Below are 56803 nucleotides of genomic sequence, written 5' to 3'. Positions count from 1 at the left end.
GCATGGTGCAGATCGGGACGGGCCCGAGCATCGAGATGTTCCAGGTCGAGGGGGCCCAGCAGCAGGCCCCCGCGAAGCTCAGCGACCTGGGGCTGAACCACCTCTCGGTGTTCGTGGACGACGTCGACGACGCCCTGCGCCGGGCTGTCGCGGCGGGCGGCGAAGCCCTCTCGGAGCCCCACCCGAACTCCCCGCACGAGGACACGGAGGGCAACGCGAGCGTCTACGTGCGCGCGCCGTGGGGAACGCTCTTCGAGCTGCAGGCCATCCCGGGCGGGCACTGGTACGACGACACCGCTGAGATCCAGGTCTGGACGCCGCCGGCCCGCTGAGGGCCCCGTGCGTCGCACTCCGGGGCCGGGTCAGCCGCAGTCGATCCCCAGAAGCGGCGCAGCGCCTCTGCGCCCTCGCAGGCCACGGGCATTTCGGGAAGGTGCCCACCGCTTGTGGGCGGGCGTCGTCAGTCTGTGTAGAACTCGAAGTCGTTGTCGGCATCCAGCTCCCGCAGCTTCTGGAAGGCCGTGCGCCGCTGTGCTTCGCGCTCCTCGCGCAAGCGGAGCACGTCAGTGCGGCGGAACCGGGCATGGGATCCGACCGTGAAGGAGTCGATCATGCCCTCGCGAGCCCACCGCAGGAGGGTGGGGCGCGAGAGGCCCAGGAGATCGGCGGCCACGGTGCTCGTCAGCTCCTCGGGCGTCTGGGCGATGTTCGCCGAGCCGTGTTCCGCGATGGCGGACAGCGCGCGGAGAAGTGTTCTCTGAACCTCCGCCGGGAGGGCTACATCGTGGCCTGCGGCATCGCGAAGAACCAGGCTCGTGCCGTGCTGTGCCGGGGGTTGCGCCTCCCGCACGGTCTGTGCCGAGATGTTGATCCGTTCGACGGTGGTCGTCATGGCGTGCTCCTGGAGCGCAGTGGTCACTGTTCGTGCAGTTAGACCTAACGCATTTCCACTTATAAACGAACGACTGGTGCTCTCACCGCTCCAGGTCCAGGAGCTTCAGCGCTTCCTCGCGCATCTCCACCTTGCGGACCTTGCCGGTCACGGTCATGGGGAACTCGTCCGCCACGTGCACGTAGCGGGGGATCTTGTGGCGGGAGATCTTCCCGTCCGCGAACTCCAGGATGGCTTCGGCGGTGAGGGCGGGAGCGCCGTCGCGCAGCCGCAGCCAGGCCATGAGCTCCTCGCCGTACTTCTCGCTGGGCACGCCGATCACCTGGGCGTCCACGATGTCCGGGTGGGTGCCGAGGAACTCCTCCACCTCGCGCGGGTAGATGTTCTCGCCGCCGCGGATCACCATGTCCTTGATGCGCCCGGTGATCTGCGCGTAGCCGTCCTGGTCCATCACGGCGATGTCCCTGGTGTGCAACCAGCCGTCGGAATCGATGGTCTCGCGGGTCTTCTCCTTCTGACCTCGGCAGCCCTCCTGACCGAGTAGCCGCGGGTGTGGAACTCCCCGGCCGTGCCGCGCGGCACGGTCTCACCCATGGAGGGATCCACGATCCTGACCTCCACGGGCGGGCGCACCCGGCCCACGGTCTCCACGCAGCGGTCCAACGAGTCGTCCGCGCGCGTCTGGAAGCTCACCGGCGAGGTCTCCGTCATGCCGCAGCAGATCGCGACCTCGCTCATGTGCATCTTGTCGATCACCTTGCGCATGACCTCCATGGGGCACGGGGAACCAGCCATCACGCCGCTGCGCAGCGAGGACAGGTCGTAGTCCCCGAAGTCTGGCAGCTCGAGCTCGGCGATGAACATGGTGGGCAGCCCGTACACACTTGTGGCCTTCTCCTGGGAGACGGCGCGCAGCGCGGCCCGCGGGTCGAACCCCGGCCCCGACAGGATGATCGCGCTGCCGTGGGACGTGGCCGCGAGGTTTCCCATCACCATCCCGAAGCAGTGGTACAGCGGCGGCGCCGGAGAACCATGTGGCACGCGGCGCCACGGTGCTCGTCAGAATCCCTGCGAGTACCAGGGACCCGGCGGTCAGTCGGACCTGGCGTTCCAGATCCCAGCGTTCGTGACCGGTGCGCACCGCGCGTCCGGCGTCGCGCCATGCGTCGATCCCGCCGGTCAGGACGGTTGCGCTCGTCATACCCGCCGAGGTCAACAGCTCCGCGGCGCGCGTTGAGCGGGCTCCGGAGCGGCAGATCACCACGGTGACGCGGGGTAGTAGCTGCCCGATCTGCCGGGTGTGCTTCTCGATGAGAGCCAGGGGGCGTTGACGGAGCCCGGAATGTGACTGATGCCGAACTCCGCGGGGGTCCTGACGCCCAGGAACAGCGGTGCACCCTCATGGGGGTCCTGGAGTTCGGAGGCGGAAACGGTGGCGGGTGAGGACATGGTGTTCTCCTTCTCGAGTGGCTGTCGGACGGGACGGTGCCCGGCTCGGGTGCGGGGTGTCACAGGGTCAGCCCAGGAGCCGGGGCACGCTTTGCAGGGCGGTGTAACACCCCGTGAGCACCAGCAGACCGGCGAAGCCCAACGACAGCAGGCGCGTGTTGATCCGGTGGCCCACGCGGGACGGTTCTCGGGGTCGTCGTGGTTCGAGGACGGGCGGGACCAGGCCCGAAATCGCACCCGAGATCACGACCACCAGGGAACCCACCGTTGCGTGGGTCGGGGGAGTCCCGGGGCGAAGGTGCGCATCGGCACGGTCATGATGGCCCCGCCGCCGCCCAGCGCGCCCATGACGAGCCCCACCAGCAGCCCTGCGATGACGACGATGAGCGCGATCACCCCTGCGGGATGATGACGGTCCTGGGGTGCGTGCCGAAGCGAGCCGTGCTCGCTGCAGCACATGCCCCCGGGGGGGGCAATTTTGGAGCGAGGGAGAACGGCGTGCGGATCACGCGGTGGGGTGCAGGGGAGGGGGATTCCGGGTGGCCCTCACCGGCCCGTCCCGCATGAAAAGTGCACGTCTAGATTGTGGACAATCCAAATACCGCGACCTACCATCGATTGCGGTCGCACCACCCGGCGTTCAGTGCCGGGGCTCACCGGCCACGGAAAGGACGAGGAATCATCATGAACGCTATGTACACCGCGGAAGCGCTTGCCCAGGGCGCGGGCCGCAACGGCAGCGTCGCCACCAAGGACGGGTCGCTGCAGTTCGACCTGGCCGTGCCGAAGGAGATGGGGGGATCCGGGGACGGTGCCAATCCCGAGCAGCTTTTCGCCGCCGGGTACGCGGCCTGCTTCCACTCCGCCCTGCAGATGGTCGCCCGCCAGCAGAAGGTCTCGCTCGGTGATTCCGCCGTGGGTGCCCGCGTGCAGATCGGCGACAACGGCGCAGGCGGGTTCACCCTGGCCGTGCAGTTGGAAGTGATCATCCCCGAACTCGAGCACGACGCGGCCCAGGAGCTCGCGGACGCCGCGCACCAGGTCTGCCCCTATTCCAACGCCACGCGCGGCAACATCGAGGTCACCGTGACCGTGGTGGAGGACTGACGAGCGCGTCGCACCGCGCCCGACGAGAGCGCACGGCACGTCCCCGGCGTCCTGGGGCCCACTGAGGCCCTGACGGGGCCGTGCCGTGACGCACGGGCGGGGGCCACGAGCCCCACGGCGCCGAGGGGGATGTCACGTCCCCTCGGCGCGACGTCGCCCTCAGACGCTCTCGGGGACGCGCACCTCGGTGCGCAGGGTCGCGGAGCGGCGGTCGGCGAGTTCGCGGCGCACGACCCAGACGACCGCGACGATCCACAGCAGGGCGAGCGCGCCGAGGATCGCGTAGTACGCGGCGTCGCCGGGGAGGCGCGCCTGCACGGCGTCCAGGCGCAACAGGGTACGCGTGTTCGTGAAGATGATGAGTCCGCCGGCGCCGACGGCGAGGATGCGCGGGGCGAGCCAACGCACGAGCCACGCGGCGATCGGCGCGGCCACCACACCGCCGATCAGCAGAGCCAGGACCATGCCGAAGTCGACGCCCTGGCTGCCGAGTGCCATCAGGAACCCGATGGAGGCACCCAGACTGACCACGAACTCGGACGTGTCGATGGATCCGATGACCTTGCGCGGGGCGATCTTGCCGGAGGCCAGCAGGGTGGGGGTGCCCACGGGGCCCCACCCACCGCCGCCGATCGCGTCCATGAAGCCCGCGACCGTGGCCAGGGGGATCAGGAAGAATCCGCGCACCTTGCCCGTGAAGTTGGGGCGCCGCCCGCCGAGCCGCAAGAACCTCCACACCACGTAGCAGCCCAGCAGCAGCAGGATCACGGACATCACCGGTGCGGCGGCCTTCCCGGAGACGGTCAGCAGGTGGGCACCCGCGAACGCGGCGATCCCGCCGGGGACCGCCATGAACCCCACGACGCGCCAGTCGATGTTGCCGAAGCGCCAGTGCGAGAGCCCGGAGGCCAGGGTGGTGCCCACCTCCGCGAGGTGCACGGTCGCGGAGACCGAGGCGGGGGTCAGGCCCACGGCCAACAGCAGGGTGGAGGAGGTCACGCCGTAGGCCATACCGAGCGAACCGTCCACGAGTTGCGCCCCGAAACCCACCAGGGCCAGCAAGATCAATGTGCGCACGGTGCGACTCCTGTGCAGTCGAAGGGGTGAGATGGCTCAGCCTAGGAACCGGGCGGGCGCTCACCTAAGGAATGTTGCGCCGTGCGTCACAACGTGTAGTGCGATGACATCCGCTTGACATCGGCCGGGGGACGTCTCCCCTTGTCAGCCGTCAGTACGCTGACGAGGATGGGAGGGTCAGCGATTCCGCCGACCGAGACGTCCGAGGAAAGGACAGCACGTGGCAGAGAAGAATCCCGCCAACGCGGGCGAGGAATCCATCAAGATGAGCCCCCAGGAAGAGAGTGCGGCCCTGGGCCGGGAGACCCAGGAGGACGCCGAACCCGCCGACGAGGGCGTGGGCGCCATGACGGACAACAAGGGCGACGAGCCCGCCACCGAGAACTGACCTGAACCACTACGCGATCGGCCCGTGGCATGTGCCACGGGCCGATCGCGTATTCAGGTCTCTGGTGTCCGGCTCAGTCCTCCTCGCCGGGATCCTCGCGGGGGTTGCCGATGTTGTACCGCGGCGGGCGGGTGCGGAAGTTCGCGAGCTTGTGCGAACCGTCGCAGAACGGCGCGATCGACGACATGTTGCACCGGCACAGGGCGACGACGCGCCGCGGCGGCTTCTGCGGCTCGGCCCCCGGTTCCGGGGCGATCAGCACGTCACCGCGCACCAAGAGCGGTCCGTCCGGGCACGGGGTGATCACCACGGGATCCTCGGCGTCGTACGCCACCGAGAGGACGGGGCTCCCGTCGTACGTGGTGCGGGGATCCTGCTCGCTCACAGGGCCACCCGCTCTTCGGCCGGGGCCTCGGAACCCACGGTCTGCAGTCCCGGCATGCTCCCGCGCAGGGAGGTCCTCCCGTCAGACCAGCACTCGAGCATGTGATCACCCATGAGCCCGTCCACGTACAGGCACGCGGCCGCGCCGAACAGGACGTCCTCGAGCAGCTCGGGCTCGTCCTGGGCGAGCGCCCCGGCGAGGTCACGCGCGGCGATCTGTTCGTGAACGGCGTCGGCCTCCACGTGCTCGTCGTAGTACCAGGTGACGTCCGCGTCGTAGCCGAGCTTGCGGAACGCCCGACCGTAGTACTTGTTGGGGATCGAGGACGTCATCTCGAACGCCGCGAGGTGACCCGCGATGGCCCCGCGCAACCGGCGGTGCAGTCCGAACAGGCTCATGAGGTTCATGGACGCGAGCGTGGGGGCGGGCACGAGGTCCAGGTAGTGGTCCGGGGCGTCGTCCAGGCCGAAACCTCGCATGGTCTGCGCGAAGATCGTGGCGTGCACGCGCTCGGGACGGCCCCCGCCGTACTCGTCCGACTGGATCTCCACGAGCGCTGCCTTCGCGCGGCCCCGCAACCGGGCGATGCCCCACGAGTGGGGGTCCGCCTCGCGCAGCGTGTAGATGGAGCGGTGGACCAGGAACTCGCTCAGGATCTCCTCGCTCGGGTGCCGGGCGAGCCACGTGGCCAGGGTGGGCTTGGCGTCCCCGCCGGTCATCGCGAACATCGTGTCCACGAGCTGCGCGGAGTCACCGGGCAGGGGATCGGGCAGGGGCACGCGACGGCGCAGCTCGGCCTCGAAACCGGCCTCGAGCACTGTGCGCACGCGCAGCAGCTCGGGATCCCACTCGCGGTCCGCGGTCACGAATTCCGCGGGCCCGTAGTGCAACAGGTAGAGCAGGAACAGGGTCAGCTGCAGGTCCTCGTCCGCGAGGACGTCCTGCGACGCGTCAACCGCGGTGGCCGCAGCCTCGGACATTGCCGCGTACCCGCTCGCCGGGGTCTCCTCCGGGCCGGTCAGGATCTCCAGGAGGGCCGTGCTCACGGGTCCGCGAGCGGTCGGGGCCACGGTTCGGGTGGGGGCGGTCGTCATGATGGTGTTCTCCGCTCGGGAAAATGGGTGCTCGGCGCGGGTGGGGTGCCTCTGAAGACGGGGATTGCCCGCGGACCGCGGTGGAGCGGTCCGCGGGCAATCGGCGGAAATAGTACGACTACTTCCTATTCATGAGGCCAACATACCCGTGGTCGGGAAACGTTCCCAGACCCGGTGGCTGCCGAGCAGTTCCAACACGGTGCTCAGTACGTCCTTGGCGGAGTCCGCGCTCACGACGCCGGGCGTCTGGGCGATCTGCAGGGCGTCCAGCACGTCTGTGCCGGGGCCGAACGCGGCGATCGCCTTGGCGTGGCGCCACATCTCGTTGAGCAGCAGGCTCACGCGGGGGTCGATGTCACCCGGGCTGGGGGCACCGGCCTTCGCGTCCAGGCCACCGGCCACGGGGTTCACAGGAGCGCCGGCGGTGGCGACCACCACGGCGTCGAACTCGATGGACCGTGCCGTGAGCAGGGTGCGGTGCGCCACGATGCCCGGGGCCACCTCACCGCCCTGGGGTGCGATGACGAGCGGGACCATGTCCGCGCCGTCGATCTCGGAGACGAGCGTGGCGAGCTGGTCGGCGTCCGTGTCCGGGCCCACGAGGATACCCACCTGGCGCCCGGCCACGGGCCACGTGCCACCCACCTGGGACAGCGCCGGTGAGGGGTCCACGTCCTGGGCGGGAGCCACGGTGGGCTCCTGGTCCGGCAGACCCAGCGCCTGCGCCACCGCATGGCCGAGCGCGGGATCGATCGCGAAGAGGTGCCGCAGCTGACGCACCCGGATGGTCTCGTCCCAGCACTTGCCGAGCTCGAACGCGTACGCCTGCGCGGTGTGCTCACGCTCCACCTCGCTCAGGGAGAGCCAGAACATGCGCGCCTGGGAGAAGTGGTCGTCGAAGGACTGCGGCCGGGCGCGTTCCTTCACGGACTCCGCCACGGGGGCCGGGTAGTCGATGAAGGCGTGCTCGCCCTCGGGCGTCTCGAACGGATTGCCGCCGTCCAGCGAGTTGGGGCGGTAGGGGGCCACACCGGAGTGCACGGCGCTCTGGTGATAGCCGTCCCGCAGCATGTCGTTGACCGGGGCGTGCGGACGGTTGATGGGCAGCTGGTTCCAGTTGGGACCGCCCAGGCGGGTGATCTGGGTGTCCAAGTAGGAGAAGAGCCGGCCCTGCAGCAGAGGATCGTTGGTCACGTCGATGCCCGGGACCAGGTTGTTCGGGTTGAACGCCACCTGCTCCGTCTCCGCGAAGTAGTTGGAGGGGTTCCTGTCCAGGGTCATGAGACCCACGGGTTGCACGGGAACCAGCTCTTCCGGCACGAGCTTGGTGGGATCGAGCAGGTCGATGCCCTGGAAGCTCTGCTCCTCGTTGTCCTCGAAGACCTGCACGCCCAGCTCCCACTGCGGGAACGCCCCGGCCTCGATGGCGTCCGCCAGGTCACGGCGGTGGAAGTCCGGATCTGCGCCGTTGATCAGCTGGGCCTCTTCCCACGCCACCGAGTGCACACCCAGGTGCGGCTTCCAGTGGAACTTCACCAGCACGGTGCTCCCGTCCGCTGCCACCAGGCGGAAGGTGTGGACGCCGAAGCCCTCCATGGTGCGGAAGGAGCGCGGGATGCCGCGGTCAGACATGTTCCAGATGGCGTGGTGCTGTGCTTCGGTGTGCAGGGACACGAAGTCCCAGAAGGTGTCGTGCGCGGATTGCGCCTGGGGGATCTCGCGGTCCGGGTGGGGTTTCCCGGCGTGGATGACGTCCGGGAACTTGATGGCGTCCTGGATGAAGAACACCGGCATGTTGTTGCCCACCAGGTCCCAGGTGCCCTCGTCCGTGTAGAACTTGGTGGCGAAGCCGCGGGTGTCACGGGCCAGATCGCCCGAGCCGCGGGAGCCCAGCACGGTGGAGAAGCGCACGAACACGGAGGTTTCCTTGTCCTTGGCGAACAGGCCCGCGCGGCTGAGCTTGGTGGCCGAGCCGTAGCCGCGGAACGTGCCGTGGGCACCCGCGCCGCGGGCGTGCACCACGCGCTCCGGGATGCGCTCGTGGTCGAAGTGGGAGATCTTCTCGCGGAAGTGGTGGTCCTGCAGCAGGACGGGCCCGCGGGCACCGGCCTTCAGTGTCAGGTCCGAGGTGGTCAGCCGCGTGCCGTGGGCGGTGGTCAGGTAGTCACCCTGCTGGGCCATGCTCGTGGCCGGGACGTCCGTGGTGGCACCCGTGGGGGTGACACGCTCGGGCGAGCCCTGATCCGGCTTGGGTGGCAGCGGCGGGTGTGCTGCGGTGGGCTCTTCGATGGTCGGCTCGCTGGTGCCGGGAACTCCCGGCACCTGGGGTGACTGGTTCTCGTGTGCGGACATGACGATCCTCCTACGAAGCTGACGCACGCCGCGGTCATGGAGTGCGACGTGGTGCTCCCATACTGTCAGCACCCTTGGGGGTGGGCATACACCTGTAGGGAGGCAGTCGCCGTCATGCCCGGTTGTGAACCTGTCACGGGCTGCGCGCGCGGACCGCGCGGCGTCGTCGTGAGACAGTGATCCCATGACGTGGACACCGGTGACACTGCGCGGGCGGCTGGTCCGCCTGGAACCCCTCAGCCGCGAGCACCTGGACGGGCTGATCGGGGCCACCGAGGACGGGCGCATGTGGGAGCGCTGGTACACGAGCGTCGCGGACCCGGACGGGATGGCGGCGACCGTGGAGCAGCGGCTCACGTGGCAGGACGAGGGATCCATGCTGCCCTTCGTGACCGTGCGGCAGGCGGACGGCGCCGTGCTGGGGATGACCACGTTCTACGACCCCCAGTGGGCAGTGCCGCGCGTGAGCGTGGGCCACACGTGGAACCGGGCCTCCACCCACGGAACGGGCACCAACGCGGAGTCCAAGCTGCTGCTGATGACCCACGCGTTCGAGGAGCTCGGCTGCCAGTGCGTGCGCTACGAGACCAGCTGGGCCAACCAGCAGTCGCGCACCGCCATCGAACGCCTTGGCGCGCGCCTGGACGGTGTGCTGCGCGCGGACCGGTTGGAGCGCAACGGGGTGCTGCGGGACACCGTGGTGTACTCGGTCCTCGCCCACGAGTGGCCCTCGGTGAAGACCGGGTTGGAGGCGCGGGTGGCCCGGCGCTGAGCCCGCCACCCCAGGAGAAACGATGGCTCAGTCCGTTCAGTGGCTCGCGCTGGCGATTGCCGGGCTGGTGGTCCACAGCCGGATCGTCACGTGGGTGCGCCCGAGGTGAGCTGCTGTGCGGAGGGCGCGTGAGCGGCGTCGTCGTCCGGCAGGCGGACGGAACTTGTCAGGGCGGTGAGGCTCGGGCGGCGCGGGGTGGAGCTGAAGCCGAAGTCCGGGGCGGGGGTCATGTCCGTGAGGGGGCCCAGATCATGGCCGCCCCACGTGGCATGCGAGAACGTGATGGTGTGGAGGTCGTGCGCGGAGTACCACTCGGTGCGGCCGCCGCCCGCGGTGCCCAGCGTGCGCACGCCGGGCATGACGCGGCGCGCCACCGGATCCGTGAGGCGGGCGAAACCGAGCGACGCGCCGAGCGGGCGCGGCACCACCTGCAGGAGGTACCCCAGCGGTGCTCGCGGGCCCACGCTGAACTGCCAGGCGAGGGGCCCGGCGGTGACCGTCCAGCGCGAGCCACGGGAGAACCCGGTGCGGGTCACGCTCACGGGCACGCGGGCGACGGCGTCGAACGTGTAGGTGGCGGAGACGAACTCGGCGACCCACGGGTCCGGGGCGAGCAGCTCACGGCGGCCGTCCGGGTGCGCGACCATCACGTCAGCGAACGGCCCGTGCGGGGTGCTCGACCAGCAGCCCAGGACAAGGCGCGTGCCGCCTTCGGTTCCGACGCCGGCGATGTGGCCGGTGAAGCGGTGGGTGGGGGAGGAGGTCATGGGGCCAAGGGTAGTGAGTGCGGCGGTGAAACCCCTGGTCAGGCTGTCGTACTGTGGTGGGCAGTTCCCCGCGGTGCGGGGGTGAGCCCCTTGTGGTTTTGACGTGCCCATGATCCCCGCGCTGGCGGGGTTAGCAGGGCGCCTCTCGGTCTCGAAGAAGAAATACAAATCTTGTAGTTTTAAGGATCCCCGTGTGGCAATATGAATCTACATGGAGCGAGTGTGCTCCACCTCACCGACACGCATAGGAGACCCCGTGAAGCTCTCGTCAGACGCGTGGCAGCTGTGGGCCAAGACTCCGTCGAAGCACGCACGGGAAGCGGAGGAGTTGGGGATTCGGGCGTGGTTGGCACTTCCGCAGCATCTTCGTGATGCGGCGGATGTTGGGGAACGGCTCGTCACAGAGTGGCTCCCCCGGCAGCTGCAAGAGCGCCTCGCGGGGATCTACGGCGGTGACCTCGAACAGGCCTCACAGCTGGTGGGTCTCCTGTGCGGGGTTCATGACGTAGGGAAGGCGGATCTTGTCTTTCAGGGCCAGCTCGACGGTTCTTCGGAGCACGGCTGGCTGTGGGACCAGGTGCGGGCCCTTCCCAGCTGTCCGAGGCTCAAAGGAGGCGCGCCCGAGCCAAAGCCCCAGCACGCTGAGGTCTCGGATCTGATCCTGCGACGGTGCTTCGCCCGGTTCTTCCCGGAGGCGAACCCGGCCGCCACCAGATCCGTCGCGGTCACAGCTGGGTGCCACCACGGACGCCTGGGTGAACTGGGGCCTCACACGGGGCCGGGCGGTGGGCGCGCACACCAACTGTCCCTGTGGCTGGACAGCCACGGAGCGGCATGGGCTCAGCTGTGGGACGAGATGGTCGAGGACATCATGGAGCGCACCGGGGCCCGGAATGCGCTCGACCACGTGCTCCTCGAGGGTGGCCTGGGCATCGCAGACCAGGTGATGCTGTGCGGCCTGGTGACCATGGCGGACTGGATCGCCTCCAACCAGGAGCTTTTCCCGCTCAGCGAGAGCGGCCGGCACGACATCGAGGCATCGCGTGCGAACAGGGCCCTGGAGCAGTTGAACCTGACCCGCGCGTGGGAGCCCGTCGGCGCTGCTGCGCCCCCTTTCAAGCGACGCTTCGGGTGGCCGGAGGGCGCGTCTTTGCGCCCCTGCCAGAGCGCTGCTGTCGAAGCGGCGGCGGACTCGAAGGGCCCGCGTCTGGTCGTCATCGAGGAGGAGATGGGGCAGGGGAAGACGGAAGCGGCACTCCTGGTGGCCGAGGTCATTGCCGGCCAATGCGGAGGCGGGGGAGTGGCGTTCGCCCTGCCCACCATGGCCACGGCGGACTCCATGTTCTCCAGAGTGAAGTCCTGGGTGGAAACTCTCGAAACGGATTCGAGTGTCCCGCACTCCCTGTTCCTGGGTCATTCCCGGTCCTGGCTGGAGCCGCGGAACGAGAAGCTCATCCGACAGACACGGGCGGTGGGCGCCAGAGGTGGCCAGAGCGTCGTCGCTCACGAATGGTTCACGGGCAAGAAGGGAATGCTCGCGGAGTTCACAGTCAGCACCGTCGACCAGGTGCTGATGGCGGCACTGAGCACCCGGTACGTGACCATGCGGCACCTGGGTCTGGCGGGCAAGGTGGTGATTCTGGACGAGGTCCACTCCTACGACGTGTTCACGTCCAGCTACATGGAACGGACGCTGACGTGGCTCGCCGCACACGGAGTGTCCGTCGTCCTGCTCTCCGCGACACTGGCTTCCGGATTGCGGTGCCAGCTGGAGAACGCCTATCGCACCGGACTCGGGGCCAATCCGCGACCCCATCCCGACGCCATTGCAGGGCCCGTGGAACCACAGGCCCGGGGCAAACTGGCGGCCCGGGCGGGGACCGGCGGATCCCGGGGTACGCGGGATACAGGGGCGACGACGTCGGTCCCCGCCTATCCGAGGATCTCCGTCACCGGGGCGACTGGCACGCACTTCACCCCCATCAGCGCGCGGTCGACGCACCGTCGCGTGCAGATGAACCTGGTGCGGGACGATCTCGAGAGTCTCGTCCACCTCGTGGCATCCCACGCCGAGGACGGCGGGGTGGTCGGGCTGGTGTGCAATACCGTCTCACGTGCCCAAGAGGCCTACGAGCACTTTGTGGAGCACTTCGGCGAGGACGTGGTGGAACTACATCACTCCCAGTTCACGGCGGGGGACAGGTCCGAGCGGGAGCAGCGGCTGGTCACCGAACTGGGCCCTGCGGTGCACCGTGGCGCTGGCAGGCCCGCCCGGCGGGTTCTGGTGGGAACGCAGGTGCTCGAACAGTCCCTGGACATCGACCTCGACCTCCTCGTCACAGACCTGGCCCCGGCGGACAGCTTGGCGCAGCGGGCCGGGCGGTTGCACCGTCATGAGCGGCCGGAGACTGACAGGCCGTCCTCGATGCGGGAGGCGATGGTGTACGTCCGGGGTGTGGATGCATCCGGGGGACTTCCGGAGTTCGAGGCGGGAGCGAGGGCCATCTACGGGGATCGAGTGCTGCTGTCCACCTTTGCCGTCATGCAGCCGTACTTCTCCGGCGAGCCCTGGTGTCTGACCCATGAGCTGGAGACCGTGGTCGAGGAGATCTACCGGGGAGACCTTTGTGTACTCGATTCCTGGCAGGAAGCGTATGAGGTGGCACGAGCTGAGGAAGCCCAGAGGGTGGCTGCAGCTCGGGACAAAGCCGGGAAGTTCCAGCTTGTGGCACCCGCCGAGAGTCACGGTGACATGCGACGCACCCTCGAACGGATGATCGTCTCGGATGCGGACAGGAGCGATTCGCTGGCCGCTGCCCATGTGCGTGACATTGAGCCCTCTCTCGAGGTCCTCGTGGTTCAGGAGCAGGACGGCCTGCTGAGCCCGCTCCCATGGATGTTGCCGACCGGGGCGGGAAAAGAAGAGTGGTTCCTCTCCGAGACGGCGGTGCCGCCACCGCGTTTCTCCCGGGCAGTGGCCATGAGCACGGTGCGGTTGCCGCAGTGGTTGGTGGCGCCGTGGGAACTCGATCGGGCTATCGGCGAGCTGGAGGCGCTGGGGATGCGGGCGTGGCAGGAGGACTTCCGCCTGCGGGGACAACTGGTGATCCGGTTGGACGAAAAGCTGCACGGACGCATCCTGGGCAGGGCATTTGGATATGACCCTGGCGTGGGGATACACCGCCTGGACGAGGTTGATCCGGATGATGGCCTTCTCGACGATGACGAAGATTTCGACGTGTGGGACACAGAGGAAGAAGAGGGGTTTCAATGAGCGGTCAGACGTTCAATCTGTTGCGTGAGCCATGGATAAAAGTGCGGCGCCGGGACGGGGTGGTGACCGAGGCCGGACTCCTGGAGTTGTATGAGCGAGCTACGGAGTTCACGGACCTCGCGGGTGAATCACCCACTCAGGATCAGGCGGTGTTCCGGATTCTGGAAGCGGTGCTGATCCGTGCGATGCGCCGACACAACTTCTTCGCGCCGGACAGCGACCCGGTGGATGCCTGGGAAACCATTCAGGGCGCACAGGAACTCGGCGAGCTGGTGAACAAGTATCTCGTGGAGCACGAGGCGCGGTTCGACCTCTTCGATCCTGTGGCACCGTTCTTCCAGGTCGCGGATCTTCGGACAGGCAAGGGCGAGCATCCGGATGCCTCCGTGCTGATCCCCGACGTGGGACCGGGACTCTTCTCCACCTCGACAGCCGCGGCGCGGAGCCGACTCCCCACTGCCGTGGCTGCGCGGTGGCTCATCGCAACCCACGCGTACGACATTTCCGGCATCAAATCCGGTGCCGTGGGTGATCCGCGAGTTAAGGGTGGGAAGGGATATCCCATTGGCACGGGCTGGGCTGGAGCGATCGGTTCGGTTGAGATCCTGGGACCGACACTGCGGGACACACTGGTCCTGAATCTTCCGATCGAGGAACTGCTCAAGGATTCCCGGCACATCAATGCTGACCTACCACCGTGGGAACGCACGCCGGACAGCGCCGCTCCTCGCGCCGTGGAAGAAGTGCATCCCGAAGGTGTGGTCGATGTCCTGACGTGGCAGCAGCGGAGAATCCGTTTGTTTCCCAGCACTGACGGAAAATACGTCGAGGGCGTGCTGATCTGCAACGGGGACAAGATTCAGCGGGCCAACAACTTCGCGGATCCCACCACGGCCTACAGGTATTCCAGTGTCCAGTCGAAGAAGGCCGGTGTGGACGTCTTCTTCCCCAAGACCCACGACCCTGAACTGACGGTCTGGCGCGGAATCCAGAGCATCTTCTCGGAGGACGCCACGGAGCCGGGGCAGGACAAGAATCCTGCCCTGGTGAGCCAGCTCCGGACGGACCTCGCGTTGCCCATCGCCCAGAGGTATGGGAAGGAGCGCACGATGCTACGCCTCACCGGCGTCAGCTACGGAACCCAGGACGCCGTCGTCAGCAGCGAGATCTCCGAGACCTACCCCGTCAACGTGCGGCTGCTCGGCGACGACGCGGGACAGCTGCGGGACACCGCGGTGCGGGTGATTCAGCGGGTCATGTCCTTCCGCGGCAGCATGTCGTGGTTCCACAAGCAGCTGCTGGTCTGTGCCGGGGCCTCGCCCGAGGAAGCCCCGACAGCCCCGGTCCAGGCGTGGCTCTCCGCACTCGAGACGGAATTCGTGGCGTGGCTGAGCTATCTGGGAGACCTGCCCGACCCACAGGACGCCGAAGAGGAGTGGGCTCGCCGCATGATCGCGGTGACTCGACGGTTCGTGGAGCAGGCCGTGGACGCGGCGGGGCCCCGCGCGGCTATCGGTCGCAGCGAGCAGAGCGAGGCGGGGAAGATGATTCTCCACTCGTCCGCGCGCTATGAAACGTGGATCATGTCGAAGCTTCGCGAGAATCTGAAAATCTTGAAAGGAGAGGTGAGCGCATCATGACCGAGACATCAGTGTCGGTGCACGAAGAAGAAAGCACCCCAGAATCAGCGCCGAAGAAGAGAACTCTGGATGCCGCCGTCGGGACCTACATCGCGGGGCTGCAACGGGACTTTCTGGGCGGGCGGGAGGGTTCTGCCCGGGCCACCCTGGCACGGCTGCGACAGGCCGTGGACGAAGCCCCCGGGGTCAATCCGGACGTGTGGCAGATCGTCCTGGAAATCCTTCCCGAGCAGTTCATCGGTTCCCGGGACGAGCCGACGAAGGGCGAGTGGGCGGCCCACCTGGCTCTGACGCTTTACGGAGTGCATCAGCAGGGCAACACCAGGCCAATGCACGAGCTTGGCATCAGCTTCGGCACCGCGATGGGCGGGCTGATGCGGGAGCGTCCCTCGGCCAAGTCGCGCTATGACGCACTGCTGACCGCCAGCCATTTCGCCGGTCGCAGGAACTACCTGCGCAGCCTCACCGGGCTGCTGTCGACCGACGGGATCCCCGTGGACCACGGCCGGCTGGCGCTGGACCTCTTCAGGCTCCAGAGCGCCGACGACAAGAATTCTGTGGTGCGGGTCTGGGGGCGCGACTTCTATCGCGCGTTCGCCTACCGCAGCACCGAGAAAGCATCCGACTGATTTCCTCCCTCCGAAAGGAAAGATCATGACCACGTACATCGATTTCCACGCACTGCAGACTCTCGCTCCCAACAACATCAACCGTGGCGAGGACGGCGCCCCCAAGACGGCGTTCTTCGGCGGTGTGCAGCGGCAGCGGATCTCGTCGCAGGCCCTGAAGGCCGCTCAACGACGCAGCTTCGGCGACTACCTGGACCGTTCGGAACTGGGGACTCGTACCAAGAGGGTCGTGGAGCTGGTCGCCCAGAGCATGGTGGAGCTCGACGCCACCGCGGACTACGACGATGCCCTGAAGTTGGCAGAGGCGGCATTCAAGAAGGCGGGCATCAACGTGAGTGCCCCCAAGGCCAAGAAGTCGGACACAGAGCCCAAGGCACCGGCGGCGGGTTACCTGGTGTTCCTCGGCCACCACCAGGTGGACCGCTTGGCCCGCGTGCTCCTCGAGCGGGGCGAGGCCGGGCTGGCTACCAAGAAGGAGGCCCAGGAACTCCTGGACACCGAGCACGCGGTGGACGTGGCGCTGTTCGGGCGCATGGTCGCGGAGGACGCCACGCTGAACGTCGACGCCGCGGTGCAGGTGGCACATGCTCTGGGCACCCATGCCGCTGTTCCCGATTTCGACTACTACACGGCCATCGACGAGATGGAGCGCCTCAACGAACAGACGGGCGCGGGCATGATCGGCACTCTCGAGATGATGTCGTCGACCGTGTACCGCTATGCGACGCTCAACGTGGATCAGCTCGTGGCCAATCTCGGCAGCGTGGACGCGGCTGTGCGCGCGGCGGAGGCCTTTGCGGCCACGTTCATCGAGAGCCTGCCGTCGGGGAAGCAGAACACGTTCGCCGCGCACTCCCTGCCCGAGCTCGTCTCGGTGGCGGTCCGGGACCGTCGCCCGGTGAGCTACGTCAATGCGTTCGAGAAGCCCGTCGAGGTGGATGAAGGCGGCAACCGACGGGTGGCTGCCACGACGGCGCTTGCGAGCGAGGCGCAGGGTGTGGAGGACACCTATGGCATGTCGCCGCTGCACGCCTGGGTCATGGCTGTCCCCGCGCTGCGTGAGAGCGCCGAGGGACTGGGCGAGAGCGTGAACCAGAAGCGACTGGTGGAGGCCGTCGGAGAGGCTGTTCGAGAGGCGGCGGGCACTGCCGCCGAGGCCGCACGATGAGCGTTCTGATCCTGCGTCTAAAGGGTCCACAGCAGTCGTGGGGGACATCGTCCCGCTACAGGACCCGGGAGGCCGGGACGGAGCCCAGCAAGTCCGGCGTGATCGGCCTGCTCGCCGCCGCGCAGGGGCGATCCCGGGAGAGCGAGCTGACGGATCTGCTCGAGCTGGGTTTCGGTGTGCGAGCCGATCAGCCGGGCCGGCTCATGGTCGACTACCACACTGCACGTGTCCGCGGGGCCAAGAACTCGTCGCTGTCGTCGCGTCACTACCGGGTCGACGCTGCCTATACAGCCGCGATCTCTGGCCCGGACAGCCTGGTCGCATCCCTGGCGGAGGCCATCGACTCGCCGCGCTTTCCGCTTTATCTGGGTCGCCGGGCGTGCCCTGCCCCGGTGGATCTGCTGGGCGGAGTGCTCCCGGGCGGCGACGTCGAAGCGGCGCTCCGTGACGTGGAAGCCACGCCGTGGCTGGCATCCGAGTGGTATCGCAAGGAATCGGCAAAGGTCGTGTACCTGCCACTGGCCAGGGACGCCCGTTCGGGCGAGGTGGGCGAAACGGTCCAGGACGTGCCCGTGAGTTTTGATCCCCGCCACCGGCTCTACGACGCCCGGGCTGTGGTGCGTCCGACCCCTGTGAGGATCGAGAATCCCGACGGCGTGGACGTTCAGGACGACTTTTTCCAGACGGTCAAGGAGGGCTGATGTACTTCAGCAGGATTCAACTCAATCCTCAACGGCGTGAATCCAGAAAACTGCTGGCCAATCCCCGGGCCATGCACGGTGCGGTGGAGGCGTGCTTCCCTCCCACCCGTGATGTCCAGGAGGGGGCCCGGAACCTGTGGCGGGTGGATGCCGACAGGTCAGATGTGCGCCTGTACGTGGTCTCGCCCGAGGTCCCGGACATGCAGCACCTGGTGGAGAACGCAGGGTGGGAGAGTTCGCCGGTCGAGACCATTGACTACGACCGTTTTTTGGAGGGTCTGAGGACGGGGCAGGAGTACAGCTTCCGAGTGACGGTCAACCCTGTGAAGCGCCAGTTCGTTCAGGGGCAACGCGGAAAGCTGATGCCCCATCTCACGGAGGAACAGCAACTGGCCTGGTTTGACGAACGGTCCTCCGGCTGGGGGTTTGAGACCCTCGAGTTTCCCCAGGAACGGGGAACGCCGGATGAGGACGCCACTGTCAAGTCGGTACGCGTGGTCCAGCGGCACGACCGGGTGTTTGGCAAGCTGGACGGTGACAGTCGCCGGACGGTCACTCAACGCCAGGTGACCATCGCGGGTCAGTTGCGCGTCACGTCCGCGGACCTGTTGAGATCACATCTGACGGGCGGGATGGGCCGGGGCAAGGCGTACGGGTGCGGGCTGATGACGTTGGCCAGAATCCGGTGACCTCGTGACTGGCGCCCCGCCCCCGGAGACCAGGGAACTTGTCCGGGCAGAAGAGCGGTTGTCCTTCGTGTACCTGGAGCGTTGCGTTGTTCATCGGGACAGCAACGCAATCACTGCGACGGACGAGACTGGAACCCTTCACATCCCGGCCGCCATGATCGGTGCTCTGCTCCTGGGGCCCGGTACTCGTGTCACGCACGCCGCCATGAGTTTGATCGGAGCTAGTGCGGCAACTGTGGTGTGGGTGGGTGAGGGAGGTGTTCGTTGCTATGCCGCCGGCCGGCCCCTGGCGCGGTCGAGCCGACTCCTGGAAGCCCAGGCGAGAGCTTTTGCCAACCAGCGGCAGAGGCTGTCCATCGCGCGACGGATGTACGAGTACCGATTTCCCGATGAGGACGTATCCACCCTGACCATGCAGCAGCTCCGTGGGCGGGAAGGGGCGCGGGTCAGGCAGCTCTACCAGCGTGAGGCTGCACGGACTGGTGTCGAATGGGTGAGGCGGGACTACCGCCCCGGTGATCTCGCGGGATCGGATCCGATCAACCAGGCTCTCTCCAGCGCCAACACGTGCTTGTACGGGGTGGTGACGGCTGTGATCCATGCTCTGGGAATGAGTCCTGGGCTCGGATTCGTCCACGTGGGTCACGACCAGAGCCTCGTCTACGACGTGGCAGATCTCTTCAAAGCGGAGACGACAATCCCTGCATCTTTCGACGTGGTGGCCCAGGGCAGCGAAGACCCCGCGAATGACGTGAGAAGGCTTCTGCGGGACCAACTCGTCACCGGACATGTGATGGACCGGTGTGTGGACGTCCTGCGTGAGATGTTCCTGGACGCGGAAGAACGGGATGAGGTCATGCGAATTTTCTACGACGACTCCATGTCGCTCTGGTCTGGCCGGAGTGAAGGCCGTGTGCCGACGGGGAAGAACTTCTCCCGGGAGGACTCGTGATCGTCTTGGTTCTCTCGGCCTGCCCGGTGGGCCTCCGTGGGGACCTGACGAAATGGCTTTACGAAGTTTCCGCCGGCGTTTTTGTGGGCAAGGTCAGCGCGCGGATTCGGGAGCACTTGTGGGAGCGCGTACTGGAGTCATCCGGTTCAGGGCGGGCCATCCTCGTGTGGAATGCCAAGGGAGAGCAGGGCTTGAAGTTCTCCGTCAAGGATCACCACTGGGAACCGGTGGACCTCGATGGTCTGACCTTGATGAAACGTCCCTCGCGCACCAAGCCCCGCATCTCTCCTGAGCTCAAGCCTGGGTGGAGCAAAGCCGGTGCTCGTCGCAGGTCCGGCGGCCGGAAGAGCTGACCGCGAAAGTGTCGAAGTCGAAGGAAAAACCCACTTCGGGGGACACTAACCCCTAGTCACCAAGTGTGCTCCCCGCGCCTGCGGGGATGAGCCCCGGATCTTCTTGCCGGTCTCGGCGATCTTCCGGTGCTCCCCGCGCCTGCGGGGATGAGCCCGCTGAGCGACACGAGGCCACGGTGGAGTCCGTGTGCTCCCCGCGCCTGCGGGGATGAGCCCTAGCCCCCATGCTATCGGTTACGCGCCGGCGGGTGCTCCCCGCGCCTGCGGGGATGAGCCCGTGGACCCTGTGGAGGTCACCTGCTGGCGGGCGTGCTCCCCGCGCCTGCGGGGATGAGCCGCTCGCCCGCCATGCGGTCTATGGTCGCCCTGTGTGCTCCCCGCGCCTGCGGGGATGAGCCGAACTGCTGCACTTCATCGTCGCCCGCGGGCTCGTGCTCCCCGCGCCTGCGGGAATGAGCCCACTGCACGGATGGTCCCGGGCACGGTCCTGGAGTGCTCCCCGCGCCTGCGGGGATGAGCCGGTGGACGACGAAGCAATGAAGGATGACCTCATGTGCTCCCCGCGCCTGCGGGGATGAGCCGTGGACCTCGCCGTCGGCGAATGGCCCGCGATCGTGCTCCCCGCGCCTGCGGGGATGAGCCCCCGTGTCGGGGCGGGCCGTGACCGTGGTTGTGGTGCTCCCCGCGCCTGCGGGGATGAGCCCACTGTCATACGCCGGTGGTCCACTGGTCGTGGGTGCTCCCCGCGCCTGCGGGGATGAGCCCGTGACCGCCTCAGTGAGGGACCAGGACACCTTGTGCTCCCCGCGCCTGCGGGGATGAGCCCCAGCTCAACGTCACTGGTTCCATGGCTGCGGAGTGCTCCCCGCGCCTGCGGGGATGAGCCCTTCACGGGGGCCAACCTCGCCGGGGCCTACGCGTGCTCCCCGCGCCTGCGGGGATGAGCCACGGTGGAGTGGCTCGAGCGGAGCGAGTACGTAGTGCTCCCCGCGCCTGCGGGGATGAGCCCAGTTTCAGCGAGCCTGCGCCCGGTGCGGGTTGGTGCTCCCCGCGCCTGCGGGGATGAGCCCGTCGATCCCGTACTCCATGTAGCAGTACTGGAGTGCTCCCCGCGCCTGCGGGGATGAGCCTGCACTCGCGACCGGTCGCGCTCTCCACAGAGAGTGCTCCCCGCGCCTGCGGGGATGAGCCCTGGTGGACACGAAGAAGGGGTCCATCGAGTTCGTGCTCCCCGCGCCTGCGGGGATGAGCCCATGCCCCGATCGGCCTCCCCCCACGTCTCTACGTGCTCCCCGCGCCTGCGGGGATGAGCCTGGTTCGGCGCGCAGGGGGTGGACATCGCGGGTGTGCTCCCCGCGCCTGCGGGGATGAGCCACGCACTGAGGCAATCGAGAAGCACAATACGATGTGCTCCCCGCGCCTGCGGGGATGAGCCCGATTCCATCTACACCCCCACCGCAGTCGACGCGTGCTCCCCGCGCCTGCGGGGATGAGCCCTTCAGCGCGTGAGGGGCACCGCACCGATAGGGGTGCTCCCCGCGCCTGCGGGGATGAGCCCAGGATGTCGCGGTCGATAACCTCCACGACCGAGTGCTCCCCGCGCCTGCGGGGATGAGCCCTTGGAGACGTTCAAGAACTCCGTGTGCGCCGAGTGCTCCCCGCGCCTGCGGGGATGAGCCCGCGCTGGCAGTAGGGGACTACTAAGGCCACGAGTGCTCCCCGCGCCTGCGGGGATGAGCCCCTGTCGAGCACCACGGACCCGGGCGGGAGGTCGTGCTCCCCGCGCCTGCGGGGATGAGCCGGTGAAGCTCACCGCGTGGATCACGGAGGCCCTGTGCTCCCCGCGCCTGCGGGGATGAGCCCGGCACCGGGTCCACGGAGATGTTCCAGCGGGTGTGCTCCCCGCGCCTGCGGGGATGAGCCCGTGGGCTCTCGGGCGTTGAAGGCGTGGAATGAGTGCTCCCCGCGCCTGCGGGGATGAGCCGACGGGCGGGGCGATCACCCCGTACGCCTCCTCGTGCTCCCCGCGCCTGCGGGGATGAGCCCCCACCACCCCGCCGGGTTAGCGGCGGGGGGTCGTGCTCCCCGCGCCTGCGGGGATGAGCCCGGGTAGCTACACCACGAGTCATTTACGGTCATGTGCTCCCCGCGCCTGCGGGGATGAGCCGCCGACGGCATGATCTTCAACGCCTACCACGCCGTGCTCCCCGCGCCTGCGGGGATGAGCCCTGCTCCAACGCCCCGCCCAGCCGGTCGTTGTAGTGCTCCCCGCGCCTGCGGGGATGAGCCCACCCGTTCCAGGGCAGGCCGCATGTTCAGGCCGTGCTCCCCGCGCCTGCGGGGATGAGCCCCCGTTCGGCGCGGTCACCCGCTTCGTCTTGAAGTGCTCCCCGCGCCTGCGGGGATGAGCCCGAGGGCATGGAGCGTATCCGTGGTGAGGCTGCGTGCTCCCCGCGCCTGCGGGGATGAGCCCTCGACCCGCTCCGTGTCATAGGGCCCCCTGTTGTGCTCCCCGCGCCTGCGGGGATGAGCCCGCGCACGCGAGGCAACGCCAGCAACAACAACCGTGCTCCCCGCGCCTGCGGGGATGAGCCGAGGTGGCAGTAGGACAGGCGGACCTTGCCGGTGTGCTCCCCGCGCCTGCGGGGATGAGCCCCGTGCCATTGGCAACACGGTGGTCCGCATCAAGTGCTCCCCGCGCCTGCGGGGGGTGAGCCTCTTCATCCGCGCATGGGTTAGCCAGAAGGACAGCTGCTCCACCTCTACCCGAACCTCCGTCAGCGGCGGCGCAGAGCACCGGTCGCCAGGTGGTTGGGGCTCAATGAGTCCGTGATGTCGTCCTGGCTGAAAACATATGTTCGAGTGCTGAATGTCTGTGCTCACCACGGTCGTCTCTGAAATGTTGGCCTGGGAGTGCACCCCGCCATTCCCGCCGGCCGTTCCACAGCCTGGCTGGACGAAAGAAGCGTCCTGGAGGAGGACGCGCATCGGCGGAAGCGTCTCTACCCGGTCCTAGCGTCTCTGTATCCGTTCTCGACACGGTGTCTCCTCGAAGCAGCTGGGTGTAATGACTGATCGAACGTCTGGACCAGACGCCGGCCGTTGCGCTGAGGCCCAGGGGAATGTTCGAGGGCTGGGCGGATGATGCTTTCTGGCGTGACTACCTCCCACAACAGATGTCCTGAAGTTTCGACCGCATGATCGGCGCCGCAAAAGCATAAAATTGGGGGCAGGGCGCGGGACGTCCGCGTCCGCCTATGGGAGGAGCCCTTCATGAGAGCGGCACGCTACTACGGACGCAAGGACATTCGCATCGACGACCTGCCCGAGCCAGAGGTCGGACCCGGCATGGTGGGAATCGATGTGGCCTGGTGCGGCATCTGCGGCACGGACCTGCACGAGTACCTCGAGGGTCCCATCTTCTGCCCCACGCCGGACACCCCGCACCCCATCTCGGGCGAGACGTCCCCGGTCACGTTGGGACACGAGTTCTCGGGCGTCGTGTACGCCGTTGGCGACGGTGTGGACGACGTGGAGGTCGGCCAGCACGTCGTCGTCGAGCCCTACATCATCGGTGAGGGTGTGGACACCGGTCCGGACAGCAGGGACTACCACCTCTCGGAGAACATGAACTTCATCGGCCTGGCCGGTGGCGGCGGCGGTCTGGGGGAGAAGATCTCCGTGAAGCGCCGCTGGGTGCACCCGATCTCCAACGAGATCCCCCTGGACGAGGCTGCTCTGATCGAGCCGCTGTCGGTGGGTTACCACGCGGTCGAGCGCTCCGGCGCGAAGGCCGGTGACGTCGCCCTCGTGGGTGGTGCCGGCCCCATCGGTCTGCTGACGGCCGCCGTCCTCAAGGCCCTGGGCGTCACCGTGGTGATGTCCGAACTGAGCACCCTGCGCCGCGAGAAGGCCGTCGAGGCCGGTGTCGCCGACTACGCACTGGACCCCCGGGAGACGGACGTGGCTGAGGAGGTCCGCAAGCTCACCAACGGCAAGGGCGCGGACGTCGCCTTCGAGTGCACGAGCGTCCAGGTGGTCCTCGATACCCTCATGGATGCACTGCGTCCCACAGGGGTACTTGTGGTCGTCTCCATCTGGGGCAAGCGTGCGGACTTCGACATGCACAAGCTGGTCATGAAGGAGATCGACCTGCGGGGCACGATCGCCTACGTGAACTCGCACCCCGCGACCATCGCGCTCGTGGAGTCCGGCAAGATCGACCTCAAGCCGTTCATCACCGGCAAGATTGGCCTGGAGGGCCTGGTCGAGGAGGGCTTCGACACTCTCATCAACCGCACCGAGACCGCGGTCAAGATCCTGGTCTCCCCCTCGGGCGAGGGTCTGTAGCCCTTATCAGGCCCAGCCCTCACGGACAGGCATGCGGCGGCCCCTGCGACGTTCTTCGTCCCGGGGTCGCTGCCCCTCTCTGGGCGGGTTCCCGGGACGGGTTGACCCGTTGCCGACGTCGCATGCGCACCTCCCGCGCTGTCGCCACCCCTCACCGGCACACGCCCCACAGCCCCCGCACAGCCGCCGCCAGCACGGGCCACACCTGCCGTTCCTACCGTGGAAGCACGGGCCGACAGCCCGCAAGGAATCCACGAAGGGGAGTGCGACCATGACCACCAGCGCGTACGGATCCGCCCAGAGCACGGACGCCGTGGCCCGGTACCGGTACCTGCTGTCCACGAGCAGCCCGGAGCAGATCGAGAAGGCCCACGAGGAGGCGTTCGCGGCGATGACGCCCACCGAGCGTCAGGAGGTTCTTGCCGCGCTCGCTCGGAACGGCGAGTCTCCCGCGGATACGTCCTCCGCGTCGCTCGCCCGCTCGGCGACCCGCCTGGAAATGCGCCAGCCGGGGAGCATGAGCAGCCTCACGGGCTCGCTCGGCGGGGGCGGTACGGTCCTGGCGTCGCTGGCGGCCGGGTTCGTCGGCTCCGCGGTGTGGAGCGGACTCACGGGCGGCGACGGTGTGGGCGGGCGTCCCGGGCTGCTCTCCCGACTGTTCGGTGGTGGCCGTCGCCCGGGCGGGCTGGGTGGACTCTTCGGCGGCTCCTCGTACGGGAGCGGCTACGGCGACGACCAGGGCTACGGCTCCTCCTACGGCGGCCACCGCGGCGGGTTCTTCGGCGGCGGCGGGTCCGTCCGCGAGAGGGGCCCCGGTGGTCCCGACGGCGGATCCGGCGGTTTCGGGGGCCCGGGTCGTGGTGGCCCCGGCGTCGGTCCCGGTGGGGCCCCCGGCGGGCCCGGCGGTCGAGGCCCGGGTGGAATGGGCGGTGGCGTGGGCGGCAGCTTCTGAACCGCCCGCCCTTTCAACGACCAAGGCTCCCCGACGCGCCCGGAGCCCTGGCCGACCACCAGGAAGTGCCACCCGTATGCATTCAATTGTGGACAACTTAGAAGCGAGCAACTAAACTCACTCGCGGCCTTTCCCGGCGCGTCCAGGATCCCGTCCCGGTGTAGTCGGTGGAAGGCAGCAGCACGCCTGCACCGGAGGTACCCTCTGCCCGAGGCAATGGAGCTCCGCCGTTGCTGAGGACGCGTTCGACGCGAGACTCGGTTCTTGGGGGATCGAGCCTCGCTGAGTGGGGGACCGCTCTGTGGGGCGTGCTGCCCTGGGCCCGCAGGCCCGGCGTCGTTCAACGAGGAACCGCCGGCGCCCCCGCCCGGCACATGGCGCTCGCGGACCCGCGCGGCCTGCCCGGTGCGTCAGACTTTTCGAGCCAGCACCACCCGGTCCCGGCTGTGCCCCGCACCGGCCCCGCCCGGCACATGGCGCTCGCGGACCTCGTCCCGTTCGATCTCCCACCCGCGCCCGGCCACGTGCGCGAGCACGTGCTGCGGCATCACGTAGTCCTGCGTGTCGTACCCGTGGGGCGCCTCGTCCATGTCGTGGTGCACGAACAGCAGCCTTCCTCCCGGCGCCACGGCCCGTTCGAGCGCCTCCTCCACATGCTCGTCACCGCCGCGCGGGATGGCCGGGTACTGCACGGAGACCAGGTCGAACTTCCCGGTCTCCGCCTCCCCGAACCCCTGCACGAGCCACGTGATCGCCAGCCCGGCGGCGTCCGCCCGTGCCCGCCCTCGCTCGACCGCCACGCGGGAGAGGTCCAGCGCGGTCACGCTCCAGCCGTGCCGGGCCAGCCACACGGCGTCGGCGCCCTCGCCGCACCCGACGTCCAGCACCGTTCCCGGCACGAGGTCCGCAACCACCGTGGTGAGGGTCTGGTTGGGCTCACCACTCCACAGGTTCGCGGTGCCGTAGCGCTCGTCCCACTCCTCGACGGTGGTGGGGGCTTTCTGGGAAGGGTTCTCGTGCGACATGGGATCAAGAATCGCATGCCGGGCCCGACGACGTCGCCCCGCCACCGCACTGCCCCCGGGCACCCGGTCTCGGGGAGGCTCGGCAGGAAGCCGGTGGGAACTCAGTGCGGTTCGCGGTGGAAGCCCACCAGCGCCGCACCGAGCACGCCCACGGCCACGTCCCCGAGGGTGTCCAGCAGCGGAATGTGGATCTCCGGTGTCACGAACAGGAACCCCAGCAGCTCCATGACCTCCCACACGACCGCGATGAGGAACCCCACCACCGCGCACAGCGCAAATGCCTCCCCTGGCCGGGACCGCGCACGTGCCCGCAGCTCAGGGCTGCCCGTGAGGGCACGGTTCCACGCCATCCACACCAGGGCGTGCAGCGTCACGAAGTGCATGAGGATGTCCCACCACCAGATCGCACTGTAGAGCTGCGCGGCGGCACTGAGCGCGGCGGCCAGCAGGACCAGCGAGCAGATGGCCCGCGGCGCCGCCGCCCGGAACCACAGGAACGCGAGCACCTGTCCAAGCCCCGCGAGCATCAGCACGGCCGTGTCCACCCACCACGTGTCCAGCGCGTAGTACGCCGCCGCGAGGATCGCGGTGAAGCACGTGGTGGCACCCAGGACCGACCCGAGCGGCCGTCCCACGGAGGCCCAGCCCACTCCTCCACGTGTCCTCCGTGCCTCACCGGCCCCAGCCGCCCCGCGGGTCACCGATGCCCGCTGCTCCGCCAGGCAAGGCGGCCTTCCCACCGCACCCACGGCCGTTCGTCCGCCCAGTTCGTGAGAACGGTGGCGGCGGCCATGCCCAGCTGGCGGCGGATGCGCGCGGGGGAGACCACCGCGCGCCAGGAAACCACCGCGACGTTGTGCGGGTCCATGACCACACGCTGGTGGGGCTGGACCCGGAAGCTGAGATCGAAGTCGTCGTGCACGCGCGGAGTCCGGTGGACGTGGGGTGATGCCTGTTCCCACCACTCCCGCCGAAACGCCACGTTGGAGCCCCACAGGGCCCAGTGGCCGAGGGCAGTGCCAGCCACGAGCCGGTATGCCGTGATGTAGGCCGCACCGGTGAGACGTCCGAGCTCGGGGTGGCGGGGGCCGAAACGGGCGATCCCGGAGACGGCTACGGTCTCCCGCTGCGGCCCGGTGCCCCTCTGCATGGAAGAGCCGCGGGGTGCCGTTTGCGCCGCGTCCAGAATGCTCACGTGCCGTTCGATCCACCCGGGGGCCGGCACACTGTCCGCGTCGCAGCGCAGGATGATGTCCCCTCGGGCGGCGTCGTACCCCGCGGCTGCCGCGATGGCGACGCCGCGCACGGGCTCCGCCACGCTGCGCACCTCTGGGTGGCGGTCCAGGAGGTGCGCCAGGCCGTCCGTGGAGCCGTTGTCCACCACCACGATCTCGTTCGGAGGGCACGTCTGCTGCCCGAGGGCCCGCAGGCAGCGCTCGAGGTAGCGGACGTCGTTGCGCACTGGGATGACAACGCTGCAGCTCATACCGTTCTCCGTGCGCTCTCGTTCCACCCGTCCAGTCTGTCATCCCGTCCCGGGACGACTGCCCGGGAGCCCGTTCACACCGTGGTGGTCCGCTCCTCGCGGTCCAGCAGACGCCGCTTGACGTCCTCACCCCACGCGAACCCGCCCAGTGATCCGTCCGCGCGCAGCACCCGGTGGCACGGCACGAACAGCGCCACGGGATTGCGCGCGCACACGGACGCCGCCGCCCGCACCGCCCGCGGGTTCCCCAGCTGCGCCGCGAACTCCGTGTACGTCAACGGCCGCCCGGGGGCGATCCGGCGCAGCGCCTCCCACCCGGCGAGCTGGCCGTCGGTGCCGTGCAGCTCCACGGGAACGTCTGTCACGCTGCGGGGACCACCGTCGTAGTAGGCGAGGACCGCGTCCACCGCCGTCACGGTTCCGGGCACGACGGCGCCGGGCCGGTTCTCCGGCCGCACCCGCGAGAGCAGCGTGGTCACCGAGTCCGTCCACCCGGAGGCGATCACGGCGCCGCTCGGTCCGGCGACGGCGGTGAAGGGGCCGTCCGGGGTGTCGACGGTCTGGAAGAGGTGGCTCATGAGTGGTGGCCTTTCGTTGGGCAGGCTGGCTCAGTTCAACAGCGCGATCCTCGGGTTCAGCGCGGCGGCGACCGTGACTCGTCCCAGGTAGGGGAGCATCGGCACGGCCGCGTCCGCGGGAGGGCACGAGGTGATCGTAAGCTCAGTCCTTGACGCGCTCCCACGAGGCCACGGGACCCTCGACGCGCACGAACACGGGGTGTGGCCGGACCTCCTCCGGTGAGAGCTCGGCAAGGGTGGTGGCCGCCCACCCCGGGTCCCGCCCGAGGACCTTCTGCAGCAGGAAGGTGGACTCGTACGCGAGCTGGCCGTCCGTGACGGTGAGCGAGACGCCCGGCTCCGGCGGACCCACCAGACGGGTGCGGTCGAAGGAGTAGCCGCGGCGGTCCGCCTCGTCCGCGATGCCGTGCAGGTAGGTGACCACGGAGGCGACAGGATCGCTCGTGGCACGGAACCGCTCCAGCTGCGGGTGGTTCGTGTAGCCCTTCGTCCGCCCCAGCAGCACCTTCTGCGCGAGCAGACCCTCCCGCCAGCAGGCTACGAGGGCGCGACGGTCGAGCAGAGACGGGTGTACGGACCACAGACGCATGCGCCCATTCAAACGCATTGCGGGAGGCCGGTGCTGCTCCCGCGTTCCGCAGGGCGCCCGGTTCCACGGGATCTGCCCAGGTTCTGCCCGGAGAGCTCGGAGTACAACCCCAGCCGCCTCGGATAGCGTGGTTGACTCCCCTGACGACCACGCGCGGAGAACTTCTTCATGTCCCTGCCTGTCACCCTGGCTGCCACACCGTCCGAGAGCGCTTCACCGATGACCGGGATCTCTGGGTGGGTGGTGGACGTCATGGAGTCCATCGGAGCCCCCGGGGCGGGTCTTCTGGTGGCGCTCGAGAACCTCTTCCCTCCGTTGCCGTCCGAGGTGATCCTGCCGCTGGCCGGGTTCACCGCAAGCCGCGGCAGCTTCACCCTGGTGGAGGCCATCTTCTGGACCACGCTCGGTTCGGTGGTGGGGGCGACCGCCCTGTACTGGATCGGCGCGGCCGTGGGGCGCCGTCGCCTGCGCCTCGTGGTGGCGAAGATGCCCCTGGTGGACCTCGCGGATCTGGACCGCACCGAGGAGTGGTTCGCGCGCCACGGCAGGGCCACCGTCTTCCTGGGCCGGATGGTCCCCATCTTCCGTTCCCTGATCTCCATCCCCGCCGGCATCGAGCGGATGCCCTTTGCAAGCTTCGTGCTGCTCAGTGCGGCCGGCTCGCTGATCTGGAACACCTTCTTTGTGCTGGTCGGCTACGTGCTGGGTGAGAAATGGCACATCGCCGAGCAGTACGCGGGGATCTTCTCCCGAGTGGTGCTGGTCAGCGTGGTCCTCGTCGCCGTGTGGTGGGTGGTACGGCGGCTGCGCCGCGGCAGCCGGGGGGCGCCGGGGCCTGGCGCTGCTGGGTGACCATCGAGCTGCGCCGTCCCGTGGTTGCCGGGGAAGGCGCGCAGCGCTCCTTCGACCGGCACGTGCTCTCCCTGGTGCGGGCGTGGTGCGTGGACCCCCTGCAGGCCTCCTGAGCACACGGGGCGGCCGCTGCGGGAGCGGGTCCTGAGCCGGTGGGATACTGGCGGCATGAGTACTTCGGAGACCTTCTCGTTCCGCGTTGCCGACCGTCTGGCAGGGGTGGACACCTCGCCCGTGCGGGACCTGCTGGAGATCGTCTCCAAGGAAGGGGTGATCTCCTTCGCGGGCGGTGTCCCGGATCCGGACTACTTCGAGGTGGAGGACGTCCGGGCGGCCTACGCGTGGGTCTTCGAGCACCAGCCGCAGCGTGCCCTGCAGTACGCCTCCAGCGAGGGGGAGCCGGAGCTGCGCGAGCAGGCGGCGCTCCGGATCAGCCGTGACCTGCCCACCACCGCGGAGCAGATCCAGGTGACCACGGGCTCCCAGGAGGGGCTCTTCGTGGTGGCGCAGGCTCTCGTGAACCCAGGGGACACCATCCTGGTGGAGCGCCCCACGTACCTCGCCGCGGTGCAGGCCTTCGACCTCAACGGCGCGCACATGGTGGGTGTCCCCACGGACGAGCACGGTGTGCTGCCGGACGAGCTCGAGCGGCTGATCTGGGAGCACCACCCCAAGTTCGTGTACCTGATCCCGTCCTTCCAGAACCCCGCCGGCATCTGCATGTCCATGGAGCGGCGCCGCGCCGTCGCGGACGTGCTGCTGCGCACGGGAACGGCGCTCGTGGAGGACGACCCGTACGGCGAACTGGCCTACGCGGGCGACCCCATGCCGCCCATCGCGTCCCTGCCGGGGATGTCCGCGCAGACCATCCTGCTGAACTCGGTGTCCAAGATCATCGCCCCGGGCGTGCGGGTGGGGTGGATGCGCTCCGAGGGCGCCATCCAGTTCACGCTCACCGTGGCCAAGCAGGCCATCGGGCTGCAGTCCCCGGTGCCGGACCAGCTGGCCGTGGCACGCTACCTGGAGACCGCCGACGTCGAGGCGCACCTCCAGCGTGTCCGTCCCATCTATGCCGAGCGCGCGCGGGCCATGTACGCGGAGCTGGAGCGGGTGCTGCCCGACGGTGCCCAGGTCACCCGCCCGGACGGCGGCATGTTCCTGTGGGCGCGTCTGGGCCACGGCATCGACACCACCCGGCTGCTGGAGATGGCCGTGGAGGAGGGCGTGGCCTTCGTGCCCGGTGCTTCGTTCTACGCGCACGATCCGGACACCTCCACCATGCGGTTGTCCTTCGTGACCCACGCCCCGGACGTGATCCGCGAGGGCGTGGAGCGGCTGGCGAGCGCCATCGAGAGGTACCAGCGCGAGAACTGAGTTCCACCCCAGGGCCTGCCCCACCCACCGAAAGGACCCCGCCATGAGCGTGAAGCCGCTCCCCGTGCCGCCCCTGGGCGAGACGCTTCAGCGTTTCCTCACCGCTGCCGAGCCCCTCGTGGACGCGGAGACGCTCGCGGCGACCCGTACCGAGGTCCGGCGGTTCGGGTCTGAGGAGGGCCCGCGGCTGCAGGCCGCCCTCGAGGGCTTCGCCCGCTCCGAGGACGCCGAGGGGCGCAGCTGGCTCTCCTGCCAGTGGTTGGACGGCTACCTCACAGTCCGCACGCCCCTGCCCCTGACCACGAGCGTGGGCTTCCAGATCACCGGGGACTTCGGGGCGCCGGGCGTGGGTCGTGCCGCCGAGCTCGTGTACCGGGCGGCCTCCGTGCACTTGCGGCAGGTCCGCCGGGAGACCCCGCAGGAGGTCGATCCGCGCGGCAACCCCGTGGACATGACCCAGTGGGAGTGCCTGGAGGGAGGCATCAGGCACCCCCTTCCGGAACGGGACGAGATCCGCAGACCGGGCTGGGCGGCGTCGTCGTCACCGCACCGGGAAACCACGGCGGAGCCGGCCCCCGCCGCGGTCCCGGAGATCGGCGTGATCCACCGCGGCAGGCTGTACGCGATGCCCATCGGTACCCCGCAGCTGAAGCTGCTGCCCCTGCGCTCGGTGGCCGAGGCCCTGCGCGCCGTGGTCGAGCGGGACGAGCCGCGCGAGACCGAGCTGCCCTTCGGGGCGCTGTCCTACCTGGGTGGCGAGGTGGCCGCGCCCCTGCTGGAGCGGCTCACCGGCGTGGAGCACAACCGGGAGGTCTACGAGCGGCTGACGCGCATGCTGTTCGTGGTCAACGTGGTGGAGGCTCGCGCTGAGGTGGTGGAGCACCTGGAGCGCTCCGCGTTCGAGGTGGGCCACGCGTGGGCGTACAAGCCCATCACGTACGAGGTGTGCCTGGAGGACGACTGGCTCGCGATGCACGTGGAGCACAGCACCGTGGACGGCGCCACGATCCTCGCGGTGGTCGGCGCACTGCAGGAGGTCACGATCCCGGACGAGGAGCCGCCCGCCGAGACCCCCGCACCCCGCGCGCTCACCTGGGAACTGGACGCACCGCTGCGCGAGGAGCTCGTGGCCGCGACCGCCGCCTACCGCAGCGAGGCCGCCCTGCTGGGCGTGCACCGTGTGTTCGTGCCCCGGCTGCACCGCGCCGAGCGCCCCTTCCGCATCAGCGACGACGCTGCGCAGCAGCTGATCATGCTGCTCGCCCAGGTTGCCACGTACGGCAGGCCCCGCGGCGTCTACGAGGCCGTGGATGTGCGCGAGTACCAGGCCGGGCGCACCGAGTGCCTGCGCCCCGTCACCCCGCAGGCCGTGTCGTTCGTCCGCGCACTGCACGAGGGCACGGCCACCGCAGGGCAGTTCACCGCCGCTCTGGACGCCCACCGCGCCTGGGTCAAGGCGTGCAAGCGCGCCCACGGTGTGGACCGCCACCTGCTGGGACTCGCCACCGTGGCCGCCACGCTGGGTGAGGAGTCTCCGTTCTTCGAGCTCCCCGCGCTCGCCGCGCTGCGCCGGGACTTCCTCTCCACCACGTCCATCGGCAGCTCGGACCGGATCGTGCGCTACGCATTCGCCCCCACCACGCCCGAGGGCTTCGGGGTCACCTACACCACCCACACGGACGGCTACGAGCTCTGCGTGAACTACCGCCGGGACACGAGCGAGGACCTCGAGGGCTTCGCGCACAACCTCCCGGCGGCCGCCGAGACCCTGTGGGAGTTCGTGCGCACGCTGCGGGGCTGAGGCGGGGGCCGTCCCGCACCAGTTGACGGCGTGCGGAGCAGGTCACATAGTGACATGACCAGGGCCGCGACCTCGCGAATGATCGTGAGCACGCGGGCCCGCCCAGCCGTCCCCGACCCAGAGGTCCACATGTCCCCCACGCCCGAGACCGCCCCGGTCCGCGAGCACAACCCCCGCAAGGCCCGCCGCGCCCTGATCGGCGCCTACGTGGGGACGTCCCTGGAGTGGTACGACTTCTTCCTGTTCGGCACCACCGCCTCGATCGTCTTCGCGCCGCTGTTCTTCGGCGGGGAGGACCCGGCGCTGAAGGTCATCCAGTCCTTCCTGCTGTTCGGCATCGGGTTCCTCGCCCGCCCCGTGGGTGCGCTGCTCGCCGGGCACTTCGGGGACCGGCTCGGGCGGCGCACCATCCTCATGGTCACCATCGTGGTGATGGGCCTGGCCTCCGCCCTGATCGGCGTGCTGCCCACCTACGAGACGGCGGGCATCGTGGCACCGGTCCTGCTGGCCGCGCTGCGGTTCGTGCAGGGCATGGCCGCTGGCGGCGAGTGGGGCGGGGCCACCCTGATGGCCGTGGAGAACGCACCGGAGGACAAGCGCGGGTTCTACGGAGCCGTCGTGCAGCTGGGCTCTCCCACCGGCACCATCCTCTCCTCCATGATCGTGGCCGCCGTGGTGGGACTGTCCGGGGAGAAGTTCCTGGAGGGCGCCTGGCGCATCCCGTACCTGATCTCCATCCTGCTGGTCGTGGTGGGCGTGTGGATCCGGCTGCGCGTGGACGAGACCGACGACTACAAGGACGCCCAGGCCGCCCGCGCCGCCGCGCCCGAGGTCAAGGAGGGCCTGCCCGCCGTCGAGATCGTGCGCACCGTGCCCGGCCGGCTGCTGCTGGGCATCGGCACGTACCTCTTCGGCAACGCCGGGTTCTTCGTGCTCACCACCTTCATGATCAGCTACGCCACCGGCCAGCTGGGCGTGCCCTCCACGGTGATCCTCACGGCCATCACGTGGGGCGCGGTCGCGGAGATCATCACCATGACCATCGCGGGCAAGATCGCGGACCGGACCTCGCCCTCCATCGTGGTGGTCGTGGGCTACGCCATCGCGGCGGTCCTGGCGTTCCCCATCTTCTGGCTCGTGGACACGCGCAGCACGGTGCTGATCACCGCCGCCATGGTCCTGGGCATCGGCTTCGCCTCCATCCCGTACGCCCCGGTCGGCACCGTGCTGACCCAGCTGTTCCCGGTGAAGGTGCGGTACTCGGCCATCGCCCTGTGCGCCAACATTGCGGGCGTGGTCGCCGGGTTCATGCCCGCCCTGGCCGCGTGGATCCTGGGGGCGACCGGCGGCACCTCGCTCGGGCCCACCCTGCTGCTACTGGTGCTCGCGCTGATCTCCCTGGTCTCCTCGATTTTCGCGCGGCGCCTGATCCGCCGGGACGAGGAGCAGAACGTGGACCAGATCACCGGCGACCTGCTGCAGCGCTGACGACGACGTGCGGCCAGCGCGCCGTCGGGCCGCGCCGCAGCTCCGGAGCACAGGGCCCGAGTTGGCGGACCGGGCCGGCGCACCGAGGCCCGCATTCCACTAACCACCAGGAGACCCCCATGGAGCAGCCGACCACCCGCAGCGTCACCGTGCTGGACGCCGTCGTGCACCGCCCCGGAGGGGCGTTCGAGCGCGAGCCGAAGGGGGTCGTGGTCGAGGACGGCGTGATCACGTTCGTGGGGGAGCCGCAGGAGGCACGACGCCGCGCGGCCCCCTCCGCACCGGTCGTGGACGCGGGCGGGCGGTACCTCGTGCCGGGGTTCATCGAGACCCACGGCCATCCGGGCCTCTACGCCCGACTGGCGCTGAACGCGGACTGCCGCCCGGCCACGACACCGCGCGCGGGCGATGTCGTGGCCGCCATCCGCGAGGCCGCGACCGCCGCGGAGCCGGGCGAGTGGGTGGTCGGCTGGGGCTACGACGAGCACCGCATGGAGGGCCCCGGGCCCACCCGCGAGGACCTGGACGAGGCGGCCCCGGAGCACCCGGTGTACCTCAAGCGCACCTGCGCCCACATGGCCCTGGTGAACACCGCGGCACTGGAGCGGATGGGGATCACGGCGGACACCCCGGACCCCTCCGGCGGTCGGATCGTGCGGGACGGCTCCGGCGAGCCCGCGGGCCTGCTGCAGGAGACGGCGATGTCCCTGGCGGACCTGCCCGAGAGTGGGCCGCGCGAGCTGCTGGACGGGATGCGCGTGGCGCAGCAGGACTTCGCGGCGTGGGGCCTCACCACGGTCCACGACATGAGCACCGGGCCCCTGGAGATGGGCACGTACCTGCACCTGCAGGAGACCGGGGAGCTGAGCACCAGGTTCCGCCCGTGGTACTTCGCGCTGGAGCTGGGGGACTTCCACGGCAGCTACGACGAGGTGATCGGCACCGGCATCCGCAGCGGGCTCGGGGACGACATGGTGCGGATCCAGGGCATGAAGTTCATCCTGGACGGTTCCGTGGGCGGGCAGACCGCGGCGGTCGCGGAACCGTTTGAGGGCGGCGACTCGTGCGGCATCCTCTACTACGACACCCCGGACATCGCCCCCATGGCCGCCCAGGCACTGCGCAACGGGCTGCGGCTGGCCATCCACGGCATCGGCGAGCGGGCCGTGGAGCAGGCCCTGGACCTCATCGAGGGCGCGGGCCGGGAGGTCGCGGCGGAGGACGACGACGCCGAGGCTGCCTACCGCGCGCTCGTCACCACCCGGCGGCACAGGGTGGAGCACTGCGCGCTGCCCACCGAGGAGGACCTGCGGCGGCTGGTGGAGAACCGGATCGTGGCGGCGTCCTCCACGGCGTTCATCCACGAGCTGGGGGACTCCTACTGCCGGAACCTCGGCCCGCAGCGGATGGCCCGCACGTACCCCATGCGCACGTTCCTGGACCGCGGGATCCTTGCGCCCAGCAACTCGGACTTTCCCGTGACCACCGCGAACCCGTGGCTCGGGATCTCCGCGTGCGTCACCCGCACCACCGTCTCCGGGCAGGTCGCGGACACCGTCCAGAACGTCACTGTGGCCGAGGCCCTGGACGCCTACACCGTGGAGGCTGCCAAGGCGTCCTTCGACGAGGACCGGCTGGGCCGCATCGAGGAGGGGTTCCTGGGGGACCTCGTCCTCCTGGACCGCAACCCGTTCGACGCGGACCCCTCCGAGCTCAAGGACGTCACGGCGGAGCTCACGGTGTGCGACGGGCGGATCGTCCACCGCACGGACGCCGTGTGAGTGGAGCTCCCCCTAGGCCTGTACCTGGGTCTTCGGGGCTGGCGGGGTGGTGCCCTGGCCGGTGAAGTAGGCGACCACGGCGCCGTCGGCCTCGAGCACGACGTCGCAGATCTGGTTCCTGCCGAAGCTCACCCGGCGCGTGGCCGTGGCGGTGACCGTCTGGCCCTTCTGGGCGGGGGCCGTGAACGTGATCTCGGCGTTGCGGGTCACGATGGGCGCACCGGCGGTCGCACAGCAGTACGCGAGGGTCGTGTCCGCGAGGGTGAAGAGGTAGCCGCCGTGGCAGATGCCGTGGCCGTTGGCCATGAAGTCCTCGATGCTCAGTGTCATGCTCACCCGGCCCTGCTCGATCTCGCCCAGCTCGATGCCCAGGTGCAGGGGAGTGGGGTCGTTGCGCAGGATCTCGTGAAGGAACTCGCGGATGGCGTTCATGTCGTTCGGATCGGCGTACATGGGCGTCCTTCGGTGTGGGCCCGGAGGCCGTGGAGATCCGTCACCGTGCGGGTGGCGGCCTGACATGTGAACACTGTAGAGCCATGCCCGTCCGGATTCCGCTCCGCGTACGATGCGGTGCAGGCACAGCACGTGGCAGCGCGGAGAGGAGCGGTCATGCCGGAGGCACGGGAGCGGGTTGGTGCCGGGGGGCGCCCGCCGGGGGAGCGTCCCTCCAGCACGTCGGGGCGGTTCGAGGACCTCACCATGGCGCAGTGGCGGGAGATCATCAGCGACTCCTTCGCAGCCCTGGACATCACCGCCCCGGTGGAGCCCGCGTTCCGCGCGCACCTCACCACGGTGGAGCTGGACGACGTCCACCTCTTCGACATGGTCACCACCGCCCACCGGGTGGTCCGCAGCCCGGACCTCGTGGCGCAGGACGCCGGGGAGTACCTGAAGCTGAGCCTGCAGCTGGAGGGCGAGGCCCGGTTGAGCCAGGACGGTCGGGACTGCGTGCTCGCACCCGGCAGCCTGGGTCTGTACGTGGCCTACCGCCCGTACGAGCTGGTCTTCGACGGCCCCCAGCACAGCATGGTCATGACGTTCCCCCGCTCCGTGGTGCACCTGCTTCCCGCCCCGCTGGACACCGTCACTGCCCACCGGGTGAGCCAGGACGAGGGTCTCGGGCGGGTGGCCGTTCCCATGTTCCGCAACCTGGCCGAGAACATGGACCTGCTGCACGGCCCGCACGCCATCAAGCTCGTGCGCTCCGCCCTGGACATGCTCGTGAGCGTGCTCTCCGCTGAGGTTGTGGAGCCCGCCCCGGGGCAGGCGGGGGACCTGCTCGTGCAGCAGGCCACGGCCTACATCGACGACCACCTGGCGGACCCGGAGCTCTCACCGGGCTCCGTGGCCCGCGCCCTGTACGTCTCCGTGCGCCAGCTGCACAGCCGCTTTGCCGCGCAGGAACTCACGGTGGCCGCGCACATCCGGGCGCAGCGCCTGGCCGGGATCCGCACCGCCCTCGCGGATCCCGCCCAGTGCCACGACACGGTGCACACCATCAGCGCCCGCCACGGCCTGGTGGACCCCGCCCACGTGAGCAAGGTCTTCAAGGCCGAGTACGGGGAGACGCCCTCCGCCTACCGCCGCCGCGTGCGCGCGGCCTCGTAGCAGCGCAGGAGCACGACGACGCCCCAGCGCCGGTCCCAGGGAGCTGGCGCGGCGGCGTCGTCGTCGAGAATTCAGGCGCGTTCGGGGACCACCGGGATCTCCTGGGACCCGGGGATCTGGTCCACGTGGGACATGGCGTCGTAGACGTCCGGGCGGGTGTGGCGCAGGATCTCGCCCCAGATCAGGTCCACAACGCCGGAGCCGATGATGATCCCCGGCAGCACGAGCACCAGCGGGGACGGTGCCTCCACACCGATCAGCAGATCGAAGTTGGCGAGCACGAGGAGCGCGACCGCCGCGATCACGGGCGCCACCACGCGCGGCCAGATGCCGCGGCCGTGGTGGTCCCGGGCACGGGGGCTCCGAGGTCAGGTGGATTGGTCCACTGGTTGTGGGATGGCTCACGCGGCTGGCTGTTGTCGCTCAGCGCGCCGCGCTTGTTCCTGACTGCCGAGCGTCCGTCTGCCCGGGCACCCGGGCGTGATCCACGGCACAATGAGGGCAGCTGCCCGCGCTCGCCGGCGCCACCACGAGTCTGAAGGAGTCACTGTGTTCACCTACCAAGACCTGCTCTCCGCCATCACGGATCCCTCCGGCCGCGAGGTCCTGGACCCCGCCACCGGTGAGGTGGTCGGTTCCGTCCACGAGTCCACCACCGCCGAGCTCGACGACGCCGTGGCCGCCGCCCGCGCCGCCCAGCCCGAGTGGGCGCGGCTGGGCCACGAGAAGCGCTCCGAGTACCTGCACAAGGCCGCGGACGCCGTCGAGGCGAACGCGGAGGCGCTCGCCGAGCTGCTGTCCCGCGAGCAGGGCAAGCCCGTGAAGAACGGGCCGAACGCGGCGTTCGAGGTGGGCGGCTGCGTGGGGTGGCTGCGTGCCAGCGCGGACTTCCCGCTGGAGCCCGAGGTGCTCGTGGACGACGAGTCCGGGTACGCGGAGATGCAGTACGTGCCGCTCGGCGTCGTGGGGGCCATCGGGCCGTGGAACTGGCCCATGATGATCACCGTGTGGCAGGTCGCGGCATCGCTGCGCATGGGCAACACCGTGGTGGTCAAGCCCTCCGAGTACACGCCGCTGTCCGTGGTGGGCCTGGTGCACGTGCTCAACCAGGCGCTGCCCGCGGACGTCCTGCGCGTGGTCCCCGGCGGCGGCGAGGTGGGCAAGGCGCTGTCCACCCACGAGGGTGTCGACAAGATCATGTTCACCGGCTCCACGAAGACCGGTCAGGCCATCATGCGCGCCGCGGCGGACGGCCTCGCCCGCCTGACCCTGGAGCTGGGAGGCAACGACGCCGGCGTCGTGCTCCCGGACGTGGACGCCCGGGCGGTGGCCGGGGACCTCTTCTGGGGCGCGTTCATCAACACCGGCCAGACGTGCGCGGCGCTCAAGCGGCTGTACGTCCACGTGGACGTCTACGAGGAGGTGTGCGAGGCCCTCGTGGAGGTCGCCCGGCAGATGCCCATGGGCAACGGCCGCGAGGAGCAGAACGTGCTGGGCCCGCTGCAGAACAAGCAGCAGTACGACATCGTGGCCGGGCTCGTGGAGGACGCCAAGAAGGGTGGCGGCCGCGTGCTCATGGGCGGAGACCCGGTGGCCGAGCAGCCCGGCTACTTCTACCCCACCACGATCATCGCGGACCTGCCCAACGACAACCCCCTGGTGACCCAGGAGCAGTTCGGCCCAGCACTGCCCGTCATCCGATACTCGGACGTGGACGAGGCCGTGGCCATGGCCAACGGCCTGGACGTGGGGCTCGGTGCCTCCGTGTGGGGCTCCAGCACGGACAACGCCATGGCCGTGGCGCAGCGCCTCGAGGCCGGCACGGTGTGGATCAACAAGCACGGCGCCGTGGACCCGCGCATCCCCTTCGGCGGCATCAAGAAGTCCGGCTTCGGCCTGGAGTTCGGCGTGGAGGGCCTCAAGTCGGTCGCGGCCAGCAGGGTCATCTCCCGTTGAGGTCTGCCGCCCGGCACCCCGTGAGGCACGGGAGGAAGCGCATGATCACACGGTCACGCCCGGCAGGGATCACGGCCGCTGCGGTGGCCGTGGGGATCGCCGCCGTGCTCACGGGGTGCGGGTCGCAGGGGCAGGAGGGCACGACATCGTCGTCGTTCGCGAGTGCCGGTGTGGCACCCACGGCCCAGCACTCGCACCTCGGTGAGGTGCAGCGGGAGGGGAGGATTCAGGTGTGCACCACCGGCGACTACCGGCCGTACACCTACAAGGACCCGAAGAGCGGTGAGTGGTCCGGGATCGACGTGGACATGGCCCGCAGCCTGGGGAAGTCCCTGGGCGCGGAGGTGGAGTTCGTGCAGACCTCCTGGGCGAACGTGGTCACGGACATGGACGCGAGCTGCGACATCGCGGTGGGCGGCATCTCCTACACGACCGACCGCGCCCAGAAGGCGGCCTTCTCGGACACGACCTCCCCGGACGGCAAGACGCCCGTGGTGCGCTGCGGCGAGGAGGAGAAGTACGACACCGTGGCGGAGATCAACAAGCCCTCGGTGAAGGTCGTCACCCCGCTGGGCGGGACCAACGAGAAGTTCGCCGACAAGAACTTCCCGGACGCCCAGGTCACCAAGTACAAGGACAACAACACGATCTTCGACCAGATCGTGGACGGCACGGCGGACGTGATGGTCACGGACGCCTCCGAGACGCGCTGGGTGGCGCACACCCACCCGGAGCTGTGCTCGGTGCATCCCGACAAGCCCTTCGACCACTTCGACAAGGGCTACCTGCTGCCGCAGGGGGACACCGTGTGGGAGGAGTACGTGGACAACTGGCTGGACATCGCCAGCCAGGACGGCACCAAGGCCGCCGCGGAGGAGAAGTGGTACGGCTGAGCAGGAGCCTGCCTGCAGGAACAGGGGAATGACCGGTTCCTTCGACGGGCCCCACGGGGAGACGGGCCCGCGACCACTCGACAGGGTGGGGCGGGCCGGGTTCGGCGTGACTGCGGGCAGGTTTTCTCTCGCCGACCCCCTCCTGGATGCCCACCAGGCACGACGGTGCGGGCGGCCCAGGTCTCGGGTCGTCCGCACCGTCGTGGGTGCCGGAGGCCACGAGCTTCCCGCGGGAACTTTCCGGGGGAACTGTGGGCGGGGGAATAGTGATGCGGGGAAGCGTGTTGGCCCTGATGACCAGTCAGTAGACCTCGTCCCGACGGAGGAAAACCCGTGCCCAGTCTTTTCGACCCCATGACCGTGGGTGCCGTGCACGTGAAGAACCGCGTGGCCATGGCGCCGCTCACCCGTATGCGCTCCGACGAGGACGGCGTGCCCAAGGATATGAACGTCGAGTACTACGCGCAGCGTGCCTCCGCGGGGCTCGTGGTCACCGAGGGGACGTTCCCCGCTGTGACGGGCCGCGGCTTCTGGGGCCAGGCAGGGATCGAGACGGCCGAGCAGGCCCTCGGGTGGTCCCGCGTGGCGGAGGCCGTCCACGACAAGGGCGGGGTGATGTTCTTGCAGGTCATGAACGCCGGGCGCGTCTCCCACCCGGAGCTCACGGGTGGTCCGCTGCCCGAGGCGCCGAGCGCCGTCGGCATCGACCAGTCCATCCACGTGCCTAGCGGCAAGCAGGCAGTGCCCACTCCTCGCGCGCTGGAGACGGACGAGCTGCCCCGGATCCGTGAGGAGTTCGTCGCCGCCGCCCGCCGCGCGGTGGACGCCGGGATCGACGGCGTGGAGGTCCACGGCGCCAACGGCTACATCCTCCACGAGTTCCTCGCGCCGTCCGCCAACCACCGCACCGACTCCTATGGCGGCTCGCCGGAGAACCGTGCGCGCTTCGTGGTCGAGGTGGTGCGCGCCGTCGCCGAGGAGATCGGCGCGGACCGGGTGGGCCTGCGGATCTCGCCGGAGCACAACGTCCAGGGCGCTCTGGAGGACGACCATGAGGACGTCCGCGCCACCTACGCCGCGCTGCTCGCCGGCCTGCGCGGGTTGGGTCTTGCGTACCTCTCCGTACTGCACCGGGACATCGACGGCCCCTTCGTCCGCGAGCTGCGCGAGCAGTTCGACGGCGTCTTCTACCTCAACAGCGGGTTTTCCGAGTACACCGAGCTGGCCGAGGCGGAGCACATCATGGCCGCGGACCTGGCAGACGGCGTGATGGTGGGCCGCGAGCTCCTCGCCAACCCGGACCTCGTGGAGCGCTGGCGCGACGGGCTGGCTCTGAACACCCCGGACCCCGAGACCTTCTACCTGGGGGGTCCCAAGGGGTACGTGGACTACCCGTTCGCGGACTCGCGCGTCCGGGTGTGACACGGCAACCGTGGGAAAACGCTGAATACCCGCAAAGGTAAGCTCGCGCCGCTGAGCGGAGGCACGCGGGCGATCATCGTCACGGGCATCCTGCTGACGTCCAAGGGAACCTTCATGCTTGCCACGGTCTGCGTGGGCAGGCGTACCAGGCGCTGACGGCGAAGTTCAGGGGCCGAAAGCGCCCCGTGGGCTCAACGGCGGTGCAGTAGAGCGCCGCGCCTACCGCTGCAAAAAACTGAGCAGATGCAGATTTCAGCCCCGAAATCAGCATCTGCTCAGTTTTTGCACGGGATGAGCTGCGGTGTCACTCGCCCAGGAGCATCCGCGCGCCCTTCTCGCCGATCAGCGCGGACGGGGCGTTCGTGTTGCCGGTGGGAATGGACGGCATGATCGAGGCGTCCACCACCCGAACGCCCGCCACACCGTGAACCTCCAGGGTGGCGGGATCCACCACGGCCAGCTCGTCCGGTCCCATGCGGCACGTGCCCACCTGGTGGTGGTACGTCGTCACGGCGCGGTCCATGTACGCGTCCTCGGACGCCTCGTCCGTGACCTCCGGCCCGGGGTAGATCTCCCGCGCACCCCACTCGTCCGCGAGGGGCGGCGTCGCGAGCATCGCGCGTGCCTGGCGGAAGGACGCCCGCAGGGCCTCGCGGTCCCGAGGGTCGGCGAAGATGTTCGGGTCGTACCGGGCGGGGTCCGTGCTGCTGGGCCCGGTCAGGGTGATCCGCCCGCGCGAGTACGGGCGCACCAGGCCGGAGTGCAGGGTGAAGGCGTTGCCCGGGCCCTCCATCCAGTCGTCGTACATGGGCACGCAGAAGTGGATGGGCTGGGTGTCCGGGCGGTCCTGGTCCTTCGTGGAGCGCCAGAACAGGTGGGTCTGGGTCACCGCGATCTCGTCCTCGGCGTGCTCGATGGTCCTCGCGGTGGCCTCAGCGATCACCGGCACCAGCAGGTGGTCGTGCAGGTTCTCCCCTACGCCGGGCAGGTCCACGACCGGCTCGATCCCCACCTCCCGCAGGTGCTCGGCCGGGCCGATCCCGGAGCGCATGAGGATCTTGGGGCTGTCCAGGGCCCCAGCGCACAGGACCACCTCGTCCACCTCGATCACCTCGCCGTCCGAGGACTCACCAGCCGTGGGCGGCTCGCCGGAAATGCCCTCCACCTCGGAGGTCGTCCCCGCGTGAAGCTGGACGCCGACCACGCGCCCGTCCCGGATGACCAGCCGCTCCACGACCGCGCCGGTGTGGACCTCGATCGCCCCCTTGTCCACCCACGGCTTCGCGTACGCCATGTACGTGGTCACGCGCTTGCCGTCCCGGACGGTGAGCTGCTCCTGGGACACACCGTCCTGGGTGGCCCCGTTGTAGTCCTCGTTGAAGGGCACGCCCACCGCCTCGGACGCGGCGATGATCGCGTCGAAGACGGGGCTGAGCTCGTACGTGCCCACCACGGGAACGGGACCGTCGGTGCCGCGGGGCGCCGCGGCGGCGTCGTCCGTGGTGGGGCCGTCGTAGGCCTCCAGCGCCTCGAAGACGGGGGCGACGTCGCTCCAGGCCCAGCCATTGCAGCCCGCAGCGGCCCAGTCGTCGTAGTCCAGCGGGTTGCCGCGCACCCAGATGGCTGCGTTCAGGGCGTGAGAGCCGCCGAGGACCCGTCCGCGCGGCCAGTGGATGACGCGGCCAGACGCGTGCTCCTGCGGGACCGTGAAGTAGTCCCAGTCCTCCGGGCCGTGCCACAGCTCTCCCAGGCGGGCGAGCCGTGTGATGACGGGGTTGGTGTCCTGGCTGCCGGCCTCGAGCAGCGTCACCCGGTGGCCCGCGGCGGCGGCGCGCCCCGCGACGATGGATCCGGCGGTTCCCGCGCCCACGACGACGATGTGGCGGGCGGGGTTTGTCTGTTCAGTCATGGGGCCATCCTGCCCTTCGATGTGATGTGAGTCTCGTTTCTGGACGTGCGGTGGTTGTCTTTGCGTGCGGACTTGTGCGGGCCTCCCGGTAGCATCGTGGTGTTGCCAGGGGATTCTCCGCGCGTGTGGTCGGGTGTGCGGGCGTTCGCCCTACCCTGGAGCACTCTGATGACTTCCTCCCCCTCGCCCGGCACGGCGCCCGACGCCGCTGCCGCCCCCGTGACGTCGTCCCACCCCTCTGAGGCGGGCGGGTCCCTGTCCCTCCCGGCTGTGGGCGGCTGGGCGTTCCTCGTCACCGCGCTGATCGGGCGCCTGCCCGCCGCGACCGTGCAGCTCGGGCTGCTGCTCTACGTGAGCGGGGCCGGGCTGGGTCTCGGGCTCGCCGGGCTCACCGTGGCCGCGGCCGGTCTCGGCTCCGCGATCGGTGCACCGCTGGTGGGGCGGCTGGTGGACCGGTTCGGGCCGCTGCCCGTGGTCGTCGCCGCCACAGTGGTGCAGCTTCTCGGCATGGGGTCGCTGCTGCTCGTGGTCCTCCATGACGGGCCCTCCGCCCTCGTGCTCGTTTTCGCCGCACTGATCGGTTCCGCGAACCCGCAGGTGGGTGCGATCGCGCGGGCGCGCTGGTCGGCGATCGCGCGGCGACGTCGGCTACCGGGACTTGTGAGCAGGGCGCTCGGCTACGAGACCGCGTGCGACGAGGTGGGGTTCATCCTGGGCCCCGTGATCGCGGGTGTGCTGGTGGGCCTGCTCGGACCGAACCCAGCGCTGGGGGTGCTGATGGCCTGGGTGGTGCTGGGGCAGGGGTGCTTCATCGTGTACCTGCTCAGCCGCCGCGGACTCGCCGTGGACACCCACACGCTGGACGTCGCCGACGGCACCGCACCCCGGATCCGCTGGGCCGCTGTGCTGCCGCCCATGCTCGTGTGCCTGTGCGTGGGGACCGTGTTCGGCTCCACGCAGACAGTGCTGACCGCCATCAACGACGCCCGCGGTACGGCCGGGTACACGGGTCTCATCTACGGCTGCATGGGCGTGGGCAGTGCGCTGGCGAGCATGCTGGTCTCCCGCCTGCCCCGGCGGCTGCCGCTGTCTGTCCGCGTGGCGGGCGGGGCGATGCTCGTCTCGCTCGTGGCGCTCGTGCTCCTGAGCATTCCCGGGCCCGCGGTGCTGGGGCTGCTGTTCATGGTGACCGGCCTGGGCGTCGGGACGATGCTCGTGAGCGCCTACACGCGCGGCGAGCACGTGGCGCCGTCCCACCGGATCGCGAGCGTGATGACCATGCTGACCACCTGCCTGGTGCTGGGAGTCGCCTTCGGCTCCGCCCTGGGCGGTGTGCTCTCCGCGGTGCCCCGGCACGGTTTCCTGCTCACCCTCGCCGCAGGGCTCGTGGGAATGGTGGCCGCCGTGGCGCTGCACGTCACCCGCTCGGAGCCCGGGCGCACGGTCGTGGAGTAGGCGGCAGAGGAAGGGGGACGACGACGCCGCGGCACCCCGGGTGTCCTGCCGGTCGTTGGCTGCGGCTTGCGCTGACGTCCGAACAACGGCGTTGCCTCTCAGCCACTCCATGTCACAGCGCACAGCAGAGGTTGTCGTGGATCACATGTACGTGGCATGCTGTGGACACGATGTCATGGAAACGTTTCCATGACGCTGTCACCTGACACGCGAGCAAAGGAGCTTGGCGTGGCGCAGCTGCCCTCCACACCTCGGCCCCCGGCCACCCTGCGTGATGTCGCGGCGGCGGCGGGTGTCTCCGTGGCCACGGCGTCCCGCGTCCTGTCGGGAAACCCCGCCACGAGCTCCACCTCCCGCCAGGCGGTCACCGCCGCTGCGGCGCAGCTCGACTTCCACCCGAACGTCCAGGCCCGGGCGCTGCGCAGCTCGCGCACGGCGTCGATCGGTCTGCTGATCCCGGACATCAGGAACCCCCATTTCGGGGACCTCGCCCACTGTGTGGAGATGCATGCGCGGGAGCGTGGCCTCGTAACCCTGATCTCAGCGTCCGATGAGCGACTGGACACCCAGGAGACCGCCCTGCGGCTACTGATGTCCCACAACGTGGACGGTCTGATCGTGGTGCCCCAGGGCCGCCGCGACAGCCCCAGGGGACCGGAGGCGCTCGACGCCGTGGTGCAGCGCGGAATCCCTCTGGTGCTTGCGGACCGGATGGTCTCGGGTCTGGACGTGCCCGCCGTTGTCCCTGGAACGAACGGTCTCACCGACGCCGTGAACGAGCTGCTGGCACTGGGCCACGAGCGCATCGCGCTGATCGCGGGCCCGGCGACATCCTCCACGGGGCGGGAGCGGCGTCTGGCTTTCGACGCCGCGTTGGACGCGGCCGGGGCGACGCCGGATCCGGACCTGGTGCACGAGGGGGACTTCCAGCCCGCGTCCGGTCGAGAGGGTGTTGCACGTCTGCTGGGCCTGCCTCCGGGAAGACGTCCGAGTGCAGTGGTCATCGCGGACGGGCCGATGGCTGTGGGTGCGCTCGCAGCGCTGAACGAGCGCGGGGTCAGGATCCCGCAGGACCTCTCCGTGGTGGCACACGATGATCTCGACGCGTTCCGACTGTGCGATCCGCCGGTCTCGGCGATCGCGCAGGACATTGCCGCGATGGGGGCGGTGGCGCTGAACCTGCTGCTGGAACCACCCGCGGACGGTGAGGAACGCACGGTGCGGCAACCGACGCTGTTCATCCAACGGGGGTCCGTGGCCGAAGCAGGTCTCCAGAAGAGCACGACAACCATGGAAGGAGGCGATGACTCGTGAGTGAACCGCTGCTGCGGCTGGTGAACGTCTGCAAGGCGTTCGGTCCGGTCCGCGTGATCGAGGACGTCAGTGTGGACGTTCACCCGGGGCGGGTGACCGTGCTGCTGGGTGAGAACGGTGCGGGCAAGTCGACCCTCATCAAGATGATGTCCGGCATCTACCAGCCGGACGCCGGCGAGATCCACGTGGCGGGGGAGAAGGTCAGCCTGCCGGATGTTAAAGCCGCAGAGCGCCTGGGCATCGCCACGATCCATCAGGAGCTCAACCTGGTGCCCACGATGAGTGTGGCCCAGAACATCTCCCTAGGGCGGGAGCCCCGCCGGTTCGGGGTCGTGGACCGGAAGGAACTGGCCCGCACCGCCCGGGAGGCCATGGCGAGGATCGGGATGAACCTGGACCCGGCCGCGAACCTGGGCGAGATGGGCGTTGCCCGCCAGCAGCTGGTGGAGGTGGCCAAGGCACTGTCCCTGGACGCCCGGATCCTGATCCTCGACGAGCCCACGGCCGCCCTGACCGGGGCCGAGTCCGCTGCACTGTTTGCGGTCATGGACGAGCTCAAGGCTCGCGGGGTGGGCATGGTCTTCATCAGCCACCACCTGGACGAGCTCGCCCGCGTGGGGGACACCGTGGTGGTCCTGCGGGACGGACACGTGGTGACCGAGGTGCCGGCGAGCACGTCCGAGGACGAGCTGATCCGCCTGATGGTCGGTCGCCAGCTCAGCGAGCAGTTCCCCAGGCGGCCCCGCCGCAGGGACGCCGACGCCGAGGAGCTGCTGCGCGTGGAGGGCGTCTCCACCGGTGGTCTGGTCCAGGACGCCAGCTTCTCCGTCCACCGCGGAGAGGTCGTGGGTCTGGCAGGACTGGTCGGGGCCGGACGCACCGAGCTGGTCCGGGCGATCGCCGGCGCTGAGAAGCGCACCGGCTCCGTCACCCTCTGCGGTGAGGAGCTGTCCGCCAATGACGTGGGGGCCGCGGTACGCGCGGGCATCGGCCACGTGCCCGAGGACCGAAAGCACCAGGGCCTCGTGCTGGACGCCCCCGTCAAGCACAACATCGGCTACGCCACGCTGGGCCGCACGGCCAAGGCCGGGCTGGTGGACCGGGCGGGCCAGCGGCGTCGTGCGCAGGACGTGGCGCAGAAGCTGCGGGTGCGCATGCGGGACGTGGACCAGCACGTGCGGGACCTCTCCGGGGGCAACCAGCAGAAGGTGGTCTTCGCTCGCTGGGTGGTGGCCGGGTCCACCGTGCTGCTTCTGGACGAGCCCACGCGCGGTGTGGACGTGGGGGCCAAGGTCGAGATCTACGAGCTGGTCCGTGACGTCACGGATGCCGGCGGCGCCGTGGTGCTGGTGTCCTCCGAGCTGCCGGAGGTGCTGGGGATGTCCGACCGGATCCTGGTGATGTCCGAGGGGCGGATCACGGGGGAGCTGGAGGCGCAGGAGGCCACAGAGGACGCCGTGATGGCACTGGCCGTGTCCAATTCGCACAGTGACGCGAGCGCGGAACGCGCCATCGACACGTTGGAACGAGAGACGAGAGAACGAGCATGAACAGTACTGCAACCGGGATCTCGAGGCAGCGTGGCTTCGACCTCAAGAACTTTGCCGCGAACAACGGCGCCCTGATCGGGCTGATCGTCCTCGCCGTGGTCATGGCCATTGCCTCGCCTGCGTTCCTGAGCGCGCAGAACCTCGTCAACGTGGGGGAGCAGGTGGCGACGATCGCCATCCTGGCCTTCGGCATGACGTTCGTGATCGTGGCCGCGGGCATCGACCTCTCCGTGGGGTCGGTGGCGGCGCTGTCTGCTATGGCCTCCGCCTCCATGGTGGCCGGATGGGGCCTGCCGGAGGTCTTGACCATCGTGGCCGGTCTGATGGTCGGTGCCCTCGCAGGTGCGGTGACCGGCATCGCCGCGGCGTACGGGAAGCTTCCCGCGTTCATCGCCTCCCTCGCGATGATGTCCGTAGCGCGTGGCCTGACCATGGTGATCTCAGACGGTCGTCCGGTCGAGGCTCCGAGCCAGGTTGCCGCTCTGGGCGGTGACCTGGGTCCCATCCCCGTGCCGATCGTGGTGCTGGTGCTCGCCGGTCTGGTGGCGGCGTTCGTCCTGCGTTTCACCGTGGCCGGTTCCTACATGTACGCCGTGGGCGGCAACATCGAGGCAGCGCGGCTCTCGGGCATCCCGGTCAAGCGCGTGGTCGTGCTCGTATTCCTGCTCTCCGGGGTGTTCGCGGCGCTCGCGGGCATGGTCACCGCGGGGCGCTTGGATTCCGTGCAGCCGACGATCGGCACGGGTGCGGAGCTGGACGCCATCGCCGCCGTCGTGATCGGTGGGGCCTCCCTGTCTGGCGGAGTGGGCCGGATCTCCGGCACACTCGTGGGCGCACTGGTGCTGGCCGTGATCCGCAACGGCCTGAACCTGTTGAACGTCTCGCCGTTCTGGCAGCAGGTGGTGATTGGGCTGGTCATCGCCCTGGCCGTGCTCTTCGACGTGATCCGCCACAAGAACACCCGCTTGTGACGGAGGAGGCAGACACTATGACGCACTCGACACGGCGTACCTTCATCAGCCTGGCGCTGGCCGGGATTACCGGGGTGGCCCTCACGGGCTGCGCCTCCGGGGACTCCGCGCCCAAGGTCACGCTGGCGCTGTCCACGCTGTCCAACCCGTTCTTCGCGGACCTTCGCGACGGCGCGCAGAAGGCGGCGCGAACGGCCGGGATCGACCTCGCGGTGGTCAACGCGCAGGACAATCCCGAAAGCCAGCTCGACCAGCTGCGCACCGCGGCGGTCAACGGGTCCCGCGCGGTGATCGTCAACCCCGTGGACTCCGACGCTGCGAAACCGGCCGCCACCGCGGTCATGGACCAGGGCATTCCCCTGATCGCCGTGGATCGTGGAATCACGGACCGCACGCCGGGCAGCTTCATCGCCTCCGACAATGTGGCGGGCGGACGACAGGCGGCAACCCTGCTCGCGGGCCTGCTGGGCGGCGCAGGCAGGATCGCCGTACTGGAGGGCCAGCCGGGAGCCTCGGCCACTCGCGACCGCGGGGCGGGTTTCCTGGAGGAGCTGCGCAAGCATTCCGGGCTGCAGGTTGTGGCCTCCCAGACGGCGAACTTCGACCGTGAGGAGGCGCTGGACGTCATGGCCAACATGGTCCAGGCCGCCCCGGACATCGACGCCGTCTACGCCCACAACGACGAGATGGCACTGGGTGCCGCGGTGGCCCTGGGGTCCCGTGCCGGCAAGGACGTGAAGATCATCGGGTTCGACGGCGGCGGGGACGCGCTCGAGGCGGTGAAGGCGGGCACCCTGTCCGGGACGATCGCTCAGAGCCCCGCTGAGCTCGGCCGCCAGGCGGTGCTGCAGGCGCTGCGAGCCATCGACGGCAAGCCGCTGCAGGAGAGCGTCCCCGTAGCGGTCACCACGGTGACGAGCAAGAACGTGGACGAATTCATGAACAAGGCCAAGGAGTCCTGATGCACCCCTCTCCCTCCGATTCGCCGTTCCTGGGGCCCACCCGGCCCGTGGACGTGACCGTCGTGGGGTCCACGAACGTGGACGTCACCGCCACGGTCCCGCGCCTTCCGGGTCGGGGCGAGACGCTTCTGGGCACCTCGCTGCTCTCCTCCCCGGGCGGCAAGGGTGCGAACCAGGCGCTTGCCGCCTCTCGTGGCGGTGCCTCGGTCCGTTTCGTGGGGGCGGTGGGGAACGACGACGCCGCACCCACCGCGCTCTCCCACCTCCAGGCCGACGGTGTGGACCTCTCCGCGGTCCTCACCCGCGAGGGCGTGCCGACCGGCACGGCCCTGATCTGGGTGGAGGACTCGGCGGAGAACTCCATCGTGGTGGTTCCGGGCGCCAACGGCAGCATCACGGCGCAGGACGTCGACCGGGTGGCCGAGCGCGGTGGGCTCGAGGGCGTCGTCCTGCTGCAGGGCGAAATCCCGGCGGAGGCCGTGACCCGGGCTGCGGAACGCGCCCCGGGGCGCGTGGTGGTGAACCTTGCTCCTGTGATCGAGGTGCCCCCCCGCGTGCTCACCGCCGCCGACCCGCTGATCGTGAACGAGCACGAGGGTGCGGAGGCTCTGCGGATCCTCGGGGGAGACCCGAAGGGCGCCAGCGAGGAGGAGGTCGTGGTGGCACTGCTCGCGGCGGGTGTCCCCAGCGTGGTCATGACGCTGGGCGCCCGCGGGGCCCTGGTGGCTGATGACTCCGGAGTCCGTGCCACACCGGCGGCCCGGGTGAGGGCCGTGGACACGACCGGGGCGGGCGACGCCTTCGTGGGTGCCGCCGCGGCACGGCTGGCCGAGGGGGCGGACCTGGGCGCGGCGGCCTCGTACGCGGCAAGGTTCGCGGCAGGAGCGGTGCTACGCGCCGGGACGCAGTCCTCTTACCCTCTGCGCGGCGCCGAGCTGCCTGAGCTGATCGCAGAGGGGCCGACGTGCTGAAGCGCGGGATCCTGAACTCGGAACTCAACCGGAGGCTGTCCCTGCTGGGTCACACGGATCTCACGTTCATCGTGGACGCGGGAATGCCCCTGCCGGTCTCCGACACCGTGGTGGACCTCGCCCTCGTGGCCGGTGTGCCCACGTTCTCGGACGTCTACGCCGCCGTCACGGGTGCCCTGGAGGTCGAGGGGGCCACGGTCGCCTCTGAGGCGAAGGGCCACGAGGCGTCGCAGCTGTGGGCGGGCCTCGAATGCCCTGTCCAGGAGGTCTCCCACGAGGCCCTCAAGGCCATGCTCGGCCGGGCCAAACTCATCGTCCGCACCGGCGAGTGCACCCCGTACGCGAACATCGCGCTGCGCAGCGGCGTGCCGTTCTGAGCCGGGGACGACGCCGCAGTGGCCGGGAAGAAGCCGGCCACCGCGTCGTCGTCGTCCGCCACTCGGCGGGAGCGCTCAGCCGCGCGCGCCCTGCTGCTTGTCGAGCGCGATGATGGCCAGCGCCTCGGTGCGAGTGGTGTGCAGGTTGTCGATGTCGCGCAGCGAGCGGTCCTTGGTCTCGGTGGCGGTGAAGGCGGCGATCGCGGCGATCAGGGCCGCGCCGCAGACCACGAGGGCCACGTTGAACCAGTTGTCGCCCGCGCTGCCCGCCACGGCGGTGGCGAGCGTGGGGGTGATGCCTCCGGAGATCGCGAAGCCGATCTGCGTGCCGAGCGCCAGGCAGGAGACGCGCACCCGTGTGGGGAACATCTCCGCGTAGAAGGCCGGCCACACGCCATTGGCCATGGAGTACAGCACGCCGGAGAGCAGTGCACCCAGCACGAAGATCATGACCCAGTTCCCCGCGGAGACCGCGGCCAGGTAGGGGAACATCAGCACGGCGGAGCCGATGACGCCGCCGATGAACACCGGCTTGCGCCCGATCCGGTCCGCGAGGGTGGCCCATGCGGGGATCGTGAACAGTGCCACGAAGTTGGCCAGCACGGACACCCACAGCATCGTGGAGCGCTCCAGACCCACCACTGAGGTGGCGAACGACAGGGACCACACCAGGAACACCACGTTCACCGTGTTGATCAGCGCGGCCGCGGCGATCCGGATCACGGCGGTCTTGTGGTACTTGAACATCAGCGAGAGCGGGGTGGCGGGCTTCTCCTCCGGCATCTCGGACTGGGCGTCCTCGAAGGCCGGCGGCTCCTCCAGGTGGCGGCGGATCAGGTAGGCGGCCAGGACCACCACAGCGGAGATCCAGAACGGGATGCGCCAGCCCCAGCTGAACAGCTGCTCCTCGCTCAGCAGCAGGGTGAAGGGGATGAAGACGGCGGTCGCGAGCAGGGTGCCGAACTGGGTGCCCTGCAGCGTCCACGAGGTGGTGACGGCGCGGTGGCGGTCGTCAGCGTGCTCCAGCGACACGGAGATGGCGCTCGCCTGCTCCCCGGAGGCCGAGAGCCCCTGGATCACGCGGCACAGCACGAGCAGCGCGGGCGCGAGCAGCCCCACCTGGTCGTAGGTGGGCAGGCAGCCCACCGCGAACGTGGAGCCGCCCATGAGGAACAGGGTCAGCATGAGTACGAACTTGCGCCCCAGGCGGTCGCCCAGCGGACCCATGATGAGCGCGCCCAGCGGGCGGACGATGTAGGCCACACCCACGGTCCCCATGGCGAAGAGGATGGCCGCACCCGGGGAGGTGTCCTTGGGGAAGAACAGGTGGTTGAGCACGAGCGCGGCGGCCGTGCCGTACACCGCGAAGTCGTAGTACTCGAGCGCGGAGCCCACCCAGCTGGCGAGTGCGGCCTTCCTGGGGGTCTTGGCGGGGCCGGAGTGCTCGGCACCCGTGGGGGCCGCGCCGTCGCGGCCGCCCGTTTCCGGGGTCGTGGTCATGAGCGTGTCCTAACGGGTGAAGAGGCAAGCACGAACGATGATTGCTGAATAATGAAAATCACTTCCGAATACTTGAAACCCCAGCATGGTGTGGGTCACACTGTTCGTCAAGTGGTTTCGCAAGAAGTTCGTCCGTGAAGCAGGAGCACCTCATGTCCCCCACCCCCTCCACGTCCGCGCGGCAGGACGTCGCGAGCCCGGTCCACGGGGCGGCGTCGCCCCGCCTGGACCGCGAGGTGACGTCGTCCGGGGCCTCCGCGGCGAACGGCACGTCCCGTGCCGGCGACCGCTCCGGCACGGTGCGCAAGGGTCTGGCCCTGCTGCCGCTGCTCGCCGAGCACCCGGACGGTGCCACGGCGAAGCAGCTGGTCGAGGACTCGGGCTACGCCTTCAGCACGTGCTACCGGCTGCTGTCCACGCTCGTGGACGAGGGCTACGCGGAGTTCGAACCGGAGACGAAGCGCTACCGGCTGGGGCTGCTGCTCTTCGCGATGGGCCAGAGGGTGGCCTCGGCGAGGGGCTGGGCCGGCACCGCGCTCCCTGTGATGCGCGAGGTGGTGGAGGCCACCGGTGAGAGCTGCCTGCTGGCCGTGCTGGACGGGGACCGCTTCCTGACCGTGCACACCGTGGACGGGCCCCACCACCGCACCACCACGGACCCCGGGGACCGCGGAGAGCTGCACACCTCCGCGCTGGGCCGCGCACTGCTCGCGTTCTCGGACCCGCAGACCCGGGAGCACCTCGTCGAGACGATCGAGATGCCAGCCCGTACGGAGAACTCGCTCACGGATCGGGACGGGCTGAGGGCCGAACTCGGCCGCGTCCGCGAGCAGGGCTGGGCGCTGCAGGACCAGGAGCACGACGATGGCATGGCGGCCCTGGCCGTCCCCGTCCTGTCCCCGGGGGCTCCCGTGCGGGCCGCGCTCGCCCTGGCCGCCCCCGTCCACCGTTGCGACCCGCACGAGCTGGTGCAGCACCTGCCGCTGCTGCGGGAGGCCGCCGACAGGCTCGCCGCTCTGCTCCCGCAACGACGCTGAAAACCTGGGGCGGCGATGTCGCCGCGCACGTGCTCCACGAATCCCGCGGATCTCGCGCCCCACGCATCCTTCGGAAAGGGAATCCCATGTCCACTCGCAACGAGTCCTACCTGGTGGGGCTGGTCGGTGACGGCATCACCGAGAGCCTCACTCCGCCCATGCACGAGCGCGAGGCGGACCACCACGGTCTGCGCTACCTCTACCGCCCCGTGGACCTCGCGGTGATCGGCCGCCCGGGCGAGGACGTGGGGCAGCTGCTGAGCGCCGGTCGGGACCTGGGTTTCAACGCCTTCAACATCACGCACCCGTGCAAGCAGCTGGTGCTGGAGCACCTGGACGAGATCGACCCGCAGGCCGAGGCGATCCAGGCGGTGAACACGGTGCTGCTCCAGGACGGCAGGTTCATCGGCCACAACACGGACTGCTCCGGCTTTACCCGGGGCTTCGAGAAGGGGCTCGATGGCGTGGCGCCGGGCCGGGTGGTGCAGTTTGGCTCCGGCGGTGCCGGCTCCGCGGTGGCGGAGGCGTTGCTGGGCCTGGGCGCCGTGCAGCTTTCGCTGGTGGACATGGACGTGGCGCGCGCCGCGGAGCGGGCCGCGGAGCTGGCCGCACGCTATCCGCAGGCCACCGTGGAGTCGGTCACCGCCGCGCAGGCTCCAGGGCAGATCGCCGCGGCGGACGGGGTGGTCAACGCGACCCCCATGGGAATGCACCACCACCCGGGCGCCCCGTTCGACCTCGACCTGCTGCGGCCCACCCACTGGGTGGCGGACGTGGTCTACCTGCCCATGGACACCCCGCTCGTGCGGGCGGCCCGCGCGCTGGGCTGTGCGGTGCTGGACGGCGGCCACATGGCGGTGGGCCAGGCTGTCGATGCGTTTGCATTGATTACGGGAACGACGCCGGACAGCGCACGCATGCGCGCCCACTTCCTGCAGCTCACGGGCCAGGAGGCCCCGGCGGGCACGGACTCCGGCCACGTGCTCGGCGGTGATGCCCTGTGAGGACCAGCATCGCGACCGTGTGCCTGTCCGGCACGCTCGAGGAGAAGATGCGCGCCGCCGCGGCGGCCGGCTTCGACGGCATCGAGGTCTTCGAGCCGGACCTCGTGGTCTCCGACTCCTCGCCCGAGCAGCTGCGGGATCTCGCCGCCGAGCTGGACCTCTCCCTGGACATGTACCAGCCCTTCCGGGACGGCGTGGAGGTGGCACCCGAGGCGTTCCCGGACTCCCTGCGGCGGTTGCGCGTAAAGTGCGAGCTCATGAACCGGCTGGGCACCTCGGTGCTGCTGGTGTGCTCGAACGTGGCCACGGGAGTCCTGAAGGACGACGCCGCCATTGCGGAGCAGCTGCGCGCGGCGGGCGACGTCGCGGCCGAGTACGGCGTCGACCTGGCCTACGAGGCCCTGGCCTGGGGCGCGCACGTGAACACGTGGCGCCACGCCCACCGACTCGTGGAGCTCGCGGACCACCCTCGCGTGGGCACGTGTCTGGACAGTTTCCACATCTTCTCCCGCGGGGACACCGTGGAGGGGTTGGAGGACTGCGATCCCCGCAAGCTCTTCTTCGTCCAGCTCGCGGACGCACCCCTGCTGAAGCAGGACGTCCTCTCGTGGTCCCGCCACCACAGGGTGTTCCCGGGCGAGGGGGACTTCGACCTGGTGGACCTGCTGGGACGGCTTCACGAGGTCGGCTACGCGGGCCCGGTCTCCCTGGAGATCTTCAACGACTCGTTCCGCCAGGCGGACGTGCACCGCACCGCGGTGGACGGGTTGCGCTCCCTGCGCTGGCTGGAGGACCAGACGGCGGACGCGGTCCGCGGGGCCGGCGGTGACCCGGACCGGGCGCCGCTCATGCTCACGGACCTCCCGGCACCCCAGGCGCCCCGCGCGTGGGACTTCCTGGAGCTGCGCACCCGCGAGCTCGGCCACGTCACCCGCATGCTGCACCAGCTGGGCTTCTTGCTCTCCGGCCACCACCGCTCCAAGGACTCGGTGCAGGCGTGGACGCAGGGCCCCGTGCGGATCGTGGTCTCGGAGGACCCCCGCGCCACGGCCCAGCCCACGCGGCTCGCGGCGCTCGGCTTCCAGGTCGCGGACCCGGACGTCGCCGCGTACCGCGCCGAGAGGCTGCTCGCCCAGACCGCGGACCGCGCCCAGCTGCCGGACGAGACCGTGCTGCACGGCGTCGTCGCCCCGGACGGCACCGAGATCTTCTTCGGGCCCTGCGGCGAGCAGGGCGTGCCCCCGTGGCTCGCGGAGTTCGGCGCGGACCCGCAGGACGACGCCCCGGCGTCCCTGCTCACGGGGGTGGACCACGTGAACCTCGCCCAGCCGTGGCAGCACTACGACGAGGCCGTCCTGTTCCTCACCTCCCTGCTGGACCTGCACCCCGCGCCGTCCCAGGACGTGGCGGGCCCCTCCGGGCTCGTGCGCTCACAGGTCATGCGCTCGGCGGGCGGCGCCGTGCGTATCCCCCTCAACGTGGCGCCCATGGCTGCCGAGCAGGTCGCCTTCACGGGGGCGGCGTACCCGGAGCACATCGCGCTCGCCTGCTCGGACATCGTGGCCGTGGCCCAGCGGGCACGACGCCGCGGCCTGGCCTTCCTGCCGGTCCCCACCAACTACTACGAGGACCTCGTGGCCCGCTTCGACCTGGACGCCGACTTCGTGGGGATGCTCGAGTCCAACGGTCTGCTCTACGACCGGGACGAGACCGGCGAGTTCCTGCACTTCTACACGCCCACGCTCGGGGAGGTGTTCGTGGAGGTGGTGCAGCGCCTCGACGGCTACGAGGGCTTCGGCGCACCCAACGCACCGGTGCGCCTGGCGTCGCAGTACCGGGAGCTGGCCCGGCGCGACATGATGAGGTCATGACGAACTCCGGAGTCACCCCGCCCGCCGCTTCCCCGGAG

Annotated in this window: 51 protein-coding genes, 2 pseudogenes and 1 CRISPR repeat array (2 of these 54 running past the window's edge); of the genes and pseudogenes, 35 read left to right on the top strand and 18 right to left on the bottom strand. The window is 69.6% G+C overall.

Going from position 1 to position 56803, the window contains the following annotated elements:
• Window positions 1-332: the final stretch of an EthD family reductase gene (locus ABD264_RS09045; protein ID WP_222128310.1), read on the top strand. The gene continues 592 nt to the left of window position 1, outside the view; only the last 332 of its 924 coding nucleotides appear in the window; its start codon lies beyond the left edge, outside the window; it ends in the stop codon at window positions 330-332.
• 128 nt (window positions 333-460) lie between these two features.
• Here ABD264_RS09045 and ABD264_RS09040 read toward each other — a convergent pair whose 3' ends face one another.
• The 4 genes and pseudogenes from ABD264_RS09040 to ABD264_RS09030 all read right to left on the bottom strand — a co-directional run bounded on the left by ABD264_RS09040 (window position 461) and on the right by ABD264_RS09030 (window position 2737).
• The gene (locus ABD264_RS09040) at window positions 461-892 is read right to left on the bottom strand and encodes a helix-turn-helix domain-containing protein (protein ID WP_344205605.1); all 432 of its coding nucleotides are present in this window, start codon (window positions 890-892) and stop codon (window positions 461-463) included.
• Window positions 893-974: 82 nt separating this feature from the next.
• Window positions 975-1909 (bottom strand): annotated as a pseudogene (locus ABD264_RS09035) (AMP-binding protein); the annotation flags it as partial.
• Window positions 1910-2105: 196 nt separating this feature from the next.
• Window positions 2106-2153 (bottom strand): annotated as a pseudogene (locus ABD264_RS12470) (hypothetical protein); the annotation flags it as partial.
• Window positions 2154-2584: 431 nt separating this feature from the next.
• Window positions 2585-2737, bottom strand: a complete 153-nt coding sequence (locus tag ABD264_RS09030) for a hypothetical protein (RefSeq protein ID WP_157053080.1) — start codon at window positions 2735-2737, stop codon at window positions 2585-2587.
• A 288-nt stretch (window positions 2738-3025) separates the two neighbouring features.
• Between ABD264_RS09030 and ABD264_RS09025 the strand changes: the two genes are divergently transcribed.
• Complete coding sequence (locus ABD264_RS09025; protein ID WP_055082468.1) at window positions 3026-3448, top strand: organic hydroperoxide resistance protein; 423 nt, start codon at window positions 3026-3028, stop codon at window positions 3446-3448.
• A gap of 159 nt (window positions 3449-3607) precedes the next feature.
• Here the strand turns inward: ABD264_RS09025 and ABD264_RS09020 are convergent, their stop codons facing one another.
• Window positions 3608-4525, bottom strand: a complete 918-nt coding sequence (locus tag ABD264_RS09020; protein WP_344205601.1) for a sulfite exporter TauE/SafE family protein — start codon at window positions 4523-4525, stop codon at window positions 3608-3610.
• Between the two features lie 220 nt (window positions 4526-4745).
• On the opposite strand from ABD264_RS09020, the gene ABD264_RS09015 reads away from it, so the two are divergent.
• Window positions 4746-4913, top strand: coding sequence for a hypothetical protein (locus tag ABD264_RS09015; protein WP_170221141.1), 168 nt, complete (start codon window positions 4746-4748; stop codon window positions 4911-4913).
• Between the two features lie 73 nt (window positions 4914-4986).
• Here ABD264_RS09015 and ABD264_RS09010 read toward each other — a convergent pair whose 3' ends face one another.
• The 3 genes from ABD264_RS09010 to ABD264_RS09000 all read right to left on the bottom strand — a co-directional run bounded on the left by ABD264_RS09010 (window position 4987) and on the right by ABD264_RS09000 (window position 8744).
• Window positions 4987-5298: a CDGSH iron-sulfur domain-containing protein gene (locus tag ABD264_RS09010; RefSeq protein ID WP_344205598.1), complete on the bottom strand. Its 312-nt coding sequence runs from the start codon at window positions 5296-5298 to the stop codon at window positions 4987-4989.
• Window positions 5295-6392: an iron-containing redox enzyme family protein gene (locus ABD264_RS09005; protein WP_303106338.1), complete on the bottom strand. Its 1098-nt coding sequence runs from the start codon at window positions 6390-6392 to the stop codon at window positions 5295-5297. The genes ABD264_RS09010 and ABD264_RS09005 overlap by 4 nt, the downstream gene beginning before the upstream one ends.
• Window positions 6393-6521: 129 nt before the next feature.
• Window positions 6522-8744, bottom strand: a complete 2223-nt coding sequence (locus ABD264_RS09000; protein WP_344205595.1) for a catalase — start codon at window positions 8742-8744, stop codon at window positions 6522-6524.
• A 184-nt stretch (window positions 8745-8928) separates the two neighbouring features.
• Between ABD264_RS09000 and ABD264_RS08995 the strand changes: the two genes are divergently transcribed.
• Complete coding sequence (locus ABD264_RS08995) at window positions 8929-9516, top strand: GNAT family N-acetyltransferase (RefSeq protein ID WP_303106341.1); 588 nt, start codon at window positions 8929-8931, stop codon at window positions 9514-9516.
• A gap of 86 nt (window positions 9517-9602) precedes the next feature.
• Here the strand turns inward: ABD264_RS08995 and ABD264_RS08990 are convergent, their stop codons facing one another.
• The gene (locus ABD264_RS08990) at window positions 9603-10283 is read right to left on the bottom strand and encodes a hypothetical protein (RefSeq protein ID WP_144943021.1); all 681 of its coding nucleotides are present in this window, start codon (window positions 10281-10283) and stop codon (window positions 9603-9605) included.
• A 211-nt stretch (window positions 10284-10494) separates the two neighbouring features.
• Between ABD264_RS08990 and cas3 the strand changes: the two genes are divergently transcribed.
• The 11 genes from cas3 (at window position 10495) to ABD264_RS08940 (ending at window position 24991) form a co-directional block, all read left to right on the top strand.
• Window positions 10495-13557 (top strand): CRISPR-associated helicase Cas3', encoded by a 3063-nt coding sequence (gene cas3 / locus ABD264_RS08985; protein WP_344205593.1) that lies wholly within the window; start codon window positions 10495-10497, stop codon window positions 13555-13557.
• Window positions 13554-15197: a type I-E CRISPR-associated protein Cse1/CasA gene (gene casA, locus ABD264_RS08980; RefSeq protein WP_303106344.1), complete on the top strand. Its 1644-nt coding sequence runs from the start codon at window positions 13554-13556 to the stop codon at window positions 15195-15197. Before cas3 ends, casA begins: the two co-directional genes overlap by 4 nt.
• Complete coding sequence (gene casB / locus ABD264_RS08975; RefSeq protein WP_344205590.1) at window positions 15194-15826, top strand: type I-E CRISPR-associated protein Cse2/CasB; 633 nt, start codon at window positions 15194-15196, stop codon at window positions 15824-15826. The genes casA and casB overlap by 4 nt, the downstream gene beginning before the upstream one ends.
• A gap of 25 nt (window positions 15827-15851) precedes the next feature.
• Entirely contained in the window at window positions 15852-16994 is a 1143-nt protein-coding gene (gene cas7e / locus ABD264_RS08970) for a type I-E CRISPR-associated protein Cas7/Cse4/CasC (RefSeq protein WP_055085795.1), read from the top strand.
• Entirely contained in the window at window positions 16991-17695 is a 705-nt protein-coding gene (gene cas5e / locus ABD264_RS08965) for a type I-E CRISPR-associated protein Cas5/CasD (protein WP_330446052.1), read from the top strand. The genes cas7e and cas5e overlap by 4 nt, the downstream gene beginning before the upstream one ends.
• On the top strand, window positions 17695-18384 hold the full coding sequence (cas6e, locus tag ABD264_RS08960) for a type I-E CRISPR-associated protein Cas6/Cse3/CasE (RefSeq protein WP_344205584.1): 690 nt from the start codon (window positions 17695-17697) through the stop codon (window positions 18382-18384). Before cas5e ends, cas6e begins: the two co-directional genes overlap by 1 nt.
• 4 nt (window positions 18385-18388) lie before the next feature.
• A complete protein-coding gene (gene cas1e, locus ABD264_RS08955) occupies window positions 18389-19336 on the top strand; it encodes a type I-E CRISPR-associated endonuclease Cas1e (RefSeq protein ID WP_303106350.1) in 948 nt (315 codons plus the stop codon).
• Window positions 19333-19689, top strand: a complete 357-nt coding sequence (gene cas2e, locus ABD264_RS08950) for a type I-E CRISPR-associated endoribonuclease Cas2e (RefSeq protein WP_301439940.1) — start codon at window positions 19333-19335, stop codon at window positions 19687-19689. Before cas1e ends, cas2e begins: the two co-directional genes overlap by 4 nt.
• A gap of 65 nt (window positions 19690-19754) precedes the next feature.
• Window positions 19755-22345: a CRISPR direct-repeat array (repeat unit 29 nt; unit sequence GTGCTCCCCGCGCCTGCGGGGATGAGCCC).
• 95 nt (window positions 22346-22440) lie between these two features.
• Window positions 22441-22587, top strand: coding sequence for an Abi family protein (locus tag ABD264_RS12465; protein WP_157053156.1), 147 nt, complete (start codon window positions 22441-22443; stop codon window positions 22585-22587).
• A gap of 375 nt (window positions 22588-22962) precedes the next feature.
• Window positions 22963-24039, top strand: a complete 1077-nt coding sequence (locus ABD264_RS08945) for a 2,3-butanediol dehydrogenase (RefSeq protein WP_055085784.1) — start codon at window positions 22963-22965, stop codon at window positions 24037-24039.
• 271 nt (window positions 24040-24310) lie between these two features.
• On the top strand, window positions 24311-24991 hold the full coding sequence (locus tag ABD264_RS08940; protein WP_344205579.1) for a hypothetical protein: 681 nt from the start codon (window positions 24311-24313) through the stop codon (window positions 24989-24991).
• Window positions 24992-25401: 410 nt separating this feature from the next.
• On the opposite strand, the gene ABD264_RS08935 is transcribed toward ABD264_RS08940, so the two are convergent.
• The 5 genes from ABD264_RS08935 to ABD264_RS08915 all read right to left on the bottom strand — a co-directional run bounded on the left by ABD264_RS08935 (window position 25402) and on the right by ABD264_RS08915 (window position 28669).
• Window positions 25402-26016, bottom strand: a complete 615-nt coding sequence (locus ABD264_RS08935; RefSeq protein WP_344205577.1) for a class I SAM-dependent methyltransferase — start codon at window positions 26014-26016, stop codon at window positions 25402-25404.
• Between the two features lie 101 nt (window positions 26017-26117).
• Complete coding sequence (locus ABD264_RS08930; RefSeq protein ID WP_303106352.1) at window positions 26118-26651, bottom strand: hypothetical protein; 534 nt, start codon at window positions 26649-26651, stop codon at window positions 26118-26120.
• A gap of 62 nt (window positions 26652-26713) precedes the next feature.
• Window positions 26714-27502 (bottom strand): glycosyltransferase, encoded by a 789-nt coding sequence (locus tag ABD264_RS08925; RefSeq protein ID WP_303106354.1) that lies wholly within the window; start codon window positions 27500-27502, stop codon window positions 26714-26716.
• A 74-nt stretch (window positions 27503-27576) separates the two neighbouring features.
• Window positions 27577-28080, bottom strand: a complete 504-nt coding sequence (locus tag ABD264_RS08920; protein ID WP_094393305.1) for a methylated-DNA--[protein]-cysteine S-methyltransferase — start codon at window positions 28078-28080, stop codon at window positions 27577-27579.
• Window positions 28081-28222: 142 nt separating this feature from the next.
• Complete coding sequence (locus ABD264_RS08915) at window positions 28223-28669, bottom strand: pyrimidine dimer DNA glycosylase/endonuclease V (protein WP_094393306.1); 447 nt, start codon at window positions 28667-28669, stop codon at window positions 28223-28225.
• Between the two features lie 168 nt (window positions 28670-28837).
• On the opposite strand from ABD264_RS08915, the gene ABD264_RS08910 reads away from it, so the two are divergent.
• The 5 genes from ABD264_RS08910 to ABD264_RS08890 all read left to right on the top strand — a co-directional run bounded on the left by ABD264_RS08910 (window position 28838) and on the right by ABD264_RS08890 (window position 35965).
• On the top strand, window positions 28838-29521 hold the full coding sequence (locus ABD264_RS08910; protein ID WP_344205572.1) for a DedA family protein: 684 nt from the start codon (window positions 28838-28840) through the stop codon (window positions 29519-29521).
• Window positions 29522-29689: 168 nt separating this feature from the next.
• Complete coding sequence (locus ABD264_RS08905; protein WP_344205570.1) at window positions 29690-30895, top strand: aminotransferase-like domain-containing protein; 1206 nt, start codon at window positions 29690-29692, stop codon at window positions 30893-30895.
• Between the two features lie 43 nt (window positions 30896-30938).
• On the top strand, window positions 30939-32696 hold the full coding sequence (locus tag ABD264_RS08900) for a choline/carnitine O-acyltransferase (protein ID WP_344205568.1): 1758 nt from the start codon (window positions 30939-30941) through the stop codon (window positions 32694-32696).
• A 129-nt stretch (window positions 32697-32825) separates the two neighbouring features.
• On the top strand, window positions 32826-34184 hold the full coding sequence (locus ABD264_RS08895) for an MFS transporter (protein WP_303106359.1): 1359 nt from the start codon (window positions 32826-32828) through the stop codon (window positions 34182-34184).
• A gap of 119 nt (window positions 34185-34303) precedes the next feature.
• Window positions 34304-35965, top strand: a complete 1662-nt coding sequence (locus ABD264_RS08890) for an amidohydrolase (protein WP_344205565.1) — start codon at window positions 34304-34306, stop codon at window positions 35963-35965.
• 12 nt (window positions 35966-35977) lie between these two features.
• Here ABD264_RS08890 and ABD264_RS08885 read toward each other — a convergent pair whose 3' ends face one another.
• Window positions 35978-36418, bottom strand: coding sequence for a PaaI family thioesterase (locus tag ABD264_RS08885; protein ID WP_144943011.1), 441 nt, complete (start codon window positions 36416-36418; stop codon window positions 35978-35980).
• Between the two features lie 246 nt (window positions 36419-36664).
• On the opposite strand from ABD264_RS08885, the gene ABD264_RS08880 reads away from it, so the two are divergent.
• Entirely contained in the window at window positions 36665-37573 is a 909-nt protein-coding gene (locus ABD264_RS08880; protein WP_425554313.1) for an AraC-like ligand-binding domain-containing protein, read from the top strand.
• A 71-nt stretch (window positions 37574-37644) separates the two neighbouring features.
• On the opposite strand, the gene ABD264_RS08875 is transcribed toward ABD264_RS08880, so the two are convergent.
• Window positions 37645-37878, bottom strand: a complete 234-nt coding sequence (locus ABD264_RS08875; RefSeq protein WP_295109346.1) for a hypothetical protein — start codon at window positions 37876-37878, stop codon at window positions 37645-37647.
• 244 nt (window positions 37879-38122) lie between these two features.
• Here ABD264_RS08875 and ABD264_RS08870 point away from each other — a divergent pair, with 244 nt between their 5' ends.
• The 3 genes from ABD264_RS08870 (at window position 38123) to ABD264_RS08860 (ending at window position 41844) form a co-directional block, all read left to right on the top strand.
• The gene (locus tag ABD264_RS08870) at window positions 38123-39529 is read left to right on the top strand and encodes an aldehyde dehydrogenase family protein (protein WP_344205561.1); all 1407 of its coding nucleotides are present in this window, start codon (window positions 38123-38125) and stop codon (window positions 39527-39529) included.
• A 41-nt stretch (window positions 39530-39570) separates the two neighbouring features.
• Entirely contained in the window at window positions 39571-40422 is an 852-nt protein-coding gene (locus ABD264_RS08865; RefSeq protein WP_145011361.1) for a transporter substrate-binding domain-containing protein, read from the top strand.
• A 333-nt stretch (window positions 40423-40755) separates the two neighbouring features.
• Window positions 40756-41844: an oxidoreductase gene (locus ABD264_RS08860; RefSeq protein ID WP_068469683.1), complete on the top strand. Its 1089-nt coding sequence runs from the start codon at window positions 40756-40758 to the stop codon at window positions 41842-41844.
• A 304-nt stretch (window positions 41845-42148) separates the two neighbouring features.
• Here ABD264_RS08860 and ABD264_RS08855 read toward each other — a convergent pair whose 3' ends face one another.
• Entirely contained in the window at window positions 42149-43753 is a 1605-nt protein-coding gene (locus ABD264_RS08855) for a GMC family oxidoreductase (RefSeq protein WP_344205556.1), read from the bottom strand.
• A gap of 168 nt (window positions 43754-43921) precedes the next feature.
• Here ABD264_RS08855 and ABD264_RS08850 point away from each other — a divergent pair, with 168 nt between their 5' ends.
• From ABD264_RS08850 to rbsD, 7 genes are all read left to right on the top strand, one after another.
• Complete coding sequence (locus tag ABD264_RS08850) at window positions 43922-45208, top strand: MFS transporter (RefSeq protein ID WP_144943005.1); 1287 nt, start codon at window positions 43922-43924, stop codon at window positions 45206-45208.
• Between the two features lie 189 nt (window positions 45209-45397).
• Entirely contained in the window at window positions 45398-46522 is a 1125-nt protein-coding gene (locus ABD264_RS08845) for a LacI family DNA-binding transcriptional regulator (RefSeq protein ID WP_186366743.1), read from the top strand.
• Complete coding sequence (locus ABD264_RS08840) at window positions 46519-48072, top strand: sugar ABC transporter ATP-binding protein (protein ID WP_144943003.1); 1554 nt, start codon at window positions 46519-46521, stop codon at window positions 48070-48072. The genes ABD264_RS08845 and ABD264_RS08840 overlap by 4 nt, the downstream gene beginning before the upstream one ends.
• Entirely contained in the window at window positions 48069-49043 is a 975-nt protein-coding gene (locus tag ABD264_RS08835) for an ABC transporter permease (protein ID WP_344205552.1), read from the top strand. Before ABD264_RS08840 ends, ABD264_RS08835 begins: the two co-directional genes overlap by 4 nt.
• A 17-nt stretch (window positions 49044-49060) precedes the next feature.
• Complete coding sequence (locus tag ABD264_RS08830; protein WP_344205550.1) at window positions 49061-50005, top strand: substrate-binding domain-containing protein; 945 nt, start codon at window positions 49061-49063, stop codon at window positions 50003-50005.
• On the top strand, window positions 50005-50976 hold the full coding sequence (locus ABD264_RS08825; RefSeq protein WP_144943000.1) for a ribokinase: 972 nt from the start codon (window positions 50005-50007) through the stop codon (window positions 50974-50976). The genes ABD264_RS08830 and ABD264_RS08825 overlap by 1 nt, the downstream gene beginning before the upstream one ends.
• Window positions 50970-51353, top strand: a complete 384-nt coding sequence (rbsD, locus tag ABD264_RS08820) for a D-ribose pyranase (protein WP_144942999.1) — start codon at window positions 50970-50972, stop codon at window positions 51351-51353. The genes ABD264_RS08825 and rbsD overlap by 7 nt, the downstream gene beginning before the upstream one ends.
• Window positions 51354-51428: 75 nt before the next feature.
• Here the strand turns inward: rbsD and ABD264_RS08815 are convergent, their stop codons facing one another.
• Complete coding sequence (locus tag ABD264_RS08815) at window positions 51429-52853, bottom strand: MFS transporter (protein ID WP_344205546.1); 1425 nt, start codon at window positions 52851-52853, stop codon at window positions 51429-51431.
• A 152-nt stretch (window positions 52854-53005) separates the two neighbouring features.
• Between ABD264_RS08815 and ABD264_RS08810 the strand changes: the two genes are divergently transcribed.
• The 4 genes from ABD264_RS08810 to dsdA all read left to right on the top strand — a co-directional run.
• Window positions 53006-53890: an IclR family transcriptional regulator gene (locus tag ABD264_RS08810; protein ID WP_344205544.1), complete on the top strand. Its 885-nt coding sequence runs from the start codon at window positions 53006-53008 to the stop codon at window positions 53888-53890.
• Between the two features lie 86 nt (window positions 53891-53976).
• The gene (locus ABD264_RS08805; RefSeq protein ID WP_144942996.1) at window positions 53977-54894 is read left to right on the top strand and encodes a shikimate dehydrogenase; all 918 of its coding nucleotides are present in this window, start codon (window positions 53977-53979) and stop codon (window positions 54892-54894) included.
• The gene (locus ABD264_RS08800) at window positions 54891-56765 is read left to right on the top strand and encodes a bifunctional sugar phosphate isomerase/epimerase/4-hydroxyphenylpyruvate dioxygenase family protein (RefSeq protein ID WP_344205542.1); all 1875 of its coding nucleotides are present in this window, start codon (window positions 54891-54893) and stop codon (window positions 56763-56765) included. The genes ABD264_RS08805 and ABD264_RS08800 overlap by 4 nt, the downstream gene beginning before the upstream one ends.
• Window positions 56762-56803: the start of a D-serine ammonia-lyase gene (gene dsdA, locus ABD264_RS08795; protein WP_344205540.1), read on the top strand. 1305 nt of this gene lie beyond the right edge of the window; the window shows 42 of its 1347 coding nt (coding positions 1-42); it begins with the start codon at window positions 56762-56764; its stop codon lies off the right edge, out of view. The genes ABD264_RS08800 and dsdA overlap by 4 nt, the downstream gene beginning before the upstream one ends.

This window comes from Kocuria salsicia, from assembly GCF_039532055.1.
Taxonomy (GTDB): domain Bacteria; phylum Actinomycetota; class Actinomycetes; order Actinomycetales; family Micrococcaceae; genus Kocuria; species Kocuria salsicia.
This window is presented reverse-complemented; position numbering and strand designations above follow the sequence as displayed.

Bases quoted from the DNA above. Each gene is read 5' to 3' on its own strand.
- ABD264_RS08920 (WP_094393305.1), bottom strand. From the start codon at position 28,080: ATGAGCCACCTCTTCCAGACCGTCGACACCCCGGACGGCCCCTTCACC.
- ABD264_RS09040 (WP_344205605.1), bottom strand. From the start codon at position 892: ATGACGACCACCGTCGAACGGATCAACATCTCGGCACAGACCGTGCGG.
- ABD264_RS08805 (WP_144942996.1), top strand. From the start codon at position 53,977: ATGTCCACTCGCAACGAGTCCTACCTGGTGGGGCTGGTCGGTGACGGC.
- ABD264_RS09000 (WP_344205595.1), bottom strand. From the start codon at position 8,744: ATGTCCGCACACGAGAACCAGTCACCCCAGGTGCCGGGAGTTCCCGGC.
- ABD264_RS08910 (WP_344205572.1), top strand. From the start codon at position 28,838: ATGTCCCTGCCTGTCACCCTGGCTGCCACACCGTCCGAGAGCGCTTCA.
- ABD264_RS08835 (WP_344205552.1), top strand. From the start codon at position 48,069: ATGAACAGTACTGCAACCGGGATCTCGAGGCAGCGTGGCTTCGACCTC.
- ABD264_RS08815 (WP_344205546.1), bottom strand. From the start codon at position 52,853: ATGACCACGACCCCGGAAACGGGCGGCCGCGACGGCGCGGCCCCCACG.
- ABD264_RS08880 (WP_425554313.1), top strand. From the start codon at position 36,665: ATGGCGCAGTGGCGGGAGATCATCAGCGACTCCTTCGCAGCCCTGGAC.
- ABD264_RS08865 (WP_145011361.1), top strand. From the start codon at position 39,571: ATGATCACACGGTCACGCCCGGCAGGGATCACGGCCGCTGCGGTGGCC.
- cas7e (WP_055085795.1), top strand. From the start codon at position 15,852: ATGACCACGTACATCGATTTCCACGCACTGCAGACTCTCGCTCCCAAC.
- ABD264_RS08825 (WP_144943000.1), top strand. From the start codon at position 50,005: ATGCACCCCTCTCCCTCCGATTCGCCGTTCCTGGGGCCCACCCGGCCC.
- ABD264_RS08915 (WP_094393306.1), bottom strand. From the start codon at position 28,669: ATGCGTCTGTGGTCCGTACACCCGTCTCTGCTCGACCGTCGCGCCCTC.
- casB (WP_344205590.1), top strand. From the start codon at position 15,194: ATGACCGAGACATCAGTGTCGGTGCACGAAGAAGAAAGCACCCCAGAA.
- ABD264_RS08830 (WP_344205550.1), top strand. From the start codon at position 49,061: ATGACGCACTCGACACGGCGTACCTTCATCAGCCTGGCGCTGGCCGGG.
- ABD264_RS09025 (WP_055082468.1), top strand. From the start codon at position 3,026: ATGAACGCTATGTACACCGCGGAAGCGCTTGCCCAGGGCGCGGGCCGC.
- ABD264_RS08890 (WP_344205565.1), top strand. From the start codon at position 34,304: ATGGAGCAGCCGACCACCCGCAGCGTCACCGTGCTGGACGCCGTCGTG.
- ABD264_RS08850 (WP_144943005.1), top strand. From the start codon at position 43,922: ATGACTTCCTCCCCCTCGCCCGGCACGGCGCCCGACGCCGCTGCCGCC.
- ABD264_RS08895 (WP_303106359.1), top strand. From the start codon at position 32,826: ATGTCCCCCACGCCCGAGACCGCCCCGGTCCGCGAGCACAACCCCCGC.
- ABD264_RS09005 (WP_303106338.1), bottom strand. From the start codon at position 6,392: ATGACGACCGCCCCCACCCGAACCGTGGCCCCGACCGCTCGCGGACCC.
- ABD264_RS08945 (WP_055085784.1), top strand. From the start codon at position 22,963: ATGAGAGCGGCACGCTACTACGGACGCAAGGACATTCGCATCGACGAC.
- ABD264_RS08855 (WP_344205556.1), bottom strand. From the start codon at position 43,753: ATGACTGAACAGACAAACCCCGCCCGCCACATCGTCGTCGTGGGCGCG.
- ABD264_RS08935 (WP_344205577.1), bottom strand. From the start codon at position 26,016: ATGTCGCACGAGAACCCTTCCCAGAAAGCCCCCACCACCGTCGAGGAG.
- ABD264_RS08900 (WP_344205568.1), top strand. From the start codon at position 30,939: ATGAGCGTGAAGCCGCTCCCCGTGCCGCCCCTGGGCGAGACGCTTCAG.
- ABD264_RS08990 (WP_144943021.1), bottom strand. From the start codon at position 10,283: ATGACCTCCTCCCCCACCCACCGCTTCACCGGCCACATCGCCGGCGTC.
- ABD264_RS08925 (WP_303106354.1), bottom strand. From the start codon at position 27,502: ATGAGCTGCAGCGTTGTCATCCCAGTGCGCAACGACGTCCGCTACCTC.
- cas6e (WP_344205584.1), top strand. From the start codon at position 17,695: ATGTACTTCAGCAGGATTCAACTCAATCCTCAACGGCGTGAATCCAGA.
- cas3 (WP_344205593.1), top strand. From the start codon at position 10,495: ATGGAGCGAGTGTGCTCCACCTCACCGACACGCATAGGAGACCCCGTG.
- ABD264_RS08940 (WP_344205579.1), top strand. From the start codon at position 24,311: ATGACCACCAGCGCGTACGGATCCGCCCAGAGCACGGACGCCGTGGCC.
- ABD264_RS08995 (WP_303106341.1), top strand. From the start codon at position 8,929: ATGACGTGGACACCGGTGACACTGCGCGGGCGGCTGGTCCGCCTGGAA.
- ABD264_RS08885 (WP_144943011.1), bottom strand. From the start codon at position 36,418: ATGTACGCCGATCCGAACGACATGAACGCCATCCGCGAGTTCCTTCAC.
- ABD264_RS08905 (WP_344205570.1), top strand. From the start codon at position 29,690: ATGAGTACTTCGGAGACCTTCTCGTTCCGCGTTGCCGACCGTCTGGCA.
- ABD264_RS08810 (WP_344205544.1), top strand. From the start codon at position 53,006: ATGTCCCCCACCCCCTCCACGTCCGCGCGGCAGGACGTCGCGAGCCCG.
- ABD264_RS08845 (WP_186366743.1), top strand. From the start codon at position 45,398: ATGACGCTGTCACCTGACACGCGAGCAAAGGAGCTTGGCGTGGCGCAG.
- cas5e (WP_330446052.1), top strand. From the start codon at position 16,991: ATGAGCGTTCTGATCCTGCGTCTAAAGGGTCCACAGCAGTCGTGGGGG.
- casA (WP_303106344.1), top strand. From the start codon at position 13,554: ATGAGCGGTCAGACGTTCAATCTGTTGCGTGAGCCATGGATAAAAGTG.